Source organism: Enterovirga sp. CN4-39, assembly GCF_049446235.1.
Taxonomy (GTDB): Bacteria; Pseudomonadota; Alphaproteobacteria; order Rhizobiales; family Beijerinckiaceae; genus Enterovirga.
On record NZ_JBMSEF010000012.1, the window covers coordinates 1 to 56,716 of the forward strand.

The following is a 56,716-nucleotide window of genomic DNA, read 5'->3' on the forward strand; positions in this document are numbered from 1 at the left end:
ACGCCCGGCCGAGCCGACATTCGACGCCCCAGCGCCCCGTGCGCCGCGCCCTGCCGATCCGCGGCTCGGTCCCGATGCGCCCGCCGCAGCCGCCCGGCCGACCGAGCCCCCGGAGCCGCGTCGCGAGGCACGGCGCCCGACGGGCTCCGAGGCCGGTGTGCCGTCCGGCGGTGTCGACGGCGTGAACCCGGACAGGAAGAGCGTGGCCAAGCCCGAGCCGAAGCCGCGGCCTGCCGTGGCCGCGAAGCCCGACGCGAGCGCCGACCCGACCGCCAAGCCCGACAAGCCGACCGAGAAGACTACGCCTGCCAAGCCGGCAGCGCGAACCTCGCCCGCCGCCCCGGCTCCAAGCACGGTTGCGAAGCCGGCGGACAAGAAGCCCGGCAAGCCCGGCCCGACGACCGCCGAAGCCGGCGAGCGCAAGGTGCGCGTCATCGAGGGCGTCACCCCGATGAACAGCGGCGGCCTGCAGAGCACGCCGGCGCCGCAGAACAACGTCGATGCCGGCCCGAAGGCCGACGGAGCGGCTCAGGCCAACTGACGCGAGGGGTGCGGGGCGAGCAGCCCCGCGATCTCGTCCATGCTGTCGAAGACGGCATCCGGCGCTTGGCCTCGCAGGGCTTCAGGCGCCGCAAAGCCCCAGGTCACGGCCCCGAAGGCCATGCCCACCCTGCGGGCCGCCTCGGCGTCCCGGACCTCGTCCCCGACATAGATCGCCTGAGCGGGCGGGATCCCGCTCAGCTTCGCCACGCGGCGGAGGTGAGCGGCCTTGCCGAAGAGCGAGGCCTCGCAGGCATAATGCCGGATATGGGCAGCCGCGGATCCGAGCGTCGCCCGGACATTGGCCTCCGAATCCGAACTCACCATCGCGAGCGCAATTCCCGCCTCCGAGAGGCGCGCCAGCATGGCTTCCGCCTGCGGGAACAGGAGGATGGGCGCCCTCGCCTTTGCGGCCCGCATATGCCGGGCGATGGCCGGGACCTTCCAGATCGGGACGCGCAGCCGCTTCAGGATCTCGCGCGAGCCGCAACGGCGCAACTCGTCCCTCTCCGCCTCATCCGGGCGCCGGAACCGGAACCGCGTGGCTGCCTCGTCGAGGGCGGAGACGAACCACGGAAAGGTGTCGGCCAGGGTGCCGTCGAGATCGAAGATGGCGAGGCGGTAGGTCACGGCAGGCGGGCGCACGAAAAAGCCCCGGAGGAGCGCTCCGGGGCCCGTTGAAGAGCGAAGTGGCCGAGGTTACGCGGCCTTCTTGGCCTCGATGGTCTGCGGGCCACGGGCGTTGATCGCGATCTGGCGGGGCTTCTTGGCCTCCGGGATCTCGCGGACCAGTTCGACATGGAGCAGGCCGTTCTCGAGAGACGCGCCCGTTACCTGGACATAGTCGGCGAGCTGGAAGCGCCGCTCGAAGGTACGCGCCGCGATCCCCTGGTAGAGGGGCTCCGTCTTCTGCTCGACGTTGGTCTTCTTCTCGCCCCGGATCGTCAGGGCGTTCTCCTTGACCTCGATGGAGAGATCATCCTGGGAGAAGCCCGCGACCGCGACCGAGATGCGATAGGCGTTCTCGCCCGTGCGCTCGATGTTGTAGGGCGGATAAGAGGGGGCCTCGCTGCCGCCGAACTGGTCGAGCATCGAGAACAGGCGGTCGAAGCCGACCGTGTTGCGGTACAGGGGTGCAAGATCGAACTGTCGCATGGCATATCCTCCTTGAAGCGACATGCATCTGGGTGGTCCGCCCGCGGGCCGAACCTTTGCGCCGCCATGCTGGCCGGCGCACGCAAGAGGTGGCGATGACAACGGCTTTGTTCAAGCCCGCCTGCGTGCAGATTTCCGCGGGGAATCCGGCGTGAACCTCGTCGAGATCCCGGACAACCCGGCCCCGAAAGGCGTCACGGTTGTCCCCGTCGCTACGAGGGACGGGGTAGTCCTGCGGGCCGCCTACTGGCTACCCGCCGAGCCGGCGCGCGGCACGATCCTTCTCCTGCACGGGCGGGCCGAGTTCATCGAGAAGTACTTCGAGGTGATCGGCGAATTGCTCGCGCGGGGCTTTGCCGTCGTCACCTTCGACTGGCGTGGCCAGGGGACCTCCGGTCGCTCGGTCGCGGATGCCCGGAAGGGCCACATCGCCCGCTTCTCGGATTTCCGCCACGACGTCGAGGCGGTCTCGCGGGAAATCGTGGAACCTCTCCTGCCGAAGCCGGTCTTCGGCCTCGCACACTCGATGGGCGGCTGCGTGGCACTCGCCGGGGCCGCGGAAGGCTGGCTGCCGGTCGAGCGGCTCGTCGCCACCACGCCGATGGTCGGGCTGAGCCTCGTCAAACACGCCCGCCTGGTGCGCGGGCTCGCCCGCTTCCTTGCCTGGCTCGGCCTCGGCGAACGCTTCGTACCCGGCGGGCGAGCGGAGTCGATCTCCACCGAGCCTTTCGAAGGCAACCGCCTTTCGAACGATCCCGACCGGTATGCGCGCAATGCGGCCGTCGCGCGTGCACTCGGCGCGGGGGCGGTCGGGTCGCCGACCATCGCCTGGCTCGTTGCCGCCTACGAGGCCATGGCAGCGCTCCAGGAGACGGGCTACCCGGCCCGGATCACGATCCCGACGCTCATCTTCGGGGCCGGGAACGATCCCGTCTGCGCGACCCCTGCCATCGAGCTCTTCGCCCGAGGACTCGGGCCCGGCTCGACCTACGTGGCGATCCCGGGCTCGCGGCACGAGATCATGATGGAGGGGGACGCGATCCGCGAGAGCTTCTGGAAGGCTTTCGACGCCTTTATCCCGGGATCCAAGGACACCGAGCGGCGGCTCACCTCCTCAACGGAGGAGTTCGAGGACGCTGTCGTGCAGCCGCTTGTCCCCGCAGGCCACGATGGAGCCGCCTTGCGAGGCAGGGCCCCCGTCCCATGACGTGACGATGCCGCCCGCACCTTCGATGATCGGGATCAGCGGCACGATATCATAGGCCTTCAGCCCCGACTCGACCACGAGGTCGAGGTGACCTGCAGCCAGCATGCAATAGGCATAGCAATCGTAGCCGTACCGCGTGAGCTTGACTGCCCGCTCCACCCGCTCGTAGCCGGGCATCGCGGCCTCGTCGAACAGGCGCGGGCTGGTGGTGGACATCACGGCGTCAGCAAGCGTGCGGCAACGCCGGGTGGCGAGCTTGCGTTCCCCGTGCGGCCCGACATAGCCGGCGCTGCCGCCATCCCCGAAGAAGCGCTCACTGATGAAGGGCTGATGCATCAGGCCATAAGCCGGCGCGCCGTGCCGCGTCAGGCCGATGAGCGTGCCCCATAGCGGCAGGCCGGCCATGAAGGCGCGCGTCCCGTCGATCGGATCGAGCACCCAGACGAACTCGGCATCGCCTCTCTCGACGCCGAACTCCTCACCCACGATTCCGTGCGTCGGGAACATGGCCTTGATCATCCGGCGCATCGCCGTCTCACCGGCACGGTCCGCTTCCGTCACGGGGTCGAACACCCCGCCACGCGACTTGTCCTCGGCCGAGAGGGCGGTCCGGAAGAATGGGAGTATGGCTTGGCCGGACTTCGCGGCCAACTCGTTCACAAATCCGGCAAAATCAACTGGCCGCATGAAGGGTCCGATGCGCTCGAGCGGGAGGAGCCCCATCATATCCCGGTCCCTCGCCGGGAGAAATTGCGCCAGGCCTCTTGCAATTTGTGCAGCGCGAGATAGATTGTGCATCGCAGCGCTTGCGCTGCTGCCCTCTTTGGGCGTTTCCTCCCTAGACTTGGGCCGCACCGTGTGTGCGGCCTTTTTTCTTTGCGCCGCCATCCGGGCCGGCAGCGCTCCCGTTCATCTGACCTCCTGTTCGAAGCTACTCGGCCGCGATGCGGCTCGGTTCGAGGTCGCCCCTCAGGGCCAGCATGATATCCGCGAACGCGTCGCTCAGATCCTCGGACAGCTTGGCGAAGCCGGAACTGGGCTCCAGCGTCCGCTCGTCCATGTAGAGCGCGCGGTTCACCTCGATCTGCAACGCATGGCGCCCGAGTGCCGGCGCGCCGTAATGCTCGGTGATGAAGCCGCCCGCATAGGGCTTGTTGCGGACGACGACGTAGCCGCGGTGCCGCAAGGCCGTATCGACGAGATCTGTCAGCAAGGGGGCGCAACTCGTCCCGTACCGATCCCCGAGGACGATATCCGCGCGGGCGAAGTCTTCCCGGCTGAGACTGGATGAAGGCATCGAGTGGCAGTCGATCAGCACCACCCGCCCGAACAGCTCGACCGTGCTGGCGAGGCGGGCCCGCAGCGCCCGGTGATACGGCTTGTAGAGAAGGTCGATCCGACGCAGCGCCTCGGCGACCGGAAGACGGCCGCGATAGATCTCGTGGCCGTCCGCAACGATCCGCGGGATGGTCCCGAGCCCGCCGGCCACCCGCATGGAGCGCGCGTTGGCATAGGGCGGCAGCCGCCCCTCGAACATGCGCGGATCGAGCTCGTAAGGCTCGCGGTTCACGTCGAGATACGCCCGCGGAAAACGGGCGCTCATGAGCGGCGCGCCGAGACGCACGACGCTTCCGAACAGCCGGTCCACGAGGGCGTCCTCGGATCTCCGAAGCGCGATCGGGCTGAGCTGCGAGGCGGCCAGGAAGGATGCCGGATAAACGTCCCCGGCATGCGGCGCGTTGAAGACGAAGGGATAGCGCTGCCGGGTCGGCTCCGCGATCAGGAAGGGCGGGGCGAACTCAGCGGATGGATCGGTTTCGCTCAAGGATGGGCCTGACGTGGGGGCGCTTCGGGCTGGACCTCGTTGGCCAATGTGGCCGGCCTGTGTCCCCGAGTCCACAAGGTGACATTCGCGTCGCCGCAGGTGCGCCTTCTCGCCTCGGGACAGGCGGTCTTCATTGCAAATTTACCATGCCGGTCGTCTAAGGACAGTGTAGAAGCCTTTCCGAGTTAAACGAGTTCGCCGGCGATGAAGATCCTGCTCGCGGAAGACGATCACGATATGCGCCGCTTCCTGGCCAAAGCGCTGGAGAATGCGGGATTCAGAGTCTCTTCGTTCGACAACGGGCAGTCGGCCTATGATCGGCTGCGCGAGGAGCCGTTCGAGTTGCTTCTCACCGATATCGTGATGCCGGAGATGGACGGAATCGAGCTGGCGCGGCGCGCGACCGAACTCGATCCCGACATCAAGGTGATGTTCATCACGGGCTTCGCGGCGGTTGCCCTGAACCCCGACAACAAGGCGCCGCGCGACGCCAAGATCCTGTCCAAACCGTTCCATCTCCGCGAACTCGTCAACGAGGTCGAGAAGATGCTGGCGGCCGCCTGACCGGTACTGCGCCGCCCCGAAGCCGATGATGGCCGGGGCTGTTGGGGCGTTGCTGCCCTGCCCTGCCCTACCGGGATGCGAGTTGGAACGCCGCCCCAGAAAATCCTTGCCCGATGATCCGGGCCGATCCGGAGATCAGCGACATCGCGGGCTTGGGCGGCTCGCCGACGCCGTATCCGAGGCTGGCGAATACGAAGATCGACATGTCGGCCGGCCGGACCGGAACAGCGTCCTGCACCGGCGGGCGAAGACCCGCGACGAGCACCGGCGGCAGCGGCGGAACCGCCCGCGCGGGAATGACCGTCACCTCGCGACCGGCAAGAGCGAGCGCTTCGGGCCGCGAAACCATCCCGAGGGAAGCCGAGCCGGCCCGGGCGAGCGCCGCATATGTCGGATGCGTGCCGCCATCGGAATAGGTGGTGCGGATCGCCGCAACTCCATCCGCGATCAGGGCCTCCGCCTTCCGGCTCTCCTCGGCCAGGCGCGCCTGGGCCAGGGCCTCACGCTCGGAGTTCCTTGAAGGGCCGAAGACATATTTGCCGCCCGCGACCGACACGGCCGGTTCCTCGCGCGTCGCCTCGAACCGGTCATAGCCCTCCTTCAGCATGCGCCAGAAGCCGATATGCGGCTCCGTGCGATGGCGGGCGATGTTCTGCGCCGTCATTCGGAAGGGATAGGCCTGGAACTGGAAAGCCGGCTGCCCACCGGCGAAAGCTTCCCGGGCCAGCGCGAAGATCTCGCTGACCTGCGTGTCCGTCATGGCGTAGCAGCCCATCGACGAGCATGTGCCGTGCACCATCAGGGCTGACCCGGTCGCGCCCCGGGCGCGGTCATAGGCGTTCGGGAAGCCCGTATCGAAGGAGAGGTAGTAGGAGGAGTTCGGATTCATCTGCCGTGGGGTCACGGAGTAGAACCCTTCAGGCGCCTGCCTGTCCCCGACCCGCATCTTGGGTCCGAGTTGGCCTGACCAGCGGCAGATCGGGAAGGTCTTGAGGTGCAGGTACCGGCCGTCGCGTCCGAGCTTCCAAACTTCGAGCTCGGATTCCTTCTTGAAGACCCGCATGAGGATGGGGGCCGAAGGGGACGTGCCCTTGGCGGCCATGAGCGCGACAGTGGCTGCCGGAATAGGCGCCAGGTGCTTGGCGGCCTGGGCGGAAGGCGCCGAGCACACGAAGGCAGTGGCCAGGATCCCTGCGTAGAGGATCCCTCGCGTTCCGTTCAGCCCCATCCAGCCAGTCGCCCCGAATCGCCTCGCGGTCAGGTTAGAACCCAAGCGTTACCCGCTTGCGAAGGCCTTTCCATTGAAATGCGGCGGGAATCAGGGCTGTGCCAAGTCGAATGGGTGTTGAGCGGAACTTGCCGCAAGACGAGATCCCCCGCCCGGCACGCGAGCGGGGGACCCCAGCACAACCGTTAGTCGATGATTTGGACCACGCGACGGGTGCCCGGATCCACCAGAACCGCGCGGTTGTTCACGACCGTGTAGCGGTACTCGGTGCCGAACTCGTCCGGGACCTCGTAATAGGTCACGCCCGAGGCCGGCAGGGTGGCGCCGACGCGAACCTCCTCACGATAGCTGTAGGAGGGACGGCCCTCGCGGACGACGTACTGGCGGAAGGCGGGACGACGATCGTCCGCGATGCCGCCGGCAATCGCGCCGACGCCGGCGCCGACGGCCGCACCGACCGGCCCACCAACGACGGCTCCGGTCACCGCACCGGTCGTCGCGCCGGCCGCCGCGCCGCTCTGGGCGTGGGCGGCAATCGGCGCCAGGACGAGCGCAGCCGCGAGCAGAGTGTGACGAATTCGCATGAAAACCTCCTATGATGCGCTGACAATCCGGAGGATTTGGAATGGTTCCCGTTCGATCTGAAGCTGAGTCGATCCTGAACGCCTGTTCATTCGACTACACTCAAGAAGGCTGAAGATATTAGTGCGCCTGGTTACTTCATGGCAGTAATCGCAATCGCGGACCGGCGATCGATCAACCCAAAGGCTGCGCGACGTTGTTGAGCCATTCGCGTGTCGGCTGGTCGAGTAGCGGCGCGAGTTCATGCCGGACGCGGGCGTGATACTCGTCCAGCCACGCGATCTCTCCTGGGGACAGAAGAGCGGTATCCACGAGCCGCCGATCGATCGGAGCCAGCGTCAGCGTCTCGAAGCCGAGCATCGGCCGCTCGCCCCCCGGCACTTCGCGCGGCTCCACCAGGATCAGGTTCTCGATACGGATGCCGTAGGCACCGGTCTTGTAGTAGCCGGGCTCGTTGGACAGGATCATTCCCGGCTCGAGTGGCGTGTGGCCTGTCTTCGCGATCCGCTGCGGCCCTTCGTGGACCGACAGGTAGGCGCCGACGCCGTGGCCGGTGCCGTGGTCGAAATCGAGCCCGACATCCCAGAGCGGGCGCCGCGCGAAGGGGTCCAGCTGGGCGCCGGACGAGCCCTTCGGGAAAAGCGCGGTCGCGACCGCGATGTGCCCCTTCAGTACGCGCGTGAACCGGTCCCGCATCTCGGCCGACGGCTCGCCGACCGCGACGGTGCGGGTGATGTCGGTCGTGCCCTCCTCGTACTGGGCGCCTGAATCGCACAGGTAGAGTTCGCCCAGCGCGAGGTTCCGGTCCGTGCTGCGGGTGACCCTGTAATGCACGATCGCGCCATTCGGCCCCGAGCCCGAGATGGTCGGGAAGGAAACATCCCGGAGGGCCCCGGATTCCGCCCGAAAGGCCTCGAGGGCCTCGGCAGCCTCGATCTCCGAGACACGGCCGCCCGGCGCCTCGCGCTCGAGCCAGTGCAGGAAGCGGGTGACAGCGGCGCCGTCGCGCAGATGCGCCGTGCGAGTGCCGGCGATCTCGGCGGGATTTTTCACCGCCTTCATCAGCGTGATCGGATCGGAGCCGTTATCCGGATTGCCGCCCGCCTCGCGAAGGCGCTCGATCAGGGCAGACGCCGCCGTGCCCTGGTCGAACCGGACCCTGGCGCCGGCGGCGCCGAGCTTCTCGAGCGAGGGGCCAAGCGCGTCCGGGGGTGCCAGATCGGCCAGCCCACCGAGCACGTCGCCCGTCTGATTGGTCAACTTTGAGGGGTCGAGGAAAAGGGTCGGCCGGCCCTCGGCCGGGATGAGGGCGTATCCGAGCGCCAGCGGCGTATACGCGACATCCCCGCCCCGCAGGTTGAAGGCCCAGGCGAAGTTGTGGGGATCGGAGACCAAGAGCGCGTCGACACGCTCCTTGTCCAGTTTCTCTCGCACCCGGGCGAGCTTCGCCGCCGCGGGCTCGCCCGCCAGCTCCAGAGAACGGATGGTGACCTGCGCCCGCGGCGCCGCGGGGCGGTCCTGCCAGACGACGTCGATCGGATTGCTGTCGACCGCCCGGAGACGCGCCCCGGCCTTGGCGACCGCCTTCGCCAGCGCCTCGATGCCCTTGGCGGTATGCAGCCAGGGATCGTAGCCCAGCACCTTTCCTTGTCCGATATTCGCCTCGATCCAGGCCTCCGCGCTCGTCTCGGCGAGCGGCACGATCTCGATCAGGCTCGTATCGACCTGAGCGGCGGCCTGCAGCGTGTAGCGGCCATCGACGACCAGGGCCGCCTTGTCGGCCAGGATCACGGCCGTCCCGGCCGAGCCAGTGAAACCTGTCAGCCAGGAAAGCCGCTCGGCATTGGCCGGCACATATTCGGATTGGTGCTCGTCCGCGCGCGGCACGATGAAGCCGTCCAGGCCCCGGCGGGCGAGCTCCGCCCGCAGCAGCGGGATCCGTTCCGTGCCCTGGGACGGATCGGCGAGGTCGTCGAAGCTCTGGAATTGCGCCATCTCACCTACCGGAGCGTCGGTGCCGCGGGGCTGCCCCGCCGCGGCGGAGGACGAGCGTCGCCCAGCCCTCGAGGACAGAGCGGGAGCGCAGGTGGATACCCTGCGCCGCATAGGCCGAGAGCACGCCCGGCACATCGCGGACGAGAAGGCCGGACAGGATCAGCGTGCCACCAGGCGCCAACACGCGCGCGATGGCAGGCGCGAGGCGGCGCAGCGGAGCTGCCAGGATGTTGGCCGTCACGAGGTCGAACCGGCCCGGCCGGTCGGCCATAGCATGCCGGACCCCCGGCGCGACGTAGAGCGAGAGGTGAGGCGAGATGCCGTTCAGGCGCGCATTCTCGCGGGCCGTCCGGATCGCCTCCGGGTCGATGTCGCCCGCCACGACGCGCGTGTGCAGCGCCTTGGCGACCGCGAAGGCGAGGATGCCCGTCCCCGTGCCGACATCCAGCATGGCGCGCGGGCGGCCGCGCTTCAGCTCCGCCGCGACCGCCAGCAGGCAGCCGCGGGTCGTGCCGTGATGCCCGGTGCCGAAGGCGAGCGCCGCCTCGATCTCGATCGCGAGGTCGTTCGGGCGGATGCCGGCGCGGTCATGCGACCCATGAACCAGGAACCGCCACGCCCGCACGGGCTTCAGGCCCTCCAGCGACGCCTTCACCCAATCCTTGCGGCCGAGCGTGTCGAAGGTCGCGTCGTCGACCGCATCGCCCACGACCGGCCGTGCGAGCTCGCGGATCACGTCCTCGTCGGGCAGGTCGGCGAAATAGGCTTCCAGCAGCCAGGTCTTCCCGTCTTCCGACTCGAAGCTCGCGACGGCCGACTCGGCCGGGTCGAAAACCTCGCCCAGAAGTTCGGTGAGCGCCTTCGCGCGGCGCTCGTCCGTGCGCAGGCGCATGAGGCGGGTCGGCTGGTGCGGGGGAAGGCCCTCGAGCATGGTCCGGCGCTTAGCACTCGGCCGCGCGAACGACCAGACGAGCGTGCCCGCCCCGCTTGCGAAATGGGGCCGGGATCACCACGTCGGTCCAATCTCGGCCGCTTTGCCGCGAATTGCGGCATAAACACGTTCCGAAATGGCGCGTTCTCGTTTAAGAGCGCAGCCTAGCGCGTCGCGGCGGACCGCAGTCAGGACAAGGTACCTTATGGCGAAAGAGGAACTGATCCAGTTCGAAGGCCTCGTGCTCGAGGCGTTGCCGGATACGCGATTCCGCGTCCAGCTGGACAGCGGACACGAGATCATTGCCTATACGGCCGGCAAGATGAAGAAGAACCGGATCAAGACGCTCGCCGGCGACCGCGTGACTGTCGAGATGTCGCCATACGACCTCGAAAAGGGCCGTCTCATCTTCCGCCACAAGGACGAGCGTGGTCCTCTTGGCCCCCGGCCTGGCCAGCGTCCCCAGTTCCGCCGCCGCTGAGCCGATAGGTCGCGCCCGGCGCGGCCTCTTCCCATCTTCTCCGCCCTGACGAGCGCGTTCATGTCCGTTCCCCGCAGGGCGGAATGATGAACGCGCCACCCGACCAGCAAACAGCACGTCCTCGGCCCGTGCGGATCGTGCCACCGCGCGATCCGCTGCCCGCTTTTCGATTGCTGCGCACGGTCGTCCGCAATCCGATCGAAGTGTGGCCGCAGGCCGTCTACGAAGAGCCGATCTATCGGCGGCGGCTGCTCAACCGCGACACCGTCTTCGTCATGGATCCGGAGCTCATCCGGACGGTGCTGGTCGACGAGGCGGCGAAATTCACCAAGTCCGACGCGATGTTGCGATCGCTCCAGCCCGCGCTCGGCGAAGGGCTGCTGACGGCCGACGGCGAACGCTGGCGGTGGCAACGCCGCGCCGCGGCGCCGATTTTCCGGCACGAGCGCCTCACGGGCTTCGTCCCGGAGATGATCGCAGCGGCGGAGCGGCGGCGGGATTCGCTGCTTGCGCGCGCCGAGGCGGGCGGCACGGTCGATATCGCGCACGAGATGATGCACACGACGTTCGACATCATCGTCGAGACGATGCTGTCTGGCCGTGCGGGCATCGATGCGGACCGGGTCGAGCGCGGCATCACGGAATACCTCGAATCCACCAGCTGGACCGTCGCGCTTGCGCTGCTGCGCGCGCCGCGCTGGGTGCCCTATCCCGGCCGGAGGCGCGCGGAGCGGGCGCGCGACTACCTGCGCCGGGAGGTGCTCCGGATCGTCGCGGAGCGCCGGGCCTCGGCAGAAAAGCGGCCGGACCTGATCGGCCTGCTGCTTGAGGCGCGCGATCCGGAGACCGGGCGCGCGATGAGCGACCAGGACCTCGCCGACAACCTCCTGACCTTCATCACGGCCGGGCACGAGACGACCGCGCTTGCGCTCACCTGGACGTTCTACCTCCTCGATCTCCATCCCGAGATCGTCGACCAGGTGCTCGCGGAGATCGCCGCGGTGACGGGCGGAAACGCCCTGCAGCCGGAGCATGTCGAGGATCTCGCCTATACGCGCCAGGTGCTCCAGGAGGCGATGCGCCTCTATCCGCCGGCCCCGATCATGGTGCGCGAAGCCCACGAGGACGTGCTGGTCGGCGATGACCGGATTGCGGCGGGAACCTCGGTCTACGTTCCAATCTATGCAATTCACCGGCATGCCCGGCTCTGGGACGATCCCGACCGCTTCGACCCCGGCCGCTTCGAGCCGGTCGCCGTGAAGACGCGCCACCGCTACGCGTACCTGCCCTTCGGCGCGGGACCGCGCATCTGCATTGGGATGAGCTTTGCGTTGCTGGAGGCCGTCGCCATCTTGGCCGTGCTGCTTCCGGCCGTTCGCTTGTACCGGACCAGCGTGAACGGCCCGGACCTGAAGCTCCGCATCACGCTGCGGCCCGGCGCCGGACTGCCGATGCACGTCGAACGCAGGCCCTGATGCCCAAGGGCCTCGCGGCCGCCCCTCAGTTCTGGGGCGCGATGTCGAAGTGGAGGACATCCTCCCGGATGCCGAGCTTCGTGTAGAGCGCGATGGCAGGATCGTCCCCGTGATCCGCCTGGACGAAGACCACCCAGGCGCCCCGCTCGGCCGCGATCCCCTTCAGATGTTCGATCAGCGCAGTCGCAATCCCCTTCCGCCGGTGCGCCGAGCTCACAGCGAGGTCGTAGAGATAGATCTCGCGCCGTGCCTGTTCGAACTTGTCGAACTCGTAGGCCACCAATCCGCCGAGTACCGTCTCACCCGCCGACGCGACGAGCACGACCACGTGCTCCTTCCCGAGCAGGCCGGCAAGGTAGGCGTCGGTGGGAGGCTTGCCGCCGTAAGTCGCTGAATCCTCAAAGGCTTCGCCGAACAAGGCGTTCAGCCGGCGCGCGACCTCGACGTCGCCGGGGCCAAGTCGCCGGACGGTCGCGGGATCCGACGACACTATCCCTGCCCGCCGACGAGTTGGAACCAGCCCTCCTCGTCCATCACCTGCAGGCCGAGTTCGGCGGCCTTCTTGAGCTTCGACCCGGCGCCCGGCCCCGCGACGACGATGTCGGTCTTCGCGGAGACCGATCCCGCGACCTTGGCGCCGAGGCGCTCCGCCATGGCCTTCGCCTCCTCGCGCGTGATGCGCTCGAGCGAGCCGGTGAACACCACCGTCTTTCCGACGACCGGGCTCGTGCTGGAGACGACCTCGAGCGGCTGGGGCGTCACCTGTGCCAGCAGGTCGTCCAGCATCTCCTCGTTATGCGCCTCGCGGAAGAAATCGACGAGCGCTTCCGCCACGACCTCGCCGACACCGCCGATCGCCGTCAGCTCGCCGAGCGCCTCCGCGTCCCCCGCCGCGGCGCGCCGTCCGTTGTCCCGGAGCGCCTCGAAGGAGCCGAAATGCCGCGCGAGCAGCCGTGCATTCGTCTCGCCGATATGGCGGATCCCGAGCGCGAAGATGAATCGGTCGAGCCCGATCGTCCGACGCGCCTCGATGGCATCGAAGAGCTTCTGGGCGCTCTGCCGTCCCCAGCCCTCGCGGTTCTCGAGCTTCGTCAGGCTGCGCCGATCGCGTTCGGCCAGGGTGAAGATGTCACCCGGACGGGTGATCATGCCGTCCCGGTAGAACTCGTCGATGCGCTGCTCTCCGAGCCCCTCGATGTCGTAGGCGTTGCGGGAGACGAAATGCTTTAGCCGCTCGACGGCCTGGGCCGGGCAGACGAGCCCGCCCGTGCAGCGGCGGACCGCGTCGAGCTTGCCCGTGCGGGGGTTCGTCTCCCGCACCGCGCTCGAGCCGCAGGCCGGACAGGTTGTCGGGAACTCGTAAGCCTTCGAGTCCGCCGGCCGCTTGTCGAGATCGACCCCGAGGACCTGCGGGATGACGTCCCCTGCCCGCTGGATCGTAACCGTATCGCCGACCCGGACGTCCTTTCGGAGGATCTCCTCCTCGTTGTGCAGCGTGGCGTTCGAGACGACGACGCCGCCCACCGTTACCGGCCTGAGCTTCGCCACGGGCGTGAGCGCGCCTGTCCGCCCGACCTGGATCTCGATCGCATCCACGATCGTCACGGCCTTCTCGGCCGAGAACTTGTGCGCCAGCGCCCAGCGCGGCTCGCGCGACACGGCGCCGAGCCGGTCCTGCAGGGCGATGTCGTCCACTTTGTAGACGACCCCGTCGATGTCATAGCCGAGCGTCGCGCGCTCGGTCTCGATCAGCCGGTACTGTTCCAGCATCTCGTCCGCGGAGCGGCAGAGCCTGGTCAGGGGATTCGTCTTGAACCCGAAGGCCGCGAGCGCCGCCACCATCCCGCTCTGCGTTCCGGAGGGCATGGAGCTCGCTTCGCCCCAGCCATAGGCGAAGAAATGCAGCGGGCGGGAGGCCGTGACCTTCGCATCGAGCTGCCGAAGGCTGCCGGCCGCGCCGTTGCGCGGATTGGCGATGGGAGCCTTGCCGGCCGCAACCTGCCGCTTGTTGATAAGCGCGAATTCGGCATGGGTGAGATAGATCTCGCCCCGCACCTCGAAGATTGCGGGCGCATCGCCCGAAAGACGGTGCGGGATGTCCTTCACCGTGCGGGCGTTCGGCGTGACGTCCTCTCCCTCCGAGCCATCCCCGCGGGTCGTCGCAGCCACGAGTTCGCCGCCCTCGTAGCGGAGGCTCAGCGATAGCCCGTCGACCTTCGGCTCGGCCGTGAAGGCGAGCGGGGCCTCGTCGGGAATGCGGAGGAAGCGGCGTACGCGGGCCACGAACTCGCCGACCTCCTCGTCCGTGTAGGCCTTGCCGAGCGATAGCATCGGCACAGCGTGACGGCGCTTGGCGAACTTCTCGGACGGGGCCGCGCCGACCGTGTGGGTCAGGCTCTCGCCGGTCGCGAGTTCCGGGAACTGGTTTTCCAGCGCTTCGTAGCGCAGCCGCAGAGCGTCGTATTCCGCATCCGTGACGGTCGGCGCATCGTCCTGGTAGTAGCGGCGATCGTGCTCCGCGATCTCCTCGCCGAGCCGGCGGTACTCGCGGGCGGCCTCACCTGCCCCGAGCTGTTCGACAGGTGTTTCGGACGCGCGACGCCTAGCCATGAGGGCGATCTAGCCGGAAAGGCCCGCGCGACCAACTCGCCGCTTCGGCGGCGCTGCAGCCGAACTCGCGGCAGCGGCCGCAGCAGCCTCGATGAGACGATGGGCGGCCGCGCGAGCCTCGTCGGTGACGGAGGCGCCGGCCAGCATGCGGGCAATCTCCTCGCGGCGATGCGTCGGGGCGAGCGCGGCGACACGCGTCGCGACCCGTTCCGTTTCGGGGACCGGCTCCTTGGCGATCAGGAAGTGGTTCGAGGCGCGTGCGGCCACCTGCGGCGCGTGCGTCACGGCCATCACCTGCACACCCTCGGCGAGCCGCGCCAGTCGCTGGCCGATGGCATCCGAGACCGCACCGCCAACGCCAGTATCGACCTCGTCGAACACGAGCGTCGGAGCAGAGCCGCGATCCGCGAGGACCACCTTGAGCGCGAGGATGAAGCGCGAGAGCTCGCCGCCGGACGCGACCTTCATCACGGGCCCGGCGCGGGTGCCCGGATTGGTCTGCGCCCAGAACTCCACCCGATCGTAGCCCGCCGGATCGCGCGAGGCTGGATCCGTCTCGACCTTGGTGATGAAGCGGGCACGCTCCAGCTTCAGGGGCGCAAGTTCACGCGCGACGGCACCGTCGAGCGAGGCTGCAGCCGAATGGCGGCGCTCCGACAGACGCTGCGCCGCCGCCGTGTAGGCGCGGTCTGCCTCGGCCAGCTGCTTGCGAAGCGCCGTCAGCTGCTCCTCGCCGGCGTCGATGGCCGCGAGATCGGCCGCGAAGCGCTCGCGCAGTCCCGGCAGCTCATCCGCCGGAACCGAGTATTTGCGCGAGGCCGCCCGCAGCTTGAACAGGCGGTCCTCCGTGCGCTCGAGCTCTCCCTGGTCGAATTCGGTCGCCCGGATCGCCTCCTCGACGGCGTCCCGCGCCTCGTCGAGCGCGAGCAGAACGGAATTGAGAGCCGCGATCGAGGGATCGAGAAGGGTGCCGAGCTGCCCGGCGCGGCGCTCGAACTTCCGCATCACGGCGGCGATCGCCGGGACGGGCGATGCATTGCCCCCCACGGTTTCGAGCGCGTCGGCGAGATCGGTCGCGATCTTCTCCGACTGCATCATCATCTGGCGGCGCTCGGTGAGGCTTTCCTCCTCGCCCGGCTGCGGATCGAGCTCCGTGAGCTCGGCATGGGCATGCGCGAGATATTCCGCCTCCCGCCGGATCGACTCGAGCTGAGCCTCCTGGGCGGCGAGATCGGCCCGGAGCTCGCGGACTCGACGGGAGCTTTCCGCGACGTCCCGCGCGTCGTGCTGCAGGCCCGCATAGGCGTCCAGGATGTCGCGATGGGTAGCAGGATCGACCATGGCCCGGTCGTCGTGCTGGCCATGGATCTCGACGAGCGCCGCCCCGATCGCACGCAGCGCCTGCACGCTGACCGGCTGGTCGTTCACGAGGGCGCGCGTGCGGCCATCCGCAAACTGGATGCGCCGCAGGATCAGGTCGCCGTCGATGTCGATATCCGCCGCCCCTGCGATCGTCCTGGCGGGATGATCCGCCGGGACGTCGAAGACCGCCGTCACCTGGCCGCGGGCCTCGCCGTGCCGCACGAGGGAGCCGTCGCCGCGCCCGCCGAGCGCGAGAGAGAAGGCATCCAGCAGGATGGATTTGCCGGCGCCCGTCTCGCCGGTGAGCACGCTGAGACCGGCCGGGAACCGGAGATCCAGCCGGTCGATCAGGACGATGTCCCGGATCAGGAGCTCCGCGAGCATGCCGGGCGGGAGCCTAAAGCGAGAGGAACGAAAAGGGAACCCGTCTCGGCCAAAGATTGGTGCGGGGCCAGTCGGGGCCCCGCCCAGGCGACGGCTACTGGCCGAGCGCCACGGTCTTCAGGCCGCGGAAGGCGCGGCTGATCCAGGACTGGCTCTCCTCGCGGGGCTCGAGGCCGCCGCTCTGCAGGAGCGCGTAGGCGTCCTTGTACCAGGGGCTGTCGGGGAAGTTGTGGCCGAGCACGGCTGCGGCGGTCTGCGCCTCCTGCGTGATGCCGAGCGCCATATAGGCCTCGGTCAGCCGCTGGAGCGCCTCTTCCACGTGCCGGGTCGTCTGGTACTGCGCGACCACGGCGCGGAAGCGATTGATCGCGGCCGGGTAGTTGCGGCGCTCCAGGTAATAGCGCCCGACCTCCATCTCGCGGCCGGCGAGCTGGTCGCGCGCGATCTGGATGCGGTTGCGGGCATCGGAGACGTATTCGGAGTTCGGGTACTTCTGGACGAGCTCGTTCAGAGCCTCCAGGGCCTTCTCCGACCGCGCCTGGTCACGCGTGACATCCGGGATCTGGTTGTAGTTCGACATCGCCAAGAGATACTGCGCATAGGCGGCATCCTTGGTGTTCGGATACTTGCTCAGATAGCTCCGGGACGCCGTGATCGCGTCCTCCCACTTCTGGGCCTCGTAGTTGCTGTAGGCCTCCATGATGAGGCCACGACGCGCCCATTCCGAATAGGGATAGTTCTTGCTGAGCTGCGCGAACTTCTTGGCCGCGCCCTCGTGGTCGCTGCTCTTCATGCGACCGAGGCCGTCGTCGTAGATCTTCTCGGCGGGCACGTCCGCCACGATCTTCATCTCGTACTTCTCGCCCTGGTCGAAGGGATTGAGCGAGGAGAGAGTATCGCAGCCGGCGAGCGTCAGGGCGCCGGCGACGACGGCGACGGCCCGGAGGGCGACGCGCGCATCACGGACCGTGACAGCGAAGTCGAGTGACATGCTCGGGAAATCCTCTGGCGTTCGTACGCAACCGCGGCACTGCTCGGCGTTTACACGAACTCGGCTGCCCGCTCCAAGCCCGCGCCTCCGAAACCCGGGAGGCGCTGCTTCCGGGCCACAGCCCGTTGCGAAAGCCTAGTGCACGTCGGGCGCGAAAGCCGGGACGGCGACGCCGCTCCCCATCTCCGCATGCCCCGCTTCGCGTCGCGTCCCACCGTCCACGATCGCGTAATTCGCCCGGTCCGAGAGGAGCTCTTTCAAGACGGCGATATTGAGGCGATGACCGCCGCAGAACGACCTGTAGGCGCCCAGGATCGGATGGCCTGCGAGGGACAGATCGCCGATGGCGTCCAGCATCTTGTGCCGAACGAACTCGTCGGCGAAGCGCAGCCCCTCGGGATTGATGATCTTGCCCTCGCCGATGGCGACGGTGTTGTCGAGCGAGGCGCCGAGGGCGAATCCCGCCTTCCAGAGCTTCTCGACGTCGCCGATGAAGCCGAAGGTCCGGGCCCGGGCGATTTCCTTGCGGTAGACGGCCGGCGTGAGGTCCACAGCCTTGCGCTGGTTTCCGATCACCGGGTTGTCGAACTTGATCTCGACATCGACCTGGAAGCCGCGCGCATGGGGGCGCAGCTCGGCCCAGCCGATGCCGAGTTCGACGCGCACCGGCCGGAGAATCTTGAGGTAGCGCCGCGGCGCCCGGCCGGGAGCGAGGCCCACTCCATCGATCGCCTCGACGAAGGCCTGGGCGCTCCCGTCGAAGATCGGGACCTCGGGGCCGTCGATCTCGACCAGCAGGTTGTCGATGCCGAGCCCGCACAGGCAGGACATCAGGTGCTCGATGGTGGCCACCGCGCCAGTCGACCGGTCACCGACGACGGTGCAGAGTTCGGTCGCCGTCACTTCGAGGCTGCGGGCGTCGATCAGACGATCCTCGCCGCCGGGAAGGCCGGTGCGGAGAAAAACGATACCGTGGTTAGCCTGAGCGGGATGGAGGTGGAGATTGACTGGTTTGCCGGAATGAACGCCGATGCCGGAAAGCGATACCGGCGCGGCGATCGTGGCTTGTTGACTTTGCTTCATTCGCTCACCTCGGGCCGAATCCGAACACTGCGCGACTGGTGCCGCCGCCGTCTGGATCTCGCCCGCTGCTGATGCCCCGTTTTGGACGCCGCCCGCCTGAATGCCGGGGCGCGCTGTCACTCAACTCTCAACGTGGCGGCACATTAGTTAGGGCGGGATTCAACGCAAATCACGCTTTCTTACGCTCTGTTACACACATCCGTAACGAAAGAGCCCCGGACCTCAGTCCGGGGCTCTTGGGGTTGGCTGGGTCTCAGCTCGACCTGCGTAGGAAGGCTGGGATCTCGAGATGGTCGTCCTCCGCCGGCCGGGGAGCCGGTGCGAGCCGGCCCTGCCGGTCGAGATTGCCCTTGGCCGGGCTATAGGCCGGGGCCGGAGCCTGGCGCCGCGGCTGTTCCACGGGCGCCTGGCGGGGCTGCTCGGCCGCGACCGGGGCCTGCGCAACCGGGACCGGAGCTGCCGGCGTGGGCTCGTCGCGCCGGCCGAAGCCGACGGTGGCGAGGCGCTGGAGGAGCGACTTCCGCTCGTTGGCGGAGGAGTCAGCCTCGCCGCGGGCCGCGCGGAGCTGCTTCTGCGCCGGGACGGGGAGGTCCTCCACGCGGGGCATGCGGCTCGGCCGCATCGCACGCTCGGGCGCCGGCGGCACGAAGGCGCCCGGGGCCTCGAGCTCGGCCACCTCCGGATGCGCCGGCGCGGGCTCCTCATAGGCCTCGAAGCTCGCACCCTTCGGCTGCGCCGGCGTGAGCACGACATCGTCGTGCATGACCGGTGCGGGGGCGGGCTCAGGCGCCTTCCGGGCGATCTCCGCGGCGCGGGCGACGGCCGGGGCCGTCTCGGCGGCGGGAGCCGCCTGCGCCGGGGCGCTCTGGCTGGCGCGGGCGCGGGCCTCGGCCCGGAGGCGCTCGGCGACTTCCGCGATCCGCTGCTCGGTCGCCGAAATCGGGGCTTCGGCGATCGCTGGCTGGTCGATGCCCGTCGCCACGACCGACACCCGGATCGAGCCCTCGAGGCTTTCGTCGAAGGTCGCGCCCAGGATGATGTTCGCGTCCGGGTCGACCTCCTCGCGAATCCGCGTGGCGGCCTCGTCGAGCTCGTACAAGGTCATGTCGCGCCCGCCCGTGATCGAGATCAGCAGGCCGCGCGCGCCCTTCATGGACACGTCGTCCAGGAGCGGGTTGGCGATGGCGGCCTCGGCGGCGCGGTTCGCGCGCTTCTCGCCCGACGCCTCGCCGGTCCCCATCATGGCCTTACCCATCGAGCGCATGATCGCGCGCACGTCGGCGAAGTCGAGGTTGATGAGGCCTTCCTTGACCATGAGGTCGGTGATGCAGGCGACACCCGAATAGAGGACCTGGTCCGCCATCGCGAAAGCGTCAGCGAAGGTGGTCTTCTCGTTCGCAACCCGGAACAGGTTCTGGTTCGGGATCACGATCAGGGTGTCGACGCATTGCTGCAGCTCGTTCACGCCGGCCTCGGCGAGACGCATGCGGCGGTGACCCTCGAACTGGAACGGCTTCGTGACGACGCCGACCGTCAGGATGCCCATGTCGCGAGCCGCCCGGGCGATGACGGGAGCCGCGCCGGTCCCCGTGCCGCCGCCCATGCCGGCCGTGATGAAGGCCATGTGCGCGCCGGAGAGCTGATCGCGGATCTCGTCCAGCACCTCCTCGGCGGCCGCGCGGCCGACTTCCGGCTGCGAGCCGGCGCCGAGGCCCTGCGTGACGCCGACGCCCATCTGGATGATGCGCTCGCACCGGGACGAGGTCAGGGCCTGGGCGTCGGTATTGGCGCAGACGAACTCGCAGCCCATCAGGCCGGAATCGATCATGTTGTTGACGGCGTTGCCGCCGGCACCGCCGACACCGAACACCGTAATCCGTGGCCTGAGTTCCCGGATATCCGGGGCTTGCAGATTGATCATGTCCTCGCCCTCTTCTGGCCTCTCTGGCCCCGTTGGTGCGCCGTGGCTGGAACCGCCGGCAGCGTGTCAGAAACTGTCCCGGATCCACCGCCCCAGGCGGGGCAGGTAGCCGTCGCCCGGTGGGCCGGCGAGAAAGCCGGTCCGCCGGGGCTCGAAATGCTCGACATGTGCGACCTGCGGGTAGACGAGCAGTCCCACCGCGGCCGAAAAGGCCGGCCCCCGCGCCGCCTCGGGCAATCCTTTGATGCCCAGGGGCCGCCCGATACGAACCTGTCCCTGCAGGATGCGCCGGGCGACTTCCGGAAGCCCGACGAGCTGGCTGGCGCCACCCGTCAGGACGACGCGTCGCCCGGCCTGCGCCGCGAACCCGGCATTCTTGAGTCGATCCCGCATGAGCTCGAGGATCTCCTCGATCCGCGGGCGAATGATGCGCACGAGCTGCGCCTTCGGGATGTGATGGGCGACCTCGCGCTCGTCGTCGTCCTCGACCTGCGGCACGGCCACCATGTCCCGCTCGTCCGAGGGCGAGGAGATCGCGGCGCCGTAGAGCGCCTTGAGGCGCTCGGCCGCCGATACACGGGTGGTCAGGCCGCGGGCGATGTCCATGGTGACATGGTGCCCGCCCACTGCGACCGCATCCGTATGGACCAGATGCCCGCTGGTGAAGATCGCCGCCGATGTCGTGCCGGCCCCCATGTCGATCACGGCGCAACCCATATCGGCCTCGTCGTCGACGAGCGCGGACAGCGCGGACGCGTAGGGGGTGGCCACGACGGCCTCGACGCCGAGATGGCTGCGCTCCACGGCCAGCATCAGGTTGCGCGAGGCCGCCGCCTCGGCAGTCACGACATGCAGGTCGACGCCGAGATTCTCGCCGATCATGCCGGCGGGGTCGACGACGTTGCGCTGGCTGTCGAGGGAGAAGCCGGTCGGGAGGGCGTGCAGCACCGCCCTGCCCGGGCGAAGCGTATGGGCGCTCGCGGTCTCCAGGACGCGGTGGACGTCGGCTGCGCTCACCATGCCGGCGCGCACCGGCACGTTCGCCTCGAAATGGTGCGAGGCGAGCCGGCCACCCGTCAGGTTCACGATGACGGATTGGATCTCGACCTTCGCCATCCGCTCGGCCGCATGGATCGCCTGCCGGATGGAGGTCTCGGCCGCTTCGAGGTCGACGACTGCGCCGCCCTTCAGCCCGAGCGAGCGCTGGTGGCCGATCCCGATCACGCGGGCAAGGTGCGTTCGGCCGCGCAAGGCTTCGCCGTTCGTCACCGGCCGGAGTTCGGCGACGAGGCAAACGATCTTGCTGGTGCCGATGTCGAGGACCGAGAGGGTCGCGCTCTTACGCGTCGAAAGCGGCTTGAGGCGCGGCGTCAGTCCGTGGTCGCGCAGGCTCAAATCTCGGCTCCCTTAACGCCACGCTGGGGCCGCTTCTTGTTGGCTTCGGCACGGGCGGCAGCTGCCTCCTCGGTGAGCCTGGCGACCAGCCGCCCCGGCACCCGGAGATCGAACGCCAGCACGTCCTTGTCCAGGATCCGCTCCTCGCGCTCGAGGCGCGCAAGCTGCGCGAGAGCCGCCGGGGCGCCCTCTTCCGGCAGCTTCACGTCGAGGCCGTTATCCATCTTCAGATCCCAGCGCCGCCCGGAGACGAGCATGCCGGCCCGGATCCTGGGCCTGAGGGAGCCGGCGGCATCGAGCAGCCCGACATAGGACGCGACGCGCTTGTTCGCCTGGTCGCCCACGACAAGCGGGAGCGAGGCGAAGCGCGCGTCGTTCATGCGGTCGATCACCATGCCGTCGGCCGAGACGACGAAGAGTTCGCCCTTGTACTGCCACAGCGCATAGGCCTCGCGCTCGACCAGGGTGATCGCGAGTTCGTTCGGATAGAGCTTGCGAACCACCGCGCTTTTCACGAGCGGCGTCCGCTCCAGCCGTTCCCGAATCTCCGCAGCGGACAGAAAGGGCAGCGAGAGAAGCGGGTTGATCCCGCCGATCCGCAGGACCTCGCGCTCGGTGAGCTGCGACAGGCCGGAGATGGTGATCTTCTCCAGCCCGAAGCCGGACAGGCGGGCGGCGATGTCGCGCGGCTCCCCGAGTTGCTGGCGCAGCACGTCGTATTGCCCGCTCGCGACGAGGCCATAGGAGCCGGTCGCACCGAAGAAGAGGAGGACGAGGACCGTGCCCGTCAGCCGCGGGATGCGGCGGGCGAGCGGCACCGTCACGAAGGGCCGGCGCCGGCGGCGGAACGGAAGACGCGGGAGAAGCGAGGCGAAGCGCGAGCGACGGCGCAATCCGGGATCGTGACCCGGACGTCCGGCCGCGAGGCCGGGGAACCCGGCCGTCAGCGGCTCAAGGACGCGTCCTCCACCATCCATTGCACAAGCTCACCGAACGAGAGACCCGCATGGGCCGCCATCTCGGGCACCAAGGACGTTGCCGTCATTCCCGGCTGGGTATTGACCTCGAGCACCACGAGCGCGCCGGTCCCGCCCGGCGTGTCGTCGTATCGAAGGTCGGCGCGGCTTACGCCGCGGCAGCCGAGTGCTTGATGCGCCGTTAAGGCCAACTCTTGAACCTGTTGGTAAATATTCGGTGAAAGTTCAGCCGGCAGGACGTGGATGGACCCCCCTTCGGCATACTTCGCATCGTAATCGTAGAAGAGGCCCGTAGCCGGCCGTATGTCGATCACGCCGAGCGCCCGATCGCCCATCACACCGCAGGTAAGTTCCCGTCCTGCAACGAATTTTTCGACCAGGACCTCCTCCCCGAAGGTCCAGTCCTCGCGGCCGAGCTCCTGCGGCGGATGCGACCGATCCTCGCGCACGATGATGACGCCGACCGAGGATCCCTCGTTAACGGGTTTCACAACGTAGGGTGGAGGAAGGACGTGCTCCGCGGCCGCGTCGCGACGCTTCACGACCACCCCTTCCGGCACCGGCACGCCGGCCGCCGCCATCACGGCCTTCGCCTTCTGCTTGTCCATCGCCAGGGCAGAGGCGAGCACGCCGGAATGCGTGTAGGGGATCTGGAGAAGTTCCAGCAGGCCCTGGATCGTGCCGTCCTCGCCGTAGCGGCCGTGGAGGGCGTTGAACACGACCTCCGGCCGCACGGCCTGAAGGACCCGCGCGATATCCGGCTGAACATCGATCGGTGTGACGCGGTAGCCACGCTCCTCGAGGGCGGCGACGCAGCCCTTGCCCGTGTTGAGCGACACTTCGCGCTCGGCCGACCAGCCCCCCATCAGGACGGCGACGTGCTTCTGGCTCATGGAGATTCTCTGTCGCTTGGTTGGGCCGGGATGAAGGATCTGACACGGCGGACGACCCGGCCGTGCAGGGCGGATGAAACTCTTCCGGCTTTTCGGAGGATACGGGCAGGCTCGATGCAGGCGATCTTCGTCGTGCGGACCATGCAGGGGCGTTTCAGGCCCGCTGCCGGCAGATCCTCGACGGAGAGATCAAACCGCTCGACCCCACGCTGAGCGCTGGTGATCATCAGCACCCAGACAAGGCCCGTTTCCGCAAGCTCGCGGCCAGTGATCACGAGTGCCGGCCTCCGCTTCTCCGCCAGCCTGTCCGTAAACGGGAACGGCACCACGACGACGTCGCCCGGCTCGTAACGGTGGACGTCAGAGGTCGGCAAAGGCTTCGTCGTCCTCTGGGCTGCTCCATTCCGTGAAGGTGGCGAACGGGTCTTCCTGAAGCTCCGGACCCGCCTTCTCAATGCGCACGACGTCGTCTTCGATGATGTAGCGGAGACGGTCACCGGCGGCGATCCCGAGGCGCTCGCGCACCATGGCAGGGAGCACCGTCTGGCTCTTCACCGAAACCTTCGAAAAGGCGACTGCTCGCGACGCTCGGCCCATGGCGACATCTTACCGCCTTACCGACTTACGTCTACGTTACCGACGCGCTTGATCTCCCATTCGAGCTCCACGCCCGAGGTCTCGCGCACGCGGCGGCGGACCTCCTCGCCCAGGGCCTCGATATCGGTCGCGGTGGCCTTGCCGTGATTGATCAGGAAGTTGCAGTGCAGTTCGGACACCTGGGCATCGCCGATGCGGAGCCCGCGGCAGCCGGCCTGGTCCACGAGTTCCCAAGCCTTCCGGCCAGGCGGGTTCTTGAAGGTCGATCCGCCCGTACGTGTGTTCACCGGCTGTGTGGCGGAGCGCGCATCCGTGATGGCGCTCATGGCGGCGAGGATCGCTTCCGGCTCGCCCGGGAGGCCCTCGAAAAGCGCCTCGGTGAAGATGTAGTCGGCGGGCGCGCCGCAATGGCGATAGCTGAACGCCATCTCGGCCTTCGAGACCAGATGCGCCCTGCCCTGACGGTCGAGCGCACGCGCCTCGACGAGGACGTCCGCGGTCTCGCCGCCATAGGCGCCGCCATTCATGCGCAGCGCACCCCCGATCGCGCCCGGAATGCCACGCAGGAAGGTGAGCCCGTCGATGCCGGCCTCTGCGGCCGCGCGGGCGACCTTCACGTCCGGCGCACCAGCGCCGGCGCGGATGCGATTGCCGGCTTCCACCGTCACCTCCGCGAAGGCCTTGCCGAGGCGGATAGCGACGCCGCGGACCCCGCCGTCGCGGATCAGGAGGTTCGAGCCGAGCCCGACGACGAGGACCGGGATCTCGGCCGGGCAGCCCGCCAGGAACAGGGCAAGGTCCGCCTCGTCCGCCGGCGTGAACAGCACCTCGGCCGGACCGCCGGTGCGAAACCAGGAGAGCGGCGCAGTCGGGGCCTCGGCCTGCAACGTCCCGCGCAGGCCGGGGATGGCGCGCGTGAGCTCGCTTGCGAGGGCAACCGCCTCGATAGCAGTTGCTACCTCGCTCTGAAGGGACGCGCTCACGCCTCGACGTACTCCGCCCGACTCGTAGGGGCCGGCACCGGGATGCCGTCCTCCCTCAGGCCCGCGATGTGAAACTGGATGGCGTCGCGGATTTCGCGCTCGACCTCCTCCACCGTGCTCCCGGTCGCAACGCAGCCGGGGAGGTCGGGCACATAGGCCGAGTAGTTGCGCCCTGCCTGCTCGATCACCACTGCATAGCGGGTCATCGCGTCCCGTCCTTCTCCAGCCCGGCTTGCTTGAGGATGCTCGCCAGGGTGCCGGGCGCGAGATCGTCCGACAACTTCCCCGGGATGGTCACCCGTCCTGCCTTCATCGGGTGCTTATATTGGCGATGGCTGCCGCGCGTCGCCACAAGCTGCCATCCGTCCTGCTCGATGATCCGGATCGCCTCGCGCACTCTGGTGGGCAAGGCGTCCTCCCTTCCCGACTAAGCCGCCGCCTGCTCGCCGAGCGCCTCGAGTTCGCCGGGGAGCGCATAGGCCCATTGCGTGATGTTGCCGGCGCCGAGGCAGATCACGTAGTCGCCCGGCTTCGCATGGGCCCGGATGATGCTCGCGAGGTCTTCCGGCTTCTCGAGCGCCATCGCGTTGCGGTGCCCGCGCGACTTCAGGCCGGAGACGAGCGCGTCGCGGTCGGCCCCGGGGATCGGCAGCTCGCCGGCGGCATAGACCGGCGCCACGATGACTGTGTCGGCATCGTTGAAGCAGGTGCAGAACTCGTCGAAGAGCGAGGATACGCGCGAGTAGCGGTGCGGCTGCACGACGGCGATCACGCAGCCCTCCGTCGAGGCGCGGGCGGCGCGCAGCACCGCTTTGATCTCGACGGGATGGTGGCCGTAATCGTCGAAGATCGTGACGTCGTTCCACTCGCCCGTGCGGGTGAAGCGCCGCTTCACGCCGCCGAACCCGGCAAGCGCCTTACGGATGTTCTCCGGTGAGACGCCGAGTTCGTGCGCGACCGCGATCGCGGCCGTCGCGTTCAGGGCGTTGTGCGTGCCGGGCATCGGCAGGACGAGATCGGCCAGTTCGAGCCGGAAACCCGGGCGCCGGTCGCGGATGAGAACCTGGAAGCGGTTCTGGCCGCCCTTCGAATCCACGTCGATGAGCCGGACGTCGGCCTGCGGGTTCTCGCCATAGGTGATGACGCGGCGGTCCTCGATGCGGCCGACGAGGTCCTGCACGATCGGATGGTCGATGCACATCACGGCGAAGCCGTAGAACGGGATGTTGTCGATCAGCGACCGGAACGCGTCCTTGATGGCATCGAAGGAGCCGAAATGGTCGAGGTGCTCCGGATCGATGTTGGTGACGATCGCGACGTCGGCGGGCAGCTTCAGGAACGTGCCGTCGGATTCGTCGGCCTCGACCACCATCCAGTCGCCCGCGCCCATGCGGGCATTGGTGCCGTAGGCGTTGATGATGCCGCCGTTGATGACGGTCGGGTCGAGCCCGCCCGCATCCAGGAGGGTCGCGACGAGCGAAGTCGTGGTCGTCTTGCCGTGCGTTCCCGCGACCGCGACGCAGGACTTGAACCGCATGAGCTCGGCCAGCATCTCGGCGCGGCGCACGACGGGCAGGCGGCGCTCGCGTGCGGCCGCGAGTTCGGGATTGTTCCGCTTGATCGCCGTCGAAACCACGACGACCTCGGCCTCGTCGACGTTCTTCGCCTCGTGCCCGATGAAGGTGCGGATGCCCTTCTCGGCGAGACGGCGGACGTTGTAATTGTCCGCGGCATCGGAGCCCTGAACCGTATAGCCGAGGTTGTGCATGACCTCGGCGATGCCGGACATGCCGATGCCGCCGATACCGATGAAGTGGATGGGCCCGAGCTTCGGGGGCAATTTCATGTTGACGTCTCCTGGTCGGGCACCGGGATCTTGGCCAGGGTGAGGACGACGGAGGCGAGTCGCTCCGCCGCGTCGAGAATTCCTGCGCTCTTCGCCGCGCGGGCGGCCTGGGTCAACCCGGACGGGTCCGCGAGCCGCTCTGCAACTTCCCCGGCAAGGCGCTCCGGCGTGAAGTCCGGCTGCATGATCACGGTCGCGGCGCCGATCTCCGCCAGCGAGCGGGCATTCGCGGCCTGATCCTGGTCGAGCGCGCCGGGCAGCGGGACGAGGATCGATGGGCGGCCGATCGCCGCGAGTTCCGCGACCGTGGATGCGCCGGACCGCCCGATCACGAGATGCGCCGCCGCCATCCGGGCCGGCAGGTCCTTGAAGAAGGGCGCGACCTCGGCCGCGATCCCGGCCTCCCGGTAGACGCGCCGCACCTCGTCCTGGTCCTCCGGCCGTGCCTGCTGCACGACCGAGAGCCGCGCCCGGGCCTCCGCGGGAAGCGAGGCGAGCGCCGGCGGGACGATCTCGCTCATGATCCGCGCGCCCTGGCTGCCGCCGAAGGCGAGAATCCGCAGCATGCCGCCGGGTTCGGGAGCGGCGTAGGGGATCGCCGCGGCCTGGAGCACCGCTGGCCGGATCGGGTTGCCGGTGTGGTAGGTCCGGCCCGCCAGGCGCTCGGGCAGGCCGTTGACCTTCGGGAAGCCGGTCGCGATGGCGGAGACGCGACCCATGAGGAAGCGGTTCGCGCGGCCGATCACGCCGTTCTGCTCGTGGATGAGCGTCGGCACGCCGCCCGTCGCGGCGGCGAAGACCGGCGGAACCGTCGGGTATCCGCCAAAGCCCACCACGCAATCCGGTTTGAGGCGCCGGATGAGCCGGAGCGCCGCGAGCACGCCGCGGGCGAGCTTGAGGGCCGCGATCCCCTTGCTGACGACCGAACCGCCGGAGGGAGTGCCCGACGGGATCTGGACGACCTCGCTCGCCGGAAAGGTCTTGGCGATCTCGGTGACGCGGCTGTCCGTCGCGAGCACCACCCTCACGCCGAGCTTGCCCAGCGCGGCGGCGAGCGACTCGGCCGGAAAGAGGTGCCCCCCGGTGCCCCCGGCGGCGATCAGGACGGTGCCGCGGCTCATGATCTCCCCGGGCCCGGCATCATGCGGTCGAGCATCTCGGAGCGCGGCCGACGCCGGGTCAGCGCCACCAGGAAGCCCATCCCGAGCGCGAGCGAGAGGAGTGACGACCCGCCATAGGAGATGAAGGGCAGCGTCATGCCCTTGGCGGGCATCAGGTGCACGTTCACCATCATGTTGATGCAGGCCTGGAGGCCGAACATCAGGACGAGGCCGGTCGTGGCGAGCCGGCAGAACAGGTCCTCGCTGCGCCGCGCGAGCGTCAGGCCGCGCAGCACGATGAAGGCGAAGATGCAGAGGAGGCCCATGCAGGCGATGATGCCGAACTCCTCGGCCGTCACCGCGAAGATGAAGTCGGTATGCGCGTCCGGCAGGATCCGCTTCACCGTGCCCTCGCCCGGGCCGCGGCCGAGCCAGCTTCCCTTGGCGAAGGCCTCCAGGGCGGTGTCGACCTGGAAGGTGTCGCCGGAGGACTTGTCGAGGAAGCGCTCGATGCGCTCCTGCACGTGCGGCAGCAGCTTGTAGGCCATGAACACGCCGACCAGCGCGACGCCGCCGAGCCCGAGCACCCAGAAGAAATGCAGGCCGGCGACGAAGAAGAGGCCGAGCCACACGGCCGTGATCAGCATCGTCTGCCCGAAATCGGGCTGCAGGATCAGGGGCAGGATCGTGGCCGGCAGGAGCAGGATCGCGAGGATCGCGCCCTCGTTCCGGCGCGCGCTTTCCGAGAAGGCCCAGGCGGCCAGGACCACGAAGGCGGGCTTCACGAATTCGGAGGGCTGGATGCCGAAGGAGCCGATCGCGATCCAGCGATGCGCGCCCTTGATCTCCGGGCCGAAATTGATCGCCAGCGCACAGAGCACCACGCCCGCCGCATAGACGAACAGCGCCAGTCGCCGCACGTGCCGCAGCGACAGGAACGAGACGGCAACCAGGACCATCAGGGCCGGCGCCAGATAGAGCACCTGGCGATTGACGAAGTGGAAGGTCTGCAGCCCCAGCCGCTCCGCGACCGGAGGGCCGCCTCCCATCAGGGCGACGATCCCGGCCACCATCAGGGCGGCGAGACCCGCAAGTAGCAGCCGATCGACTGTCCAGAGCCAGTCGCCGACATAGGTGCGTTCAGCGCGCGAAGACATGGATCAGCCCCTCATCTCCACGCCAGGAAGCGCGCGGACGAGTTCGCGGAAGCGGTCGCCGCGGACCTCGAAATTCGGATATTGGTCGTAGCTCGCGCAGGCGGGCGACAGCAGCACGACCGGCTCGGCTGCGCCTGAGCGGGATGCGTCCTCCGCCGCGGCGGCGACGGCATTGTCCAGTGTTCCGCAGCGCACGAACGGCACCTCGTTCCCGAGCGAGGCCGCGAACATCTCCGTCGCGTCCCCGATCAGATAGGCCTTGTCGATCTTGGTGAACAAAGGCCTAAGAGGCTCGATTCCGCCCGCCTTCGCCTTGCCGCCCAGGATCCAGTGGATCCCTCCTTCGAAGGACAGGAGCGCCTTCTCGGTCGAATCGGCGTTGGTGGCCTTGGAATCGTTGATGAAGACGACGTGGCCGCGTCGGCCCACCTGCTCCATCCGGTGAGCAAGGCCCGGGAAGGAGGCGAGACCCGCCTCGATCTCCTCGGGCTGGAGTCCGAGCGCCTCCGCGATGGCGATCGCGGCCGCGGCATTCTGGGCGTTGTGGGCGCCGCGCAGCGCGCCGATTCCCTTCAGGTCGGCCACCTCGCTCGTGGAGGTCCCGAAGCTCGCGAAAATCTTCGAGCCCTCGAAATGGTAGCCGTCGACGGGAAGCAGATCCTGGCTGATCGTCAGCACCCGGTGTCCGGATCGGGCAAGGCTCTCGAAGATCGCGCGGCTCGGCGCGTCGTCGATCCCCACAATGGCGAGTTCCGCGCTGGCCACGAGCCGGGCCTTGATGGCGGCGTAGTTTTCCATCGTGCCGTGCCGGTCGAGATGATCCGGCGTGATGTTCATCAGCAGGCCGACGGTCGGGCCATGGCCGACCCGCTCGTCCCGGAGAAGGCCGGGATCCAGATCCACCGCCTGACCCTGGGCCCCGGCTTCCGCCGGGGCGGCCGTCGGCGGAGAACCGAAGCTCGGCGTCAGGTCGATCTGGAAGCTCGACATCTCGATCACGTGCACGCGCGACGGCGCGGGCGGCTCGAGCGACAGGATGGCGGTACCGATATTGCCGCCCATCTGCACGTCGTAGCCGGCCGTGCGCAGGACATGGGCAACGAGGGCCGTCGTCGTCGACTTGCCGTTGGTCCCCGTGATGGCGACGAACGGCGCATCCGGAGCGATTTTCGCGCGCTCGCGGCAGAACAGCTCGATGTCGCCGATGATCTCGACGCCGGCGGCCGTGGCCAGTTCGACCGTCCAGTGTGGCTCGGGGTGAGTCAGCGGGACGCCGGGCGTCAGCACGAAGCCGGCGAAGTCGGACCAGTCCGCGCTGCGCAGGTCGAAGGTCGTGAGCCCCGCCGCATGCGCCCTCTCGATGCTCTTCGGGTTGTCGTCGAAGGCGAGGACGTCCGCCCCGCCCGCCTTGAGCGCGAGCGCGGTCGCGATGCCGGACCCGCCGAGGCCGAACAGGGCGAGCTTCCGCCCTTCCATGCAGGTGATGGGGGTCATGGGGCGCGCATCTCCTCGCCCCGCGCAGCGGGGAGAGGTCGAGCAGGCCGCGGCAGCGGCCGCCCGGGTGAGGGGCATGAGCCAGCGAGCCTCGTCGTCGTTCCTTTACCCCTCATCCGGTCGCGCCGACGCGCGACTCGACTTCTCCCCGTCCATGACGGGGAGAAGAACACGCCCAAGCTCGGCCCGCCCATCACCGCAGCTTCAGGGTCGAGAGGCCGACCAGCGCGAGCAGGACGGCGATGATCCAGAAGCGGATCACGACCTGCGGCTCTGTCCAGCCGAGCTGCTCGAAATGGTGGTGGATCGGCGCCATCTTGAAGACGCGCTTGCCGGTCAGCTTGAAGGACGCGACCTGGATGATGACGGACAGCGCTTCCAGCACGAAGAGGCCGCCCACGATCGCGAGCACGATCTCGTGCTTGGTCGCGACCGCGATCGTGCCCAGGAGCCCACCGAGGGCGAGCGAACCCGTGTCGCCCATGAAGACCTGCGCGGGCGGCGCGTTGAACCACAGGAAGCCGAGGCCCGAGCCGAGGAGCGCCCCGCAGAGCACCGCGAGTTCGCCCGTGCCGGGCACGAAGCGGATCTGGAGGTAGTTCGAGAAGATCGCGTTTCCGGCCAGATAGGCCACGAAGCCGAAGCTCGCGCCCGCGATCATCACGGGCACGATCGCGAGGCCGTCGAGCCCGTCCGTCAGGTTCACGGCGTTGCCGGCGCCCACGATCACGAGCGCCCCGAACGCGATGTAGAACCAGCCGAAATCGATCAGCAGATCCTTTGCGAAGGGCACCGACAGCTTGTTCGCCAGGCCCGGCGTCGCAATGAAGGCGATCATCAGGCAGGCGGCGCCCGCGATCAGGAATTCGAGCAGGAGGCGGCTCTTGCCGGAAAACCCTCTGTGCGACTGCTTCGTGACCTTCAGGTAGTCGTCGTAGAACCCGATCGACCCGAAGCCGAGCGTCACGAAGACGACCACCCAGACATACAGGTTCGCCGGGTTGGCCCAGAGGAGGGTGGCGACCAGCACGCCCGCGAGGATCATCAGGCCGCCCATCGTCGGCGTGCCGCGCTTGGTCAGGTGGGATTGCGGCCCATCCTCACGGATCGGCTGCCCCTTGCCCTGGCGGATGCGCAGCACGGAGATCGCGGCCGGGCCGAGCCAGAATACGAAGAGGAGCGCCGTCGCGATGGCGCCTCCCGTGCGGAAGGTGAGATAGCGGAAGACGTTCAGCGGCGAGAAGTAGCCGCTGAGATCCGCCAGGAAGTACAGCATTTGAGGTCAACCCCGCCCGGTCGTCGCGGCGGCCGCGGCCTGCCCGTACCGGTTTTTCAAAGCACCCACGATCTTCGAGACCTGGGTGAACTTGGACCCCTTCACCATCACGGTGTCGCCGGGGCGGACCGCTTCGAGCAGGATCGGCTCGAGCTCGGCGGCTGTGGCAGCATATCCGCCCTTCACGGCTGCCGGAAGCGCGTCCCAGAGCCCGCGCATCAGGTCCCCCGCCACGAAGACGAGATCGGCGCGCGACGAAGCCACCGGCCCCGCCAGATCCACATGCGCCTTCGGCCCGAACTCGCCGAGTTCGCCCATATCGGCCAGGACGGCGATGCGCCGTCCCTTGCTCTCGACGCTCGCGAGCGTGTCGAGCGCCGCCCGCATGGAGGCGGGATTGGCGTTGAAGCTCTCGTCGATCACCAGGAATTCGCCGGCCGGATGAGCGAGGCGGATGCGCTCGCCCCGCCCAACCGGGGCAGAAAGCTCAGCGAGCCCGCCCGCAGCCTCGTTGGGGTCGAGCCCAAGGGCGGCCGTCGCGGCGAGAACGGCGAGGGAGTTCAGGGCCATGTGCCGCCCCGCGGCACCTACCCGGTAGGCGGCCGTCCTGCCGAGCACATTGGCCTCGACCATGGAGGCGTCCGGGCCCGTGACGATCCGGAGCGCCCGGACATCGGCCCGCTCATGCTCGCCGAAGGAGATCACGCGCCCGGCATTGGAGGCGCCCGCATGGGCGAGGAGCCGGTCGAAATAGGGGCTGTCCCGGTTGATGACCGCGACCCCGCCCGGCTCCAGCCCGCCGAAGATCTCGCCCTTGGCGTCCGCGATGCCGAGGATCGAGCGAAAATGTCCGATATGGACGGGCTCGATCGTGGTGATGACGGCCACCTCGGGCCGGACCATCCGGGTGAGCGGCGCGATCTCGCCCTCGTGGTTCATGCCGATCTCGAACACGCCGAACCGGCTTTCGCGTGGCATGCGGGCGAGGGTCAGCGGCACGCCCCAATGGTTGTTGTAAGAAGCGACGGAGGCATGCGTCTCGCCGAAGCGGCCGAGCACTAGACGCAGGGCCTCCTTGGTGCCCGTCTTCCCGACGGAGCCGGTGACGGCGAGGATGCGGGCTGTCGTCCGGGCCCGCGCATCGCGGCCGAGCTTTGCCATGAAGTCGAGCGGATCGGGGACCACGAGGAGCGGCCCGGCGCCCTCAGGCAGGGATGCGGCCTTCGCGTCAGCCACGATGGCGGCCGCAGCACCTTTGGCCAGCGCCGCCTCGACGAAGTCGTGGCCGTCACGTGCGCCCGCGATCGCAACGAAGAGGTCGCCCGGCTGCAGCGTGCGCGTGTCGATGGAGACGCCGCCGGCAGTCTCGAACCGGCCGACGATCCTTGCGCCGAGCCTTTCGGCGTCCTCCCTGGTCCAGAGGGGCGCGGTCATGATTGTCTCTCGCTGATGGCTTGGCGGATCACCTCGTGATCCGAGAACGGCAGCGTGCGGTCGCCCACGATCTGGCCCGTTTCATGACCCTTTCCGGCCACGACCAGCACACCGCCCTGCCCGAGCCCGCGCACGGCGGTGCGGATCGCCTCCGCGCGATCCCCGATCTCGCGCGCGCCAGGGGCCGCCTTCAGGATCTCGGCCCGGATTGAAGCCGGCTCCTCCGAACGCGGATTGTCGTCCGTGACGATGACGGTGTCGGCCTTCTCGGCCGCGATCGCCCCCATGATGGGACGCTTGCCGCGATCGCGGTCGCCGCCGCAGCCGAACACGCAGACGAGGCGTCCCGTCGCGAAAGGCCGGAGCGCATCCAGCACATGCGCCAGCGCCTCGGGCTTGTGTGCGTAATCGACGATGCAGAGCGCGCCCCCGACCTCGCCGACGCGCTCCATCCGGCCCGCCACGCCGGAGAGCTTCGCCATGCCCTGGATGAGCGTCTGCGCATCCGCCTCCGGGCAGCTTGCCAGGACGAGGCCGACCGCGAGGAGCGCGTTCTCGACCTGGAAGTCCCCGGGCAGGCGCAGCTCCGCCCGGACCCGGTCGGAACCGCCCGCGCCGGCATGCTCGATCACGAGGTCGTGGGAGAAGCCGCTGTGGCGCCACTCGACGATGCGGAGGAAGTCGCCCTCCCGGCCAGTCGTCAGCACGCGATGTCCCCGCGCCTTCGCGGCCGCGATCACCCGGTCGGCATAGGCGCCATCAGCGTTGATCACGGCCGGCCGGCCCGGATCGAGCAGCGTGTCGAAGAGCCGGAGCTTCGCGGCGAGGTAAGCCTCGACCGTCGGGTGGTAGTCGAGATGGTCCCGCCCGAGATTGGTGAAGCCCGCAGCCGCGAGGCGTACGCCGTCCAGCCGGTGCTGGTCGAGGCCGTGCGACGAGGCCTCCATGGCGAGATGCGTCACCCCGTCCTTGGCGAGCCGGTCCAGCGTCTCGTGCAGGGTCACCGGATCGGGCGTCGTCAACGAGCCGTAGGCGAGCCCGTCGGAGGTCATCACGCCGAGCGTGCCGAGGCTGGCGCTGCGGACGCCGAGATTGTTCGCGAAGAGCTGGCGCGCGAAATCGGCGACCGAGCTCTTGCCGCTCGTGCCCGTGACGGCGACGACGGTCTCCGGCTGCGCCGGGTGGAACCGCGCGGCCGCAAGGGCCAGCGCCCGGCGCGCATCCGGCACCTGCGCATAGGCGACGCCGACGGGCAGGTCCGCAGGCCTTTCCGCCTCCCCGACGACGGCCGTTGCGCCGCGCGCGACCGCATCCGGCACGAAGCTCATGCCGTCGGCCTTGGTGCCCGGCACGGCAACGAAAAGCCAGCCGGGCTGGACCTTGCGGCTGTCTGCCGTAAGGCCGGCAACAGGATGATCCGCGAGCTCGGGCAGAAGAGACGACATCATGTCCATCTCGCGCGAGATCAAGGCGAGGTCATGCCGTCCCTGGAGGCCATCGCTCACCGCTTCACGCCCCAGGCGTTCAGCTTCGCCATGAGGGGGAACGGGTTCTGCGGCGGCTCGAAACGCGGCACGACCGGTAGCATCGGGGCGACCCGCTCCAGGATCCGCCCGCTCGTCTCACCGGCATTCCAGGCCGCCGTCGCATAGCCGTGGGTCTCGGGCGCCGCCTTCGGCTCGTCATAGACGGTCACGAGCAGATAGCGCGGCTTGTCGGCCGGGAAGGTCGACATGAAGGTCGTGAACAGCCGGTCCTTCGCATAGCGGCCGCGGACAACCTTCTCGGCCGTGCCGGTCTTGCCACCGACGAAGTAGCCGGGCACGGCGACCTTCGAGGCCGAGCCGACGGATGCGTTCAGCCGCATGATGTAGCGCATCGCCTCGCTCGTCTCGGGCTTGATGACCCGAGGAGCGCCCTTGCGCGCGTCCTGTTCCGAGCGCTTCAGGAAGGTCGGCTTCACGAGGTAGCCGCCGTTCATCAGCGCACCGACGGCGGAGGCCGCCTGCATCGGCGTCACGGCTACGCCGTGCCCGAACGAGATCGTGATCGTGTTCAGCTCGCCCCATTTCGCCGGAACGATCGGCTGGGCGTTTTCGGGGATCTCCGTCACCAGCCGGTCGAGCTGGCCCATCTTCTTGAGAAACGCCTTGTGCCCGTCCACGCCGACGGCCAGCGCCATCTTCGCCGTGCCGATGTTGGACGAGTGCACGAAGATCTCGGGCACCGTCAGGATGCGGTGCGTCCCGTGATAGTCGTTGATGGTGAAGCGGCCGTATTTCAGGCTGGTGCGGGCATCGAAGCTCGAATTGATCGTGGCCTTGCCCGAGTCGAGCGCCATCGCGGTCGTCAGCGCCTTGAAGGTCGAGCCCATCTCGAACACGCCGACCGCCATGCGGTTGATGCGGTCCTTCTCCAGCGCGTCTACCGGGTTGTTGGGGTCGAAATCCGGCAGCGACACGAGCGAGATCACCTCGCCGCTGTTGACGTCGATCAGCATGCTGGCCGCAGCGAGCGCCCGGAAGTGCTGCATGCCCTTCACGAGCTCGTCCCGCATGGCGTGCTGGACGCGCAGATCGACCGAGAGCTGGACCGGCTTCAGGTCGGTCGCCTCGCGCGCGAAGCCTGCGCCGGCGAGATCCTGGAGCCCGCGGCTGTCGATGTACTTTTCCATGCCGGCGATGCCGACATTGTCGATCGACGCGAAGCCGATGACATGGGCAGCCGCGGGGCCGTTCGGGTAGACACGCTTGGCCTCCGGCACGAAGCCCACGCCCGGGATGCCGAGGCGATGGACCTCCGCCTGCTGGCGCGGCGTGATCTCGCGCTTCACCCAGACGAAGCCACGCCGCTTGTTGAACTTGGCACGAAGGTCGCGCGCATCCAGATCCGGCAGGACGGCCGTCAGCAGCTCGACCGCCTCGTCCTTGTCGATGATGTTGCGCGGCTCGGCGAAGACGGAGACCGACCGCACGTCGGTGGCGAGCACCTCCCCGTTCCGATCGAGAATGTCGGGCCGAGCCGCCGACGTCGAGGCATCCGCGAAGCGCCGGATACCCTCGGGCTCCTCCGGCGTGATCGCCAGCATGGCGAGCCGGCCCAGGATCAGGCAGAACAGCGCCATAAAGCCGAACATCACCCAGCCGACGCGGGTGGAGCTCTTGTCCAGCCGGAGCCGGAATAGCTCGCGCGCCTGGTGCGCCACCCAGCGGGCGCGGCTGGGCTTCGGCTCGGATGCAGGCGTCGCGCCCATGTCCTCGGGCAGCGGCTCCTCGAAATCGTTGGGGTGGCTCATCGTATCGGCGCCTTGGGCAAGCTGCCGGTGGTCGTGGGCGTGCGCGCGTCCCCGGTGCGCCGGTCCTTCGGCGTTGCGGTCGGCTCGCGGAACAGAGCTTCGAGCTTCATCCCGATCGCGTCCGATTTGGCCGGCTTCTGCGGCAGGTCCGCGACCGTGCCGAGCTGGTAGATCCCGAGCGGTTGCAGGTCGAGGTTCTGATCGGCCAGCCGCTGCAGGCGGTCCGGACGAGTGAGGAGCGCCATCTCGGCCTTGGCCACCGCGATGGCATCGCGCTCGCGCTCGATCTTGCGGCGGAGCTTCACGACCTCCTCCGCGTAATAAAGCGTATCGTACTTGATGCTGTAGGCCCAGGCGGCGGAACCGATCAGGCCCGTTATCGCCAGGATGTGGAGAAAGCGGATCACCGCGCGTTCCTCCGCGCCCGATCCGCCGCAGCGCCCTTGTTGCCCGCGCCGGGCAAAGCAGGAGTCTCCGTCCGTTCGGCGACACGCAGCTTCGCCGACCGTGCACGCGGGTTTCCAGCGGTCTCGCGCTCGCCGGGCACGATCGGCCCCTTGCTGACGGCCGTGAAAGTCGGCGGCGCCTCGCTCCCCGCATCCGGCATGTGCCGCGACCCGCGAGCATTCCGGCGCGACCTGTCCTGGATGAACTGCTTGACGATCCGGTCCTCGAGCGAATGGAAGGTCACCACCGCCAAGCGGCCGCCCGGCTTCAGGATCCGTTCCGCGGCTTCAAGAGCTTCCTGCAATTGGCCGAGTTCGTCGTTCACGGCGATGCGCAGCGCCTGGAAGGTGCGGGTGGCCGGATGAATGCCGGGCTCGCCGCGGACATGCCGGGCCACGATCTCGGCGAGTTCACCCGTGGTCTCGATGCGGCCGCGACGCCGCCGCTCCACGAGCGCCCGCGCGATGGCGCGGGAACGGCGCTCCTCTCCGTACTGGTAGATGATGTCCGCGAGTTCGCTTTCATCGAGGTCGTTGACGAGGTCGGCTGCGCTCGGACCGGCTTGTTCCATGCGCATGTCGAGCGGCCCGTCCGCCCGGAAGGAGAACCCGCGCTGGGCTTCGTCCAGCTGCATCGATGACACCCCGATATCGAGCACAACGCCATCGACGGAGGCTGCGCCGGTGCTCCGGGCGAGTTCGTCCAGCTCCCCGAAGCGGCCGTGACAGAGCGTCAGCCGCCCGCGCGACAGCTCGACCAGCTTCGCGCCCCCGGCGATCGCATCGGGATCCCGATCAATCGCGATCACGCGGTTGCCCGGCTCTGCCGACAGAAGGGCGCGCGTGTAGCCGCCGGCCCCGAATGTGCCGTCGAGAAAGGTGCCACCCGACGAGGCGTTGAGCGCCTCAAGCACCTCCGTGAGGAGGACGGGAACGTGGCGGGTATCGGTATCAGGAGGCGTCAACCCCCGACTCCTTCCCTTGCCGACGAATGTACGAGGCGCGTCGTACGACCCTGCCGCGCCACGAAACCCCGCGGGTGCGGGAAAGTACGAAAAAATGCCGGGTTCATGATCCGCAATTCGCCCGGGGCCCGCCGGGAAGTGACCGGACGAGCGCCGCGCTGCCCACGAGCCTGCCCGAAGAGCGGCGTCACACGCGGCGCCGGTCCGCCCCAATCCAGGAGCAGCCGCCCGTTCTGATGGATTCGCGTGGGATACCATGGGCCGATCAGGGCGCGAAACAGCTCGTCGTCTCGCCGAGCACCCCGCATTCAGACCCGAGTAGCGTTAATGAAGGGTTTGCGGAACGCCTCGAAGGCCCCGCTAACCCTGTTGCGCGTCCATCCTGAAACTCCCGGAACTCGCGATCTGTTCGGGTTGTTACGTTGCCATAAATGGGAGTTCCACGATGAAGATGAAGACAGCTGCAGCCCTCGGCTTTCTCGCCCTTCTTGCCTCTGCGCCGGTCGCGAGCGCCCAGGGTATCATCGGCGGCGCCCGCGAGGGTGCAGCCGAGGGTAGCCGCGCGGCCGGACCGGTTGGCGGGGTCGTCGGCGGCGCAGTGGGCGCGGGCGTCGGCGGAGCCGTTGGCGGCGTCAAGGGCGTCCTAGGCATCCCGGACGAGCGGGCCCGCCGCCATACCTCCAAGCGCAAGTACTACGTGAAGAACGGCAAGCGGCACTATTACCGCCGCTGAGGCGCCTGAAGGATAAGTGTCAGCCGGCCTGTAAGCCGGGTTCTGTATGGGCCGGGCGCGAAGCCCGGCCGTGGCGGCCATTCCTCTGGGACGGCCGTTGCCGGCCGCCTCAAGCAATCAACCCGGGCGACGAGCCCTGAGACAGGCTTGCGGCTTGCGCCGCTGTCGCCCCTATTCGATCTTGCTCCCGGTGGGGTTTGCCGTGCCGTCCGCGTTGCCGCGTCCGCGGTGCGCTCTTACCGCACCCTTTCACCCTGACCGCCAGGCAAGCCCGGCGGCGGTCTGCTCTCTGTGGCACTTTCCCTAGGGCCGAAACCCCGCCGGACGTTATCCGGCACCGCATCTCAATGGAGCCCGGACTTTCCTCCCCGGCTCGCGCCGGAGCGGCCGCCCGGCCGACTGACGATGCTGATCTGGTCGGACGCGCCCGCTCCGTCAACCCACCCGGTCACGATCAGGCTCTCCGAGAACGTGAACCAAGATCGTACGAATTGGGGACGCGAAGGGTTCTGAGCGGAACGATTGCATGACAGCCGAGTTCGAAAAGCCGTATTGCCAAGCTCCCGCGCGAAGCGGCTAACGAAACCGAGGGATACTCAATGAGGAAGATCATTCCGCTCACGCTCGCCGGGGCGATCGCCCTGTCGCTTGGCGGCTGCTACACGCCGGAGGAGCGTGCGGGCGGAGGCGCCCTGATCGGTGGCGCAACCGGCGCTGCGATCGGTGCCGCCGCCTCCGGCGGCCGGGTCGGCGGGACCCTTGCGGGCGCTGCGATCGGCGCTGCGGGCGGCGCTCTGGTGGGCGCTGCGACGGCTCCCTGCGCGCGCGGCACCTACACCGACTACTACGGCAACGTGTACTGCCGCTGACCAGACGAGAATCCGGCACCTCGGCATCTTTGCGCCGAGGTGCCGCCCTGCTATCCCCCTGGCCTTATGTCGATTTGGGGGAAACTTGGCGGCGCAGGCCTAGGCTTGGCGATAGGCGGGCCGATCGGCGGCCTTCTTGGTGCATTCGCCGGGCACTATCTCGTTGACCGCGAGGGAGCCGTGTTCGGCCCGGCTCCGCGCGACGTCGTGCTAACGACCGGCCTCGTCGCCCTGTCCGCAAAGATGGCGCGCGCCGACGGCGTAGTCGCCTGCTCGGAAGTCGAAGCCTTCTCGCGCGTCGTCATCGTGCCGGAAGAGGACCGGCCCAATGTCGAGCGACTGTTCCGCCTCGCACAAGCAACCACCGACGGTTTCCAGGCCTATGCTGCGCAGCTCGCCAAGCTGCTGGCGGACGAGCCGTGCCTCCTCGAGGACATCGTGGACGGCCTCTTCCTCATCGCGCAGGCTGATGGAGCAGTGCACGAGAAAGAGATCGGCTACCTGCGCGAAGTCTCCCGCATCTTCGGCAAGGATGACGAATGGTTCGAGGCGGTCCTCGCCAGGCATGTCGTCATGCCTGATGACCCCTATCGGGTTCTGGGGGCCAACCGGGCAATGAGTTTCCCCGAACTTCGACGCAAGTACCGCGAACTCGTACTGGAGCATCATCCGGACCGGGAGATCGCCCGGGGCCTGCCGCCCGAGGCGGTCCGGATCGCCAATGACCGGCTTGGCGCGATCAATGCCGCCTGGGAGCGGATCGAGCGTGAGCGAAAAGCCGCCTGACGAGACCCCGGGGGAAATCGTCTCCCGCTTCGTGCCCTCGCCGAACCACAGCGAGCGTAGGGACGGCCGACGGCCCGATCTCCTCCTTCTCCACTATACGGGGATGCCGACCGCGGAGGCGGCTCTCGCTCGCCTCTGCGATCCCGCCGCGCAGGTTTCGGCACATTACCTGGTGCTGGAGGACGGGGCTGTCGTCCAGCTTGTCCCAGAGGACCGACGCGCATGGCACGCCGGAGCGGCGTCCTGGGCGGGCGAGACCGACATCAACTCCTGCTCGATCGGGATCGAAATCGTGAATCCCGGTCACGAGGGAGGGCTCCCGCCCTATCCCGAGCGGCAGATTGCGTCCCTCATCGGCCTGTGCCGGCCGATCATCGATCATTGGGGCATCGCGCCAGAGCGCGTGCTGGGCCATTCGGACGTGGCTCCGGGCCGGAAGGAGGATCCCGGCGAGCTGTTTCCCTGGCGCAGGCTCTTCGAGGCCGGGATCGGCCACTGGATCGAGCCGGCCGCGATCACCGATGACGTCGTCCTCGCGCCCGATGACGTAGGTCCCGAGGTTCGGGCGCTCCAAGATGCCCTCGCCTTCTACGGCTACGGGCTCGACCCGACCGGCACCTATGACGAGCCGACACGGCTCGTCGTCGCGGCCTTCCAGCGCCATTTCCGACCGGAACGGGTCGACGGAATCCTGGACGCCTCGACCTTCGCGACCCTGCAGGACCTGATCGCGTCCCGCCCGGGATGATCAGCGCCGGGCGAGCTTCGGCAGGGCCAATGCCAGCCGGCCGATCGCCTCTTCCACGAGCGCCGTGTCGCGGAGGAAGCAGAGCCTGAGGTGGGCCGAGCCGCCTGCCCCGAACGCCGTGCCCGGCGCGAGCCCGACATTCGCATGGTCGATGAGATCGAGGGCGAGTTGACGCGTATCGGTCACGCCGTCGACGCTGAAGAAGGCGTAGAACGCCCCTGGAGGGGACGGCAGCTCCACGACATTCGTGGCGCGAAGCCCCTCGCACACGATGTCCCGGTTCCGGCGTGCCAGCGCGATATGCTCCTCGACGAGGCTCTCCCCCTCCTCGAGCGCGACGACGGCCGCGCGTTGCAGGAACGCCGGGACACCCGAGGTCGTGTACTGGACGAGGTTCTCGATCACCGGGCCGAGTTCGGCAGGCGCCTCGAGCCAGCCTAGCCGCCAGCCCGTCATCGCCCAGTTCTTCGAGAAGGTCTGGAGGAACAGGATCCTGTCATCCTCCGCCATCACGTCGTGGAACGAGGGCGTCCTGCCCTCGCCGGCCCCGGGGAGAGGATCATAGACGAAGCGCTGATAGATCTCGTCGGCGATGATCCAGAGTCCATGCCGGCGCGCCAGTCGGAGAATGCGCTCGAGGTCATCGCGGGAGGCCGTCCAACCGGTCGGGTTGGACGGCGAGTTGATGACGATAGCCCGCGTCCTGGGCGTGACCGCGGCTTCAAGTCGGCCGAGATCGAGATTCCAGCCGTCCGGCCCGGGGGTCATCGGCAGGGCGACCGCGCGAGCGCCGTTCACCTCGATCGCGGCCTCGAAATTCGGCCAGGCCGGTGTCGGCACGATGACCTCGTCTCCCGTCCCCGAGACGATCCGCATCGCCATCTGGAGGGCATGCATCCCACCGATCGTGACGTAGAAGCGCTCGGGATCGAAAGGCCGTCCGAACAGGCGGCCCGTGTAGCGCGCGATCGCCTCCCGCAACTCGGGGATGCCGCGCTGCCAGGTGTAGAAGGTCTCGCCGGCGGCGAGCGCACGCGTCGCCGCATCCGCGATGAAGGCCGGGGTCGGCCGGCGGCCCTCGCCGATCCAGAGCGGGATCAGCCCCTCCCGCCCGCGCCCGTAATTGGCGACCTCCACGATCCCGCTCTCGGGCATGCCGGCGGCCTCCGGCCGGATTCCGGCGCGGTTCGACATGGGTACGTGAGCGGTCATCGAACAGAAGAGCCTGATTGTCGCTTGGAAGCGCCTCTAGTAGCAGGCGCAACCGCCAAGGTTCAGCCAAAACCTCTGATCGATGCCATTCGCCGCAACGATCTATCGTGGCGGCGGTACCGACTGACGTGCCGCCAGGATGTCCCGAATCTCGCCCAGCAGCTTCACGTCGGCCGGAGTCTCGGGCGGCTTCTCGTCTGCACGGAGCTTGAGCCGGTTGAGGGCGCGGATCACGAGGAACAGCACGAAGGCTATGATGATGAAGTTGATGGCCGTCGTGATGAAGTTGCCCCAGCCGAGTACGGCCCCCTGCTTCTTCGCATCGACATAGGCGGCGCCCTCCTGCACCGTGCTGGCGAGGGGGGTGTAGTAGTTCGAGAAATCGAGGCCGCCCGTGACGGCCCCGATCACGGGCATGAAGATGTCGCCGACCATCGAGTCGACGATCTTGCTGAAGGCCGCTCCGATGATGACGCCGATTGCGAGATCGACGACATTGCCCCTGAGCGCGAATTTCTTGAATTCCTCGAGCATCGGCACCTCCGGCTGTCAGCCTGCGCGCAGCATGGCACGACTGGCCGTTGGCGTCTCCCGCTCCTGCCGGATACCATTCTCCTCTTGAGCGCCGGATATCCGCAATGATCGCCAGCTGGGCCGTCCTGATGTCGGCCCTCCTTTATCTCTGCCTCCTGTTCGCTGTCGCACATTGGGGCGATCAGCGGGGGCGCCGCGTCATGCGGCGGCAGTCGCGCACCGTCGTCTATGCGATGGCTCTGGCCGTGTACTGCACCTCCTGGACCTTCTACGGTTCAGTGGGGCTCGCCAGCCGGAACGGGCTCAACTTCCTGGCGATCTATATCGGCCCGATACTGCTGATCTGCCTCGGCTACCCGCTGGTGTGCCGCGTGATCCGGATCGCCAAGGCGCAGAATATCACCTCGGTGGCCGACTTCGTCGCCGCGCGCTACGGTAAAAGCGAGCGCGTGGCAGCCATCGTCTGCATGATCGCCATAGTGGGCGCCCTGCCCTACATCGCCCTGCAGCTCAAGGCGGTTTCGGCCTCCCTCGAGGTCCTCCTGGCCGCGGACAAGCCGGCTGCGCTCTGGCCGTCCTTCGTCGACATAGCGCTCGTGGTCGCGCTCCTCCTGGCGGGTTTCTCCGTTGCCTTCGGCACCCGCCACGCGGATGCGACCGAGCATCAAAACGGACTGGTTCTCGCGATCGCGGTCGAGTCCGTCGTGAAGCTGGGAGCCTTCCTGCTCGTCGGCTTCTTCGTCGTGTACGGAATGTTCGGCGGCTTCACGGACATTGTCGCGCGCCTCGAGAAATCCGGGCAGGCCCTCGACCTGCTCGGACCGACCGCGGATCCCTTCAGCTACGCCGCGATGGTGCTCATCTCGGCTTCCGCCGCGCTCCTCCTCCCGCGGCAGTTTCACATGATGGTGGTGGAGAACCGCGGGCCGGACGACATGCGGCGCGCGGTCTGGCTGTTTCCGCTCTACCTCGTCGCGATCAACATCTTCGTGGTCCCGCTCGCCCTTGCGGGCATCCATCTGTTCCCGGGGCACGTCGTCGATCGGGACATGACGGTCCTGCTCCTCCCGCTGCATGGCGGCTCGGGCGCCGTGGCGCTCATCACCTTCATCGGCGGCCTCTCGGCCGCGACCGCCATGGTCATCGTCGAGACGATCGCCGTGTCCGTGATGATCGCGAACCACCTCGTGATGCCGCTCGTCCTGCGCCGGCGAGCCTTTTCGGGGGAAGCCCAACCGGGCGAAAGAGCGCTCAATCTCGGACGTTTCGTCCTCTATGTGCGCCGGATCGCGATTATCGCGCTCACGCTCCTCGCCTACGCCTATTACCGCGTGGCGGCGGACGCCGAGCTTGCCTCGATCGGTCTTCTCTCGTTCGCGGCGGTGGCCCAGATCGGCCCGGCCTTCATCGGCGGCCTTCTTTGGCGCCGGGCGACCGCGCAGGGCGCCACGGCCGGCCTGGTCGTCGGCATCGCGACCTGGGCCTACACGCTCCTGCTTCCAACCCTCACGAGCGACCCGAGCAGTTCCGTGCTGCTCGCCCAAGGGCCGTTCGGTCTCGCTGGCCTGCGCCCGACGGCTCTCGCGGGGATCGACATGCCCCAGCTCACCCATGGGATCGTCTGGAGCCTGGGCCTGAACGTGCTCGCCTATGTCGCCTTTTCGCTGGTCCGGCCGGCCAACGCGCTGGAGCGGCTGCAGGCTTCCGCCTTCATGGGCGAGAACCGGATGCCCATCGCTCCGACCATGCGGCTGCTCCGCGCGAGCATCACCATCGGGGAGCTGAGCCGCGCGGTGGCTGGGTTCCTCGGCGAGGACCGGACACAGCGCTCCTTCGCGGGTTTTGCGCGATCGCGAGGCCTCGTTCTCGACCAGCGCGCCGAGGCCGATATCCACTTCCTCCGCTACGCCGAGCACCTGCTGGCCTCCGCGATCGGCGCGGCCTCTTCACGTCTCGCGTTGTCGCTCGTCCTGAGGCGCGGGAACCTGTCCCCCCGGGCAGCGCTCCGCCTGCTCGACGAGGCGGCAGCGGTTCTCCAGCACGACCGGGACCTCCTCCAGCACGCGATCGATCACGCCCAGCAGGGCATCACGGTTCTTGACCGCGACCTGCGCCTTCTCACCTGGAACCACGCCTTCATCGACCTCTACGGCTTCCCGCCGGAGCTGATCCGCATCGGCGTGGGCATGGAAGAGATCATCCGCGTCAATGCCGAGCGCGGCACCTACGGGCCCGGCAATGTGGACGATCTCGTCGCCATGCGGCTGCACAGCGTCATGCACGACGCTGGGCCCGTGCGCGTAAAGCTCTATCCGAACGGGCGATGGATCTCGGTCCGCTCCAACCGGCTGCCCGGCGGCGGCCTGGTAAACACCTACACGGACGTGACGGACATCGTTGCCCAGGAACAGGAGCGGGAGCGCGAGAACGAAACCCTGGAGCAGCGCGTCCAGGAGCGGACCGAGGAGTTGACCCGCCTCAACGAGGAGCTGACTCGCGCCAAGCGGCTAGCAGACGAGGCGAATGCCTCGAAGACCCGGTTCCTCGCCGCCGCGAGCCACGACATTCTCCAGCCCCTCAACGCCGCGCGACTCTACGCGACCTCGCTCGCGGAGCGGACCACCGACCCCGAGGAGCGCTCGCTCGCCGACAACGTCGACGCCTCGCTCGACGCCGTGGAGGAGATCCTCACGACCCTCCTCGACATCTCCCGGCTGGACACCGGCGCGCTGCGGCCGCGATGGACGACCGTGAAACTCGACGACCTGTTCCGGCAGGTGGCGCGGGAATTCGGCCCGATAGCCGAGGCGAAGGGCGTGGAGTTGCGCATCGTCCAGACGAGCCTGTCGACTCGCTCGGACCGGCAGCTCCTCCGGCGTCTCGTCCAGAACCTCGTGTCCAATGCGGTGAAATACACGCCGGCCGGCAAGGTGCTTCTCGGGGTCAGGCGGCACGGCTCCCAGATACGCATCGAGATCTGGGATACGGGAATCGGAATTCCGGCCTCGCAACAGAAGACGATCTTCCGCGAGTTCCGCCGCCTATCGGCCGGCGCCAAGGCCGCGCGTGGGCTAGGCCTCGGCCTGTCGATCGTGGAGCGGATCGCGAAGACCCTCGGGGCTGAGATCACGCTCAGGTCCCAGCCGGATCGCGGCTCCATGTTCGCCGTGCGGCTGCCGCTCTCCCTCACGGACGGCGCCGTAGCGCCCGAGGCTCAGGCCGCGCCCCGGGGACCACAGATCGCGCCGCTGCAACGCATGCTGGTCTTGGCTATCGACAACGAGCCGGCCGTGCTCGACGGCATGAGGACGCTCCTCAGCGGCTGGGGTTGCGAGGTGGCGACCGCGACCTCCATCGAGGAGGCGCGGCGGCAGGTGCTCGCGCTTCACGAGACGCCGGAGATCGTGATCGCGGACTACCACCTCGACGAGGAGGACGGGCTCGGAGCGATCGCGGCCGTCCGCGAGGAAATCGGGTTCGATCTGCCCGCCGTGCTCGTCACCGCCGATCGCTCGCCGGAACTCCGGGAAAGGGCAGCGGAAGCCGAGATCACCGTGCTGAACAAGCCGCTGAAGCCGGCCGCGCTGCGTGCCCTGCTCTCTCGCGTGCACGTCACCCGCCTCGCGGCCGAGTGAGCCTCAGCTCGCGCCGATTCCCGTTTCGCGCTGGAAGAACAGGAGGTCGAGCGGCGGGGCATCGCCGACGAGCCCCGTCAGCACGCAATGGGCCTGTCCGCGGTGATGCGTCTGGTGATTGAACAGGTGTGCGAGCGCCGGCCCGAGCGGCTGGACGATCTCGTCGGGGGTGGACACGCGCCGATACCGGATCACGCCGGCGAGTGCTGCCTCGTCCAGGCTCGCGGCATAGGATTCGATCCGGCGATCCTCCGCCTCGCGCGCCTCGCGAAGCTCGGGCAGCCCGTCGAAAATAATGGCGTCGAGCCGCTCCGGCGCCTCGCCCGCACCCGTGAAGCGGCGCATCCACACGCGATCCGTCACGAGCAGGTGGTTCAGCGTGCCATGCAGCGACTTGAAGAAGGCGCCGCGATCGGCCCTGTACTGCTCGTCAGGGAGTTGCGCCGCCGCGGCGTAGAGCCTCCGGTTTGCCCAAGCGTTGTACGCGGCGAACATCCGGACATGCGAAAGCATGTCCATCGCGCTAGGCCGCCGCCTTCTGGGCCTCGCGGCCGTAGAAGGAGCCGCCCGTCTCGGCCATGTCGAGCAGGAGCTTGTTGGGCTCGAACCGCTCCCCGTGCCTAGCTTCCAGCGAGCGCGCGAGTTCCACGAACGCCTTCGCGCCCATCCCGTCGATATAGGACAGCGCGCCTCCGGTGAAAGGCGCAAAGCCGAAGCCGAGAATGGAGCCGACATCCGCCTCGCGCGGGTCGGTGACGACGCCTTCCTCGACCGTGCGAGCAGCCTCCAGGGCCTGGGCAACCAGGAAGCGGTGCTTCAGCTCCTGCACGCTTATCGTGTCCGGGTCGAGCTTCGTCGGCTGCAGGTCGGCGAGGCCCGGCCAGAGCTTCTTCTGCCCCTGCCCCTTCGGCGGGTAGTCGTAGAAGCCCTTGCGGTTCTTTCGCCCGAGCCGCCCTTCGCGTTCGACGAGAGCGGTCAGGATCTGCTCCTGCGCCGGGTTCACGGCAGCTTCGCCGACCTGCGCCTTCGTGGCTTTCAGGATCCGTAGAGCCAGATCGACGCCGACCTCGTCGTTCAGGGAGAGCGGCCCGACCGGCATGCCGGCCATCCTGGCCACGTTCTCGATCATGGCCGCCGGCACCCCCTCGCCGAGCATCAGGTGGCCTTCGAGGATGTAGGCGCCGACACAGCGGTTGGCGAAGAACCCACGCGCGTCGTTCACGACGATCGGGGTCTTCTTGATAGCCCGGACGTAGTCGAGCGCCGCGGCCAGCGCGGCATCGCCCGTCTCGCGACCCTTTATGATCTCGACCAGCATCATCTTCTCGACCGGCGAGAAGAAATGGATGCCGATGAACTGGCCGGGACGCGACGAGGATTTCGCAAGTCCCGAGATCGGCAGCGTGGAGGTGTTCGAGGCGAAGATGCAGTCCGGGCGGATCGCCGCCTCGATCTTGCGAATGACTTCGTCCTTCACCTTCGGGTCCTCGAACACGGCCTCTATGACGAGGTCGCACTCGGCGAGCGCGGCGTAATCTGGCGTCGCCGTGATACGCTCGAGCAGCGCGTCGCGGTCGGCGGACTTCGCCCGCCCCTTGTTGATCTGGTCCGTGACGAGCTTGTGCGAATAGGCCTTGCCCTTGTCGGCCGCTTCCTGGTCGCGGTCGACGAGCACGACCTTCATGCCGGCATTGGCCGTCACGTAGGCGATGCCCGCCCCCATGAAGCCGGCCCCGACGACGCCCACGGTGCGCAAAGCCGATTTCGGGACAGCCGCGGGACGTCGGGCACCCTTCTCCAGCTCGCCCTTCGACAGGAACAGCGTGCGGATCATGGCCGCCGCCTCCTTCGACCGAAGGATATTGGCGAAGTACCGGCTCTCGACCTTGAGGGCGAGATCCATCGGAAGCTGCAGCCCCTCGTAGACGGACTTCAGGATGGCCTTGGCGGCCGGGTAGTTGTCGTGCGTCTCGCGACGGTAGATCGCGTTGGCCGGCGGCCAGATCATCATCCCGGCCGGGGAATAGACCTTGCCCGACGGCGCCTTGAACTTCGGCAGGTCCCAGGGCGCGACGGCCGAGCCGCCTGCCTTGATCCAGGCCTTCGCCTTCTCGACGATCTCGGCCCGGGGCGCCACCTCGTGCGCGAGCCCCATGTTCTTCGCCATCAGGGGCCGAAGCTGGTCGCCGCGGAAGAGCAGTTGGAGCGCGTCGCCGGTCTGCATGAGGCGCGCGATGCGCTGCGTGCCGCCCGCGCCCGGGAACAGCCCCACCTTGATCTCCGGCAGGCCGACGCGGGTCGCATCGTCATTGCCGAGGACGCGGTAATGGCAGGCAAGGGCAAGCTCGAAGGCACCGCCCAGGCAGGTGCCGGCGACGGCCGCCGCGAAGGGCTTTCCGCAGGTCTCGAGCCGGCGGTAGAGCAGCGAGAGCTTGCGCGACTCCTCGAAGAAGAAGCGCATCGCCTCGTCCGGGCCCTTCTCCCCGGCCAGGCGCGCATATTCGGCGCCGAGTCCCTGGAGCATGGTGAGGTCGGCGCCGCCCGAGAAGGTTTCCTTCCCGGAGGCGATCACGCAGCCCTTGATCGCCGCGTCCGACGCAACCGTCTCCACGATGGCGGACAGGTCTTCCATGACCGCCGGCGTGATGACGTTCATCGATCGCCCGGCCATGTCCCAGGTCGCCAGCGCGATGCCGTCGGCATCGATCTCGAAGCGGAAGTTCTGCAGCTCCATTGGGCGTCCTCGATCGTTTCAGCTTCGCTTTAGCAGAGACGCACAGCCTTGAGCAGGCGTCCGGTCAATTACGAAGCAGGTCGGCTAGAAGCGGGTGCGGCGTCGCCGCGAACGGGTTGACGACCGTGACGCCGCGCCAGACAAAGCCGTCTTGCATGTCTTCGGAGAGGAGCATCTGGCAGCCCGCCTTCGCGGAGGCGGCGAGAATGATGCAATCGAAGATCTGAAGGCGGTGCTCTGCTGCGAGATCGAGGGCCGTGGCGAAGGTATCGGGCGTCGATGGCGGGTGGATGGGGCATACGCGCTGCCAGCGCCGGACGATAACGGCAGCTTCCTCTGCGTTGCCTCCCAGCCTCTTCATGACCAATCGCGTGAGCTCGGCGCTGACTTGCACGGGCAGAACGAGCTCGTGGACGGTCAGCGCCTCGACCAGATCATTCGCCAACTGCCCACGCCTGTCATCGTCCAAGCCCTCGGCGTAAGCGAGAACGTTTGTATCCAGAGCGACGCGCATCAGTCGTCGTCATAGAGTTCGTCACGGTTGAACTTGCCCAGGTTCAGGGCCGGCCTCGTTCTCAGATGATCGAGGAGGTCGCGCCAGGCTTCCTCGCGCCGCACCTTATCGGCCTCTGCATCGGCCAGAGGCTCGAGCTTCGCCACAGGCTCGCCGTGCGATGTGATGACGACGGTTTCACCGTCCTTCACTTCCCGCAGGATCTTGGAGAAGTGCCGGCTTGCGTCGGCAGCCGAAACGGTGCGCATGTGTCGAAAGTAGTGACTTTCACTACTTTCGACAAGAAAGGGCCTATACCCGCTCGATGATGGTTGCAGTGCCCATACCGGCCCCGATGCAGAGCGTCACGAGTGCCGTAGCCTTGCCGGTCCGCTCGAGCTCGTCGAGCACCGTGCCGAGGATCATCGCGCCCGTCGCGCCGAGCGGGTGGCCCATTGCGATCGCGCCGCCGCAGACGTTGAGTTTGTCCGGGTCTAGGTCGAAGGCTTGCCTGTAGCGCAGGACCACAGAGGCGAAGGCCTCGTTGAGCTCGAACAGGTCGATATCGTTCTTCGTCATCCCCGAGCGGCGGAACAGCTTCTCTGTCACGTCTACCGGGCCGGTCAGCATCATGGCTGGCTCCGAGCCGACATTCGCGAAGGCCCGGATACGGGCCCGGGGCTTGAGACCCGCGGCGGCAGCGATCTCCTTGTTGCCGATGAGCACGGCAGCCGCGCCATCGACGATGCCGGAGGAGTTGCCGGCGTGGTGGACGTGGTTGACGCCCTCGATCTCCGGATGAGCATCGACAGCCACGGCGTCGAAGCCGCCCATCTCACCCATCTGCACGAAGGAGGGCTTCAACGCCCCGAGCGACTGCATGTCCGTGCTCGGGCGCATGTGCTCGTCGTGGTCGAGGATGATCAGGTTGTTCACGTCGCGTACCGGCACGACCGACTTCGCGAAGCGCCCCTCTTCCCAGGACCGTGCAGAGCGCTTCTGCGACTCCACTGCATAGGCATCGACGTCGTCGCGGGAGAACCCGTATTTCGTCGCGATCAGGTCGGCCGAGACGCCCTGCGGCATGAAGTAGGACTTGATCGCGATGGAGGGGTCGACGGGCCAGGCGCCGCCCGAGGCGCCGATGCCGATCCGGCTCATCGACTCGACCCCGCCAGCGACAGCCAGGTCCTGCTGGCCGGCCATCACCTGCGCGGCCGCGAAATTCACGGCATCGAGGCCGGAAGCGCAGAAACGGTTGATCTGGACGCCCGGAACATGGTCGCCGTAATCGGCTACCAGCGCGGCCGCCCGCGCGATGTCGCCTCCCGCTTCCCCGACCGGATCCACGCAGCCGAGCACGACATCATCGACGAGCTTCGTGTCGAGCCCATTGCGGTCGCGGATCGCCCGGAGGGCTGTCTCGGCAAGGCGGAGCGCCGTCACCTCGTGCAGCGATCCATCCTGCTTGCCGCGCCCGCGAGGGGTGCGGACGTGGTCGTAGATGTAAGCTTCGGGCATCGTGCCTCCGCTGCCGCCTGATCGCCGCCCGGCTACATCGCGGCGCTTCGCCTATATAGGTTCGGCCCCGCCTAGAACATCTCGGCGGGCATCGCCATCATCGCTTCGGACCCGGCCTTGATCCGGCGGCCGAGCGCTCCGGCCTCCGGCATCATCCGCTCCATGAAGAAGCGACCCGTAACGAGCTTCGCATCCATGCGGGCCGAAGCGGCCCCGTCTTCGGCCTTCTTCGCCAGAGCCGCCTTGGCCATCTTCGCCCACATGTAGCCGAGCGCCACGAGTCCCATGAGGTGCAGGTACTCGGTGGCGCCGGCGCCGGCATTGTCCGGCTTCGCCATCGCGTTCTGCATGAACCACATGGTGGCACCCTGCAGTTGCTCGAGCCCCTTCAGGAGCGGCTCCACATAGGGGTTCATCGCGTCGTCCGCGGCGCTCTCGCGGCAGAGCGCCTCGACCTCGCCCATGAACGCCATGAGGGCCCGCCCGCCATCCTTCGGGAGCTTTCGGCCGACGAGGTCCATGGCCTGGATCCCGTTCGCGCCCTCGTAGATCATGGCGATGCGGGCATCGCGCACGAACTGCTCCATGCCCCATTCGGCGATATAGCCGTGCCCGCCGAGCACCTGCTGGGCCCGCACGGCATTCTCGAAGCCGAGATCGGTGAGCACGCCCTTCACCACGGGCGTGAGGAGACCGAGCCGGTCGTCGGCCGCCTGGCGCTCGGCCGCGTCCTCGGACCGGTGCGCCACGTCCGAGCTCAGCGCCGCCCATAGCGCGAGCGCCCGACCGGCTTCGTTGAAGGCGCGGATCATCATCAAGTTCCGGCGCACGTCCGGATGCACGATGATTGGATCGGCCGGCTTGTCCGGCGAGGCCGCTCCGGTCAGCGCGCGACCCTGCAAGCGCTCCTTCGCGTAGGCGGCGGCGTTCTGGTAGGCGACCTCGGATTGCGCGAGCCCCTGCACGCCGACCGCGAGACGCGCCTCGTTCATCATCACGAACATGGCGTTGAGCCCGCGGTTCTCCTGGCCGACGAGCCAACCCTTGGCGCCGTCATAGTTCATGACGCAGGTGGCGTTGCCGTGGATGCCCATCTTGTGCTCGAGTGAGCCGCAGGACACCGCGTTGCGCTCCCCGAGCGAGCCATCCTCGCCGACCAGGAACTTAGGAACGACGAACAGGGAGATACCCTTCGTGCCGGCCGGCGCGCCCTCGATGCGGGCAAGTACCAGGTGGACGATGTTCTCCGCCAGGTCGTGCTCGCCGGCCGAGATGAAGATCTTCGTGCCGGTAATCGCATAGGAGCCGTCGCCGTTGGGAACGGCCTTGGTCTTCAGGAGGCCGAGGTCGGTGCCGCAATGGGGCTCGGTGAGGTTCATGGTGCCCGTCCAGGCACCCTCGACCATCTTCGGGAGGTACCGTGTCTTCTGCTCGGCCGAACCATGCACCAGGAGGGCCGCGATCGCGCCCTGGGTCAGGCCCGGGTACATGCCAAAGGCGAGGTTGGCGGAAGAGATGAACTCCTGCATCACGGTATTGAGGGTGTGCGGGAGGCCCTGGCCGCCGAACTCGGCCGGAACCGAAAGGCCCATCCAACCGCCCTCGGAATAGGCCCGATAGGCCTCCTTGAAACCCTTCGGGGTGGTCACGGACCCGTCGGCGTTGCGCGTGCAGCCTTCCTGATCTCCTGAGAGATTCAAGGGCGCGACCACCTCCTCGCAGAGCTTCGCGCCTTCCTGGAGGATCGCCTCGATCACGTCGGGGGTGGCGTCCGCGAAGCCCGCTAGATTGTTGTAGCGATCGATCCGGAGCACGTCTTCGAGGATGAACCTGACGTCCTCGATGGGCGCCTTGTAGCTTGGCATGCGCGCGCTTCCGATCCCGTTCCTTCTGAGGCTGCAGCAGAGATACCGAAAAGGCTCGCGCGCACAAGTATCTACGGCGGTTCGGTAAGGATTCGTCCCAGGCCCTTAACGGCCTGTTTACCTTGATCAGAAATGTTGGATTTGCGACGCGGTCCGTCCATCAATCGTACACGAAGGCGGACACGGCGTTTTGTTGGCGTGGTGGTCCGCCCCGTGGGGGATGGCGGGTCGCGCGTACTGCCCCCTCGCGGCATGAGCGATCGATGAGACAGAACGTCCCTTTGCGGAAGCCGGGGTCTACGGACGCGACCACTGACAAGGCCGGCCAAAGCATCGACGAGTGGCTGGACGCCGCGATCGCCGAGCAGTCGCGCCGCTCCGCCGAAAAGGGTTCTGGCGAGCGCGGGGGCACTTCGCAGGACGCCTCCGCGAGCACAAAAGCGGACCCTGAGGCACGGACGGGAGCCGAACCCCACCCGACACCCCCGTCCGCACGGTCGAGCGCCGCACTGAAATCGATGACATCCTGGATCGAGCGGGCACAGGAGGAACTCTCCGGACCCGCCCTCGCTCCAACTTTGCCCTCGACCTCCCGGCAAGCAAGCGCTCCTGCGCAACACTCGGCACCGTACGACGCCCTCAGCGCAGTCGAGCGGCTGAGTTCCGACACGCCGACGTCCGAGGCGCAGGCCGCTCAGGAGGAGGCTTTCCGCAACCTGGAGAACCGGATTCGCGAGATCGCTGAGCGCCTCGAGGCGCCTCCGCAGAAGGCTCGCAAGATTGCGCCCGGGCGGCTCGAGGACGCTGTGGCCGAGATCCGTGCGCGGCAGGCCGCGCTCGATGAACCTGCAGCAGCAACCGCGACCTTCGAAGCGGTTGTCGAAGCGCCGGAGTTCCTGCCCCCCCCACCGGCTATGCCCGCGCCTTCCTCGGCTCCCCGCATGGATCCCATCCATGAAGCTCCCACCAGTGCTCGCGCTGTGGAGACACCGGTGAGGGAGATCCAGCCCGCTGCGCCCCCTCTGGATACCCCGGCGCTCGCTGGGCTGCGGCGGGACCTCGATAGGGTCCAAAGTTCGCTGGCGGGTCTCGCGACGCGGGCAGACCTGGGCTCGATCGAGCGGTCGGTCAGCATGCTGGCGGGCGAGATCGCGGAAGCTCGGGCGGAAGGTCGAAACCTTACCCCGGTCGAGGCGCAGATCGAGGCGCTGCACGACGAGGTCAGGCGGCTTGCGGGACCAGCGCCGGTCGCGGCAGACGGGATGGCGAAGCTCGCCAGAGACGTCGACATCGTTTCTCACAAGCTCGACATCGTGGCGGCGAGCGGCATCGATCCGGCAGCCGTCGACAGCCTCGCCCGCGAAGTCGCCGACGTGAAAAGAATGCTCGGCGGCCTGGCGGTGCCGAGCGACATCGGGGCCCTTAACGACCAGCTCAACGAGATGAAGCTGGAACTGGCCCGCATCGGTAGCCGGCAGATCGACGCCGAGGACTTCTCCTCCCTCCGGGTCGCGGTCGAGGAGATGCGGGACGTGCTCTCGGCTGGACTGGACACCGGCACGCCTGCCGTCTCGTCCGAGCAACTCCAACGGGCCACGCGCGACGAGCTCCAGCCGATCGCGTCCATGCTCGTGATGCTGATCGAGAAGATCGAGCGGCTCGAGCGCAACTCGGGCGATCCCGAGGCGCTCGACCAGATCGAACGGCAGATCGCCGGACTGTCATCTGCGATCAGTTCCACGCGCTCGGCCGATCCGGCTCTCTCCGAACTCAGCCACGCGATGCAGGATCTCATGCACGAGATCACGAGCTGGCGCAGGGGCACGATCGAGCTCGCCGAAGAGGCAGCCCGCAATGCAGTCGCCATGACGCTTCACGCCATGCGGGGCGAGTTCGCGGAGCGGCAGAACGCCTCCCGCGCTGCCGAACATGGCGCGGCAGAGTCCGCATCGACCATAACAGGTCAGGACCGGCCGACCCGCGGCGGCGAAGCAGTCGCGGATCGCTCACCCCCGATGCTGGGAGAGCTGCGGGCCGACCCGCCACAGCCGACCCGCGAGGCAAGCGAGGCGTCGCTCCGGAGACTCAACGAGGCCCTGGCCCTTGCCCCCGGATTTACGGAGGCGGACCGCCCTCTTCCACGCGCATCGGACAGCGAGGTTCTGCTCGAGCCGGGCGCAGGCCGCCCCCATGGCGCCCTTCCGGCGGAGCCCGAGCACGAAAGCCCGGCCGATCAGCGCGACATCAAGGCCAGCTTCATCGCGGCGGCCCGGCGGGCCGCACAGGCTGCAGCGGCCGATAGTGACAGGGAAGCCGGGCGACCCGAGCGTCCGAACGTGGCGCCGATCCGCGACGGCGAAGGGTCTGCCGGCGTCCGCGCCATGCTCGACCGGCTGCGGCGTCCGCTTCTCGTCAGTGCAGCGGCGCTGGTCTTCGCGATCGGCGCCTACCGGCTCGTCTCCGACCTGACGGACCAGCCCCCCGAAGTTGCGGCTATCGAAGCGCCCAGCGGCTCGACGATGGCGGCGGTCCCACAGCCATCCAGCCCCCCGGCGGCGGACCTTCCCGAGCCGACGACGACTGCAGCTCTCAAGAGCCCCGCCGAAGGGAACGCTCCCTCGTCGGCCCAGGCTGCCACGATCGGATCCGGGCCCGCGTCCGACGGCGGTCGGACCGAGGCTGATACCTCATCTCTGGCCAGCATGGCGCCTCCTGCAAGCGAGGCAGGCTCTCCGAAGCAGAGCGCCCAGTTGCCACCCGGCGCGGCTCCTGCCGCACCTCCGCCGAAGGCGCCCGGCCAGGCACAGATCCCGGAAGCGACCGCCGCCGCTCTGCCGCCGACGCTCCGGCAGGCGGCGCTGAATGGCGACCCTGCAGCCATGTACGAACTGGCCTCGCGCATGATGGAGGGCCGGGGGATCCCCCGGGACCAACGCGCAGCCGCGGCGATGTTCGAGAAGGCTGCCGAGAAGAACCTCGCGCCGGCGCAGTACCGGGTCGGCAATGCTTTCGAGAAGGGAGTGGGGGTCCAGCGTGACCTCGAGGCCGCTCGGCGGTGGTATCTCCGCGCGGCGGAGAGCGGAAACACCCGGGCCATGCACAACCTCGCTGTCCTGATGGCGGAGGGCGGGAGCGGGAAGCCCGATTACGCGGGCGCGATGGCCTGGTTCCAGCGCGCGGCGGAGCACGGGATCCGGGACAGCCAATTCAACCTGGCCGTCCTCTTCGCCCGAGGTCTCGGGACGCCCCAGGATCTCGTCCAATCCTATACCTGGTTCTCGATCGCCGCCTCGCAGGGCGACGAGGAGGCCAAGCGGAAGCGCGACGAAGTCGCCGCCAGGCTCAAGCCGGCGGACCTGACCCGTGCAAAGGGCATGGCGGAACACTGGCGCGT

The 56,716-nt window shown here is 68.2% G+C and carries 50 protein-coding genes, 1 other RNA gene and 1 pseudogene (1 of these 52 cut by a window edge); 11 read left to right on the forward strand and 41 right to left on the reverse strand.

The window, feature by feature from the left end; genetic code table 11:
- Positions 1-541: pseudogene (locus ACO2SS_RS18625) on the forward strand (hypothetical protein); the annotation flags it as partial.
- Here the strand turns inward: ACO2SS_RS18625 and ACO2SS_RS18630 are convergent.
- Positions 529-1,185 carry an HAD hydrolase-like protein gene (locus ACO2SS_RS18630; RefSeq protein WP_423279273.1) on the reverse strand — a complete coding sequence of 219 codons (657 nt, stop codon included), beginning with the start codon at positions 1,183-1,185 and terminating at the stop codon, positions 529-531. The pseudogene ACO2SS_RS18625 and the gene ACO2SS_RS18630 overlap by 13 nt on opposite strands.
- Before the next feature lie 54 nt (positions 1,186-1,239).
- A complete protein-coding gene (locus ACO2SS_RS18635; RefSeq protein WP_423279274.1) occupies positions 1,240-1,695 on the reverse strand; it encodes an Hsp20 family protein in 456 nt (151 codons plus the stop codon).
- Positions 1,696-1,846: 151 nt separating this feature from the next.
- Between ACO2SS_RS18635 and ACO2SS_RS18640 the strand changes: the two genes are divergently transcribed.
- Positions 1,847-2,902, forward strand: a complete 1,056-nt coding sequence (locus ACO2SS_RS18640) for an alpha/beta hydrolase (protein ID WP_423279275.1) — start codon at positions 1,847-1,849, stop codon at positions 2,900-2,902.
- Here ACO2SS_RS18640 and hisN read toward each other — a convergent pair.
- Positions 2,810-3,589, reverse strand: a complete 780-nt coding sequence (gene hisN, locus ACO2SS_RS18645; protein ID WP_423279417.1) for a histidinol-phosphatase — start codon at positions 3,587-3,589, stop codon at positions 2,810-2,812. The genes ACO2SS_RS18640 and hisN overlap by 93 nt on opposite strands.
- Before the next feature lie 244 nt (positions 3,590-3,833).
- Positions 3,834-4,727, reverse strand: coding sequence for an N-formylglutamate amidohydrolase (locus tag ACO2SS_RS18650; RefSeq protein ID WP_423279276.1), 894 nt, complete (start codon positions 4,725-4,727; stop codon positions 3,834-3,836).
- 204 nt (positions 4,728-4,931) lie between these two features.
- Here ACO2SS_RS18650 and cpdR point away from each other — a divergent pair, with 204 nt between their 5' ends.
- Positions 4,932-5,291, forward strand: coding sequence for a cell cycle two-component system response regulator CpdR (cpdR, locus tag ACO2SS_RS18655; protein WP_423279277.1), 360 nt, complete (start codon positions 4,932-4,934; stop codon positions 5,289-5,291).
- Between the two features lie 67 nt (positions 5,292-5,358).
- Here the strand turns inward: cpdR and ACO2SS_RS18660 are convergent, their stop codons facing one another.
- From ACO2SS_RS18660 to ACO2SS_RS18675, 4 genes are all read right to left on the reverse strand, one after another.
- A complete protein-coding gene (locus ACO2SS_RS18660; protein ID WP_423279278.1) occupies positions 5,359-6,519 on the reverse strand; it encodes a hypothetical protein in 1,161 nt (386 codons plus the stop codon).
- A gap of 185 nt (positions 6,520-6,704) precedes the next feature.
- Positions 6,705-7,103, reverse strand: coding sequence for a DUF1236 domain-containing protein (locus ACO2SS_RS18665; protein ID WP_423279279.1), 399 nt, complete (start codon positions 7,101-7,103; stop codon positions 6,705-6,707).
- Between the two features lie 172 nt (positions 7,104-7,275).
- Positions 7,276-9,096, reverse strand: coding sequence for an aminopeptidase P family protein (locus ACO2SS_RS18670; RefSeq protein ID WP_423279280.1), 1,821 nt, complete (start codon positions 9,094-9,096; stop codon positions 7,276-7,278).
- Position 9,097: 1 nt separating this feature from the next.
- Positions 9,098-10,027, reverse strand: coding sequence for a 50S ribosomal protein L11 methyltransferase (locus ACO2SS_RS18675; protein ID WP_423279281.1), 930 nt, complete (start codon positions 10,025-10,027; stop codon positions 9,098-9,100).
- 205 nt (positions 10,028-10,232) lie between these two features.
- Between ACO2SS_RS18675 and infA the strand changes: the two genes are divergently transcribed.
- Positions 10,233-10,508, forward strand: a complete 276-nt coding sequence (gene infA, locus ACO2SS_RS18680; RefSeq protein ID WP_423279282.1) for a translation initiation factor IF-1 — start codon at positions 10,233-10,235, stop codon at positions 10,506-10,508.
- Between the two features lie 86 nt (positions 10,509-10,594).
- The gene (locus ACO2SS_RS18685; protein ID WP_423279418.1) at positions 10,595-11,983 is read left to right on the forward strand and encodes a cytochrome P450; all 1,389 of its coding nucleotides are present in this window, start codon (positions 10,595-10,597) and stop codon (positions 11,981-11,983) included.
- Positions 11,984-12,008: 25 nt separating this feature from the next.
- Here the strand turns inward: ACO2SS_RS18685 and ACO2SS_RS18690 are convergent, their stop codons facing one another.
- The 24 genes from ACO2SS_RS18690 to rsmH form a co-directional block, all read right to left on the reverse strand.
- Positions 12,009-12,473 carry an AAC(3)-I family aminoglycoside N-acetyltransferase gene (locus tag ACO2SS_RS18690; protein WP_423279283.1) on the reverse strand — a complete coding sequence of 155 codons (465 nt, stop codon included), beginning with the start codon at positions 12,471-12,473 and terminating at the stop codon, positions 12,009-12,011.
- On the reverse strand, positions 12,473-14,593 hold the full coding sequence (gene ligA / locus ACO2SS_RS18695) for an NAD-dependent DNA ligase LigA (protein WP_423279284.1): 2,121 nt from the start codon (positions 14,591-14,593) through the stop codon (positions 12,473-12,475). Before ligA ends, ACO2SS_RS18690 begins: the two co-directional genes overlap by 1 nt.
- A gap of 9 nt (positions 14,594-14,602) precedes the next feature.
- Entirely contained in the window at positions 14,603-16,339 is a 1,737-nt protein-coding gene (gene recN / locus ACO2SS_RS18700; RefSeq protein ID WP_423279285.1) for a DNA repair protein RecN, read from the reverse strand.
- A 94-nt stretch (positions 16,340-16,433) separates the two neighbouring features.
- Positions 16,434-17,330, reverse strand: coding sequence for an outer membrane protein assembly factor BamD (locus tag ACO2SS_RS18705; RefSeq protein ID WP_423279286.1), 897 nt, complete (start codon positions 17,328-17,330; stop codon positions 16,434-16,436).
- Between the two features lie 135 nt (positions 17,331-17,465).
- Complete coding sequence (lpxC, locus tag ACO2SS_RS18710; RefSeq protein ID WP_423279287.1) at positions 17,466-18,413, reverse strand: UDP-3-O-acyl-N-acetylglucosamine deacetylase; 948 nt, start codon at positions 18,411-18,413, stop codon at positions 17,466-17,468.
- A gap of 253 nt (positions 18,414-18,666) precedes the next feature.
- Complete coding sequence (gene ftsZ, locus ACO2SS_RS18715; protein WP_423279288.1) at positions 18,667-20,334, reverse strand: cell division protein FtsZ; 1,668 nt, start codon at positions 20,332-20,334, stop codon at positions 18,667-18,669.
- Between the two features lie 66 nt (positions 20,335-20,400).
- Entirely contained in the window at positions 20,401-21,729 is a 1,329-nt protein-coding gene (ftsA, locus tag ACO2SS_RS18720) for a cell division protein FtsA (RefSeq protein ID WP_423279289.1), read from the reverse strand.
- Positions 21,726-22,706, reverse strand: coding sequence for a cell division protein FtsQ/DivIB (locus tag ACO2SS_RS18725; RefSeq protein ID WP_423279290.1), 981 nt, complete (start codon positions 22,704-22,706; stop codon positions 21,726-21,728). Before ACO2SS_RS18725 ends, ftsA begins: the two co-directional genes overlap by 4 nt.
- Positions 22,673-23,599, reverse strand: a complete 927-nt coding sequence (locus tag ACO2SS_RS18730; protein ID WP_423279291.1) for a D-alanine--D-alanine ligase — start codon at positions 23,597-23,599, stop codon at positions 22,673-22,675. The genes ACO2SS_RS18725 and ACO2SS_RS18730 overlap by 34 nt, the downstream gene beginning before the upstream one ends.
- Positions 23,596-23,973 carry a type II toxin-antitoxin system PemK/MazF family toxin gene (locus ACO2SS_RS18735; protein ID WP_423279292.1) on the reverse strand — a complete coding sequence of 126 codons (378 nt, stop codon included), beginning with the start codon at positions 23,971-23,973 and terminating at the stop codon, positions 23,596-23,598. The genes ACO2SS_RS18730 and ACO2SS_RS18735 overlap by 4 nt, the downstream gene beginning before the upstream one ends.
- The gene (locus ACO2SS_RS18740; RefSeq protein WP_423279293.1) at positions 23,960-24,196 is read right to left on the reverse strand and encodes an AbrB/MazE/SpoVT family DNA-binding domain-containing protein; all 237 of its coding nucleotides are present in this window, start codon (positions 24,194-24,196) and stop codon (positions 23,960-23,962) included. The genes ACO2SS_RS18735 and ACO2SS_RS18740 overlap by 14 nt, the downstream gene beginning before the upstream one ends.
- A gap of 17 nt (positions 24,197-24,213) precedes the next feature.
- Positions 24,214-25,143, reverse strand: coding sequence for a UDP-N-acetylmuramate dehydrogenase (gene murB, locus ACO2SS_RS18745; RefSeq protein WP_423279419.1), 930 nt, complete (start codon positions 25,141-25,143; stop codon positions 24,214-24,216).
- Between the two features lie 32 nt (positions 25,144-25,175).
- The gene (locus ACO2SS_RS18750) at positions 25,176-25,385 is read right to left on the reverse strand and encodes a type II toxin-antitoxin system HicB family antitoxin (protein WP_423279294.1); all 210 of its coding nucleotides are present in this window, start codon (positions 25,383-25,385) and stop codon (positions 25,176-25,178) included.
- Complete coding sequence (locus ACO2SS_RS18755) at positions 25,382-25,588, reverse strand: type II toxin-antitoxin system HicA family toxin (RefSeq protein WP_423279295.1); 207 nt, start codon at positions 25,586-25,588, stop codon at positions 25,382-25,384. The genes ACO2SS_RS18750 and ACO2SS_RS18755 overlap by 4 nt, the downstream gene beginning before the upstream one ends.
- An 18-nt stretch (positions 25,589-25,606) precedes the next feature.
- Positions 25,607-27,025, reverse strand: a complete 1,419-nt coding sequence (murC, locus tag ACO2SS_RS18760) for a UDP-N-acetylmuramate--L-alanine ligase (protein WP_423279296.1) — start codon at positions 27,023-27,025, stop codon at positions 25,607-25,609.
- Positions 27,022-28,146, reverse strand: coding sequence for an undecaprenyldiphospho-muramoylpentapeptide beta-N-acetylglucosaminyltransferase (gene murG, locus ACO2SS_RS18765; protein ID WP_423279297.1), 1,125 nt, complete (start codon positions 28,144-28,146; stop codon positions 27,022-27,024). The genes murC and murG overlap by 4 nt, the downstream gene beginning before the upstream one ends.
- Positions 28,143-29,282 carry an FtsW/RodA/SpoVE family cell cycle protein gene (locus tag ACO2SS_RS18770; protein WP_423279298.1) on the reverse strand — a complete coding sequence of 380 codons (1,140 nt, stop codon included), beginning with the start codon at positions 29,280-29,282 and terminating at the stop codon, positions 28,143-28,145. The genes murG and ACO2SS_RS18770 overlap by 4 nt, the downstream gene beginning before the upstream one ends.
- Before the next feature lie 3 nt (positions 29,283-29,285).
- Positions 29,286-30,776, reverse strand: coding sequence for a UDP-N-acetylmuramoyl-L-alanine--D-glutamate ligase (murD, locus tag ACO2SS_RS18775; protein WP_423279299.1), 1,491 nt, complete (start codon positions 30,774-30,776; stop codon positions 29,286-29,288).
- A 193-nt stretch (positions 30,777-30,969) separates the two neighbouring features.
- A complete protein-coding gene (gene mraY, locus ACO2SS_RS18780) occupies positions 30,970-32,052 on the reverse strand; it encodes a phospho-N-acetylmuramoyl-pentapeptide-transferase (RefSeq protein WP_423279300.1) in 1,083 nt (360 codons plus the stop codon).
- 6 nt (positions 32,053-32,058) lie between these two features.
- Positions 32,059-33,486: a UDP-N-acetylmuramoylalanyl-D-glutamyl-2,6-diaminopimelate--D-alanyl-D-alanine ligase gene (locus ACO2SS_RS18785; protein ID WP_423279301.1), complete on the reverse strand. Its 1,428-nt coding sequence runs from the start codon at positions 33,484-33,486 to the stop codon at positions 32,059-32,061.
- Entirely contained in the window at positions 33,483-34,940 is a 1,458-nt protein-coding gene (locus tag ACO2SS_RS18790) for a UDP-N-acetylmuramoyl-L-alanyl-D-glutamate--2,6-diaminopimelate ligase (protein WP_423279420.1), read from the reverse strand. Before ACO2SS_RS18790 ends, ACO2SS_RS18785 begins: the two co-directional genes overlap by 4 nt.
- Positions 34,941-34,987: 47 nt before the next feature.
- Positions 34,988-36,781, reverse strand: coding sequence for a peptidoglycan D,D-transpeptidase FtsI family protein (locus ACO2SS_RS18795; protein WP_423279302.1), 1,794 nt, complete (start codon positions 36,779-36,781; stop codon positions 34,988-34,990).
- Complete coding sequence (gene ftsL / locus ACO2SS_RS18800) at positions 36,778-37,188, reverse strand: cell division protein FtsL (RefSeq protein ID WP_423279303.1); 411 nt, start codon at positions 37,186-37,188, stop codon at positions 36,778-36,780. Before ftsL ends, ACO2SS_RS18795 begins: the two co-directional genes overlap by 4 nt.
- Positions 37,185-38,192, reverse strand: a complete 1,008-nt coding sequence (gene rsmH, locus ACO2SS_RS18805; RefSeq protein ID WP_423279304.1) for a 16S rRNA (cytosine(1402)-N(4))-methyltransferase RsmH — start codon at positions 38,190-38,192, stop codon at positions 37,185-37,187. The genes ftsL and rsmH overlap by 4 nt, the downstream gene beginning before the upstream one ends.
- Before the next feature lie 445 nt (positions 38,193-38,637).
- Here rsmH and ACO2SS_RS18810 point away from each other — a divergent pair, with 445 nt between their 5' ends.
- On the forward strand, positions 38,638-38,925 hold the full coding sequence (locus tag ACO2SS_RS18810) for a hypothetical protein (protein ID WP_423279305.1): 288 nt from the start codon (positions 38,638-38,640) through the stop codon (positions 38,923-38,925).
- A gap of 15 nt (positions 38,926-38,940) precedes the next feature.
- On the opposite strand, the gene rnpB is transcribed toward ACO2SS_RS18810, so the two are convergent.
- An RNA gene (gene rnpB, locus ACO2SS_RS18815) (RNase P RNA component class A) lies at positions 38,941-39,328 on the reverse strand.
- Between the two features lie 196 nt (positions 39,329-39,524).
- Between rnpB and ACO2SS_RS18820 the strand changes: the two genes are divergently transcribed.
- The 3 genes from ACO2SS_RS18820 (at position 39,525) to ACO2SS_RS18830 (ending at position 41,328) form a co-directional block, all read left to right on the forward strand.
- Positions 39,525-39,794, forward strand: a complete 270-nt coding sequence (locus ACO2SS_RS18820) for a hypothetical protein (RefSeq protein WP_423279306.1) — start codon at positions 39,525-39,527, stop codon at positions 39,792-39,794.
- Positions 39,795-39,860: 66 nt separating this feature from the next.
- Positions 39,861-40,580 carry a TerB family tellurite resistance protein gene (locus ACO2SS_RS18825; protein WP_423279307.1) on the forward strand — a complete coding sequence of 240 codons (720 nt, stop codon included), beginning with the start codon at positions 39,861-39,863 and terminating at the stop codon, positions 40,578-40,580.
- Positions 40,537-41,328 carry an N-acetylmuramoyl-L-alanine amidase gene (locus tag ACO2SS_RS18830; RefSeq protein ID WP_423279308.1) on the forward strand — a complete coding sequence of 264 codons (792 nt, stop codon included), beginning with the start codon at positions 40,537-40,539 and terminating at the stop codon, positions 41,326-41,328. Before ACO2SS_RS18825 ends, ACO2SS_RS18830 begins: the two co-directional genes overlap by 44 nt.
- On the opposite strand, the gene ACO2SS_RS18835 is transcribed toward ACO2SS_RS18830, so the two are convergent.
- Positions 41,329-42,540, reverse strand: coding sequence for a pyridoxal phosphate-dependent aminotransferase (locus ACO2SS_RS18835; RefSeq protein WP_423279309.1), 1,212 nt, complete (start codon positions 42,538-42,540; stop codon positions 41,329-41,331). It abuts the gene before it with no gap.
- 102 nt (positions 42,541-42,642) lie between these two features.
- Complete coding sequence (gene mscL, locus ACO2SS_RS18840; protein ID WP_423279310.1) at positions 42,643-43,074, reverse strand: large conductance mechanosensitive channel protein MscL; 432 nt, start codon at positions 43,072-43,074, stop codon at positions 42,643-42,645.
- A gap of 104 nt (positions 43,075-43,178) precedes the next feature.
- On the opposite strand from mscL, the gene ACO2SS_RS18845 reads away from it, so the two are divergent.
- The gene (locus tag ACO2SS_RS18845; RefSeq protein WP_423279311.1) at positions 43,179-46,709 is read left to right on the forward strand and encodes a PAS domain-containing hybrid sensor histidine kinase/response regulator; all 3,531 of its coding nucleotides are present in this window, start codon (positions 43,179-43,181) and stop codon (positions 46,707-46,709) included.
- A gap of 3 nt (positions 46,710-46,712) precedes the next feature.
- Here ACO2SS_RS18845 and ACO2SS_RS18850 read toward each other — a convergent pair whose 3' ends face one another.
- The 6 genes from ACO2SS_RS18850 to ACO2SS_RS18875 all read right to left on the reverse strand — a co-directional run bounded on the left by ACO2SS_RS18850 (position 46,713) and on the right by ACO2SS_RS18875 (position 53,322).
- A complete protein-coding gene (locus ACO2SS_RS18850) occupies positions 46,713-47,222 on the reverse strand; it encodes a DinB family protein (RefSeq protein WP_423279421.1) in 510 nt (169 codons plus the stop codon).
- A 10-nt stretch (positions 47,223-47,232) separates the two neighbouring features.
- Positions 47,233-49,443, reverse strand: a complete 2,211-nt coding sequence (locus ACO2SS_RS18855; protein WP_423279312.1) for an FAD-dependent oxidoreductase — start codon at positions 49,441-49,443, stop codon at positions 47,233-47,235.
- A 64-nt stretch (positions 49,444-49,507) separates the two neighbouring features.
- Positions 49,508-49,957 carry a PIN domain-containing protein gene (locus ACO2SS_RS18860; protein WP_423279313.1) on the reverse strand — a complete coding sequence of 150 codons (450 nt, stop codon included), beginning with the start codon at positions 49,955-49,957 and terminating at the stop codon, positions 49,508-49,510.
- Positions 49,957-50,205: a type II toxin-antitoxin system Phd/YefM family antitoxin gene (locus ACO2SS_RS18865; protein ID WP_423279314.1), complete on the reverse strand. Its 249-nt coding sequence runs from the start codon at positions 50,203-50,205 to the stop codon at positions 49,957-49,959. The genes ACO2SS_RS18860 and ACO2SS_RS18865 overlap by 1 nt, the downstream gene beginning before the upstream one ends.
- A gap of 43 nt (positions 50,206-50,248) precedes the next feature.
- Complete coding sequence (locus ACO2SS_RS18870; protein ID WP_423279315.1) at positions 50,249-51,457, reverse strand: acetyl-CoA C-acetyltransferase; 1,209 nt, start codon at positions 51,455-51,457, stop codon at positions 50,249-50,251.
- A 71-nt stretch (positions 51,458-51,528) separates the two neighbouring features.
- A complete protein-coding gene (locus ACO2SS_RS18875; protein ID WP_423279316.1) occupies positions 51,529-53,322 on the reverse strand; it encodes an acyl-CoA dehydrogenase C-terminal domain-containing protein in 1,794 nt (597 codons plus the stop codon).
- Positions 53,323-54,314: 992 nt separating this feature from the next.
- Here ACO2SS_RS18875 and ACO2SS_RS18880 point away from each other — a divergent pair.
- A protein-coding gene (locus ACO2SS_RS18880; protein WP_423279317.1) for a hypothetical protein crosses the window boundary here: on the forward strand, positions 54,315-56,716 show its 5' portion. It continues 91 nt past the right edge of the window; only the first 2,402 of its 2,493 coding nucleotides appear in the window; its start codon is at positions 54,315-54,317; its stop codon lies off the right edge, out of view.

Coding starts and splice junctions, on each gene's coding strand:
- ACO2SS_RS18870 (WP_423279315.1), bottom strand. CDS start 51,457: ATGCCCGAAGCTTACATCTACGACCACGTCCGCACCCCTCGCGGGCGC.
- murG (WP_423279297.1), bottom strand. CDS start 28,146: ATGAGCCGCGGCACCGTCCTGATCGCCGCCGGGGGCACCGGGGGGCAC.
- cpdR (WP_423279277.1), top strand. CDS start 4,932: ATGAAGATCCTGCTCGCGGAAGACGATCACGATATGCGCCGCTTCCTG.
- ACO2SS_RS18725 (WP_423279290.1), bottom strand. CDS start 22,706: ATGGATGGTGGAGGACGCGTCCTTGAGCCGCTGACGGCCGGGTTCCCC.
- ACO2SS_RS18675 (WP_423279281.1), bottom strand. CDS start 10,027: ATGCTCGAGGGCCTTCCCCCGCACCAGCCGACCCGCCTCATGCGCCTG.
- ACO2SS_RS18875 (WP_423279316.1), bottom strand. CDS start 53,322: ATGCCAAGCTACAAGGCGCCCATCGAGGACGTCAGGTTCATCCTCGAA.
- ACO2SS_RS18705 (WP_423279286.1), bottom strand. CDS start 17,330: ATGTCACTCGACTTCGCTGTCACGGTCCGTGATGCGCGCGTCGCCCTC.
- ACO2SS_RS18730 (WP_423279291.1), bottom strand. CDS start 23,599: ATGAGCCAGAAGCACGTCGCCGTCCTGATGGGGGGCTGGTCGGCCGAG.
- mscL (WP_423279310.1), bottom strand. CDS start 43,074: ATGCTCGAGGAATTCAAGAAATTCGCGCTCAGGGGCAATGTCGTCGAT.
- ACO2SS_RS18785 (WP_423279301.1), bottom strand. CDS start 33,486: ATGACCGCGCCCCTCTGGACCAGGGAGGACGCCGAAAGGCTCGGCGCA.
- ACO2SS_RS18795 (WP_423279302.1), bottom strand. CDS start 36,781: ATGAGCCACCCCAACGATTTCGAGGAGCCGCTGCCCGAGGACATGGGC.
- ACO2SS_RS18825 (WP_423279307.1), top strand. CDS start 39,861: ATGTCGATTTGGGGGAAACTTGGCGGCGCAGGCCTAGGCTTGGCGATA.
- ACO2SS_RS18665 (WP_423279279.1), bottom strand. CDS start 7,103: ATGCGAATTCGTCACACTCTGCTCGCGGCTGCGCTCGTCCTGGCGCCG.
- ACO2SS_RS18635 (WP_423279274.1), bottom strand. CDS start 1,695: ATGCGACAGTTCGATCTTGCACCCCTGTACCGCAACACGGTCGGCTTC.
- ACO2SS_RS18770 (WP_423279298.1), bottom strand. CDS start 29,282: ATGTCTTCGCGCGCTGAACGCACCTATGTCGGCGACTGGCTCTGGACA.
- infA (WP_423279282.1), top strand. CDS start 10,233: ATGGCGAAAGAGGAACTGATCCAGTTCGAAGGCCTCGTGCTCGAGGCG.
- murC (WP_423279296.1), bottom strand. CDS start 27,025: ATGAAATTGCCCCCGAAGCTCGGGCCCATCCACTTCATCGGTATCGGC.
- ACO2SS_RS18790 (WP_423279420.1), bottom strand. CDS start 34,940: ATGGACATGATGTCGTCTCTTCTGCCCGAGCTCGCGGATCATCCTGTT.
- ACO2SS_RS18750 (WP_423279294.1), bottom strand. CDS start 25,385: ATGACCCGCTATGCAGTGGTGATCGAGCAGGCAGGGCGCAACTACTCG.
- ACO2SS_RS18865 (WP_423279314.1), bottom strand. CDS start 50,205: ATGCGCACCGTTTCGGCTGCCGACGCAAGCCGGCACTTCTCCAAGATC.
- ACO2SS_RS18740 (WP_423279293.1), bottom strand. CDS start 24,196: ATGGGCCGAGCGTCGCGAGCAGTCGCCTTTTCGAAGGTTTCGGTGAAG.
- ACO2SS_RS18820 (WP_423279306.1), top strand. CDS start 39,525: ATGAGGAAGATCATTCCGCTCACGCTCGCCGGGGCGATCGCCCTGTCG.
- ACO2SS_RS18685 (WP_423279418.1), top strand. CDS start 10,595: ATGAACGCGCCACCCGACCAGCAAACAGCACGTCCTCGGCCCGTGCGG.
- hisN (WP_423279417.1), bottom strand. CDS start 3,589: ATGCGGCCAGTTGATTTTGCCGGATTTGTGAACGAGTTGGCCGCGAAG.
- ACO2SS_RS18810 (WP_423279305.1), top strand. CDS start 38,638: ATGAAGATGAAGACAGCTGCAGCCCTCGGCTTTCTCGCCCTTCTTGCC.
- ACO2SS_RS18670 (WP_423279280.1), bottom strand. CDS start 9,096: ATGGCGCAATTCCAGAGCTTCGACGACCTCGCCGATCCGTCCCAGGGC.
- ACO2SS_RS18660 (WP_423279278.1), bottom strand. CDS start 6,519: ATGGGGCTGAACGGAACGCGAGGGATCCTCTACGCAGGGATCCTGGCC.
- recN (WP_423279285.1), bottom strand. CDS start 16,339: ATGCTCGCGGAGCTCCTGATCCGGGACATCGTCCTGATCGACCGGCTG.
- ACO2SS_RS18845 (WP_423279311.1), top strand. CDS start 43,179: ATGATCGCCAGCTGGGCCGTCCTGATGTCGGCCCTCCTTTATCTCTGC.
- murD (WP_423279299.1), bottom strand. CDS start 30,776: ATGACCCCCATCACCTGCATGGAAGGGCGGAAGCTCGCCCTGTTCGGC.
- lpxC (WP_423279287.1), bottom strand. CDS start 18,413: ATGAAGCAAAGTCAACAAGCCACGATCGCCGCGCCGGTATCGCTTTCC.
- ftsZ (WP_423279288.1), bottom strand. CDS start 20,334: ATGATCAATCTGCAAGCCCCGGATATCCGGGAACTCAGGCCACGGATT.
- ligA (WP_423279284.1), bottom strand. CDS start 14,593: ATGGCTAGGCGTCGCGCGTCCGAAACACCTGTCGAACAGCTCGGGGCA.
- mraY (WP_423279300.1), bottom strand. CDS start 32,052: ATGCTGTACTTCCTGGCGGATCTCAGCGGCTACTTCTCGCCGCTGAAC.
- ACO2SS_RS18850 (WP_423279421.1), bottom strand. CDS start 47,222: ATGCTTTCGCATGTCCGGATGTTCGCCGCGTACAACGCTTGGGCAAAC.
- ACO2SS_RS18830 (WP_423279308.1), top strand. CDS start 40,537: ATGCCGCCTGGGAGCGGATCGAGCGTGAGCGAAAAGCCGCCTGACGAG.
- ACO2SS_RS18835 (WP_423279309.1), bottom strand. CDS start 42,540: ATGACCGCTCACGTACCCATGTCGAACCGCGCCGGAATCCGGCCGGAG.
- ACO2SS_RS18860 (WP_423279313.1), bottom strand. CDS start 49,957: ATGCGCGTCGCTCTGGATACAAACGTTCTCGCTTACGCCGAGGGCTTG.
- ACO2SS_RS18855 (WP_423279312.1), bottom strand. CDS start 49,443: ATGGAGCTGCAGAACTTCCGCTTCGAGATCGATGCCGACGGCATCGCG.